The following is a 55,969-nucleotide window of genomic DNA, read 5'->3' on the forward strand; positions in this document are numbered from 1 at the left end:
TACCGACCTTGCTTCTTCCAGATTCCACCGATGTCGGTGTGCTTGACCATGTCGTCATCGCCTGGGACGGCAGCCGCATGGCGTCAGGGATTTCGTGCTTGGCGGCGCAACCGAGGGCGTTCTCGCGGATCCGCGGCTTCCGATCCTCCTGTCGCACTGAATAGCGTCTCGTGAGAGGCTGCCGTGACATCGGCTGACAGTCAGACAGAGACAGTTGACATGACCCAACCCGTCTCGACGGCGGATGTGTTTTCCGGCCTTTCAGAGGCCGAGGCGCAAGCTAGACTTGTTGCCGAAGGCTATAACGAACTGCCAAGGTCCAGTCGACGCACGCCGTTGCGGATTGCCTTCGAGGTCATTCGCGAGCCGATGCTGGCGCTGCTCCTTGGCGGAGGCGTTGTCTATCTGCTTCTGGGCAATCTGGAGGAAGCGCTGATCCTGCTGGCCTTTGGCACGATGTCGATCGGCATAACCATCATACAGGAGACACGCACCGAGCATGTTCTGGAGGCGCTGCGTGATCTCACCAGCCCTCGCGCCCTGGTCATCCGCGGTGGTGAACGCAAGCGCATTGCCGGTCGCGAGGTTGTTCGGGGGGATCTTATCGTGCTCGGCGAGGGTGACCGGGTGCCGGCCGATGCCATCCTTCTCCAGAGCCAGGACCTTCAGAGCGACGAATCCCTGCTTACCGGCGAATCTGTGCCGGTCCGAAAGATTGCTGCTGACAGCGCCCCGCCACTGACCGAACGCAGGCCAGGCGGTGACGACCTGCCCTTCATATTCTCGGGTTCGCTCATCGTTCGCGGTTCAGGCATGGGCGAAGTCCTGGCGACGGGGCCGCGAAGTGAAATCGGCAAGATCGGCCACTCGCTGCGTTCAATGGAGACGGAACCGCCGCGATTGCAGGTACAAATGCGGCGCGTCGTACGCACGTTTGCAATGGTCGGCGGCGCGGTCAGCGTCGTTGCGGTCCTGCTTTACGGGCTTCTGCGAGGCGGATGGCTTGACGCCGTGCTCGCGGGCATCACGCTTGGCATGTCCATGCTGCCGGAAGAGTTTCCCGTCGTGCTGACGATCTTCATGGCCATGGGGGCGTGGCGCATATCACAGGCGCGCGTCCTGACCCGCAGGGCCGCGGCAATCGAAACCCTCGGCTCGGCGACCATCCTTTGCACCGACAAAACAGGCACGCTCACCGAGAACCGGATGACGATTGCCGAACTTCGGACGGCTGATGGAAAGTCGTTTCGGACGGCGGACAAGCCGGACACCGTTCTGCCCGCGGCATTCGCCGATCTGGCCGAGACGGGTGTGCTTGCCAGCGCCGAGATACCTTTCGATCCCATGGAGATCGCATTCCACAAGCTCGGCAAGGAACGGCTGTCCAAACACGACATTGTGGGCAATCCGGATTGGGGACTGGTCCACGCATATCCGCTTCGACCCGGACTGCTGGCGATGTCGAATGTCTGGCGGTCGACAAGAGGCCGGGGCAATTCGCTGGTTGCGGCAAAGGGCGCCCCCGAGGCGATCGGGGCGCTATGCCATCTGAACGCAAAGGAGTTCAAGGCACTGAAAGGCTCGATCGAAGCCATGGCGACCGAGGGGCTGCGCGTGCTCGGCGTGGCCCACGCGTCGCATCGCGGCACCGACTTGCCGGAGACGCAACACGATTTCGAGTTTGAATTTCTCGGGTTGGTCGGCCTGACGGATCCACTGCGCGCGAGTGTTCCCGAAGCCGTGAGCGACTGCCGTTCCGCCGGCATCCGGGTGATGATGATCACCGGCGACTACCCCGCAACCGCCAAAATGATCGCGCGCCTGGCCGGCCTTGATGCCGAAAGCGTCGTGACCGGCATCGAGATGCAGGCGCTCAGCGATGACGAACTGGCACTGCGCTTGAAGAGCGCAACCGTGTTCGCGCGCACCCTGCCCGAACAGAAACTTCGCATAGTCAACGCGCTGAAATCGAGCGGCGAAATCGTCGCCATGACTGGCGACGGGGTCAATGACGCGCCGTCGCTCAAGGCAGCCAACATCGGGATTGCAATGGGTGGCCGTGGCACCGACGTCGCACGCGAGGCGTCGTCGATCGTCCTCCTCGACGACGATTTCAGTTCAATCGTCAAAGCCGTTCGGCTTGGCCGCCGCATCTTCGATAATCTGCGCAAGGCCATGGGGTTCATCTTCGCGGTCCACGTGCCGATCGCGGGTCTCTCGCTGCTGCCGTTGCTGTTTGGCCTGCCGATCCTGTTCGGGCCGATACATATAGCCTTTCTGGAGATGGTGATCGATCCCGTGTGCTCGCTGGTCTTCGAGGCTGAAAGCGAAGAAGACGATGTCATGCGCCGTCCGCCTCGCAAAAAGGACTCGCCACTATTCTCCGGAGCGTTGGTCGGGTGGGGGCTGATCCAGGGAACGCTCGCCTTCGCTGTTCTCGCCGGCATCTACCTTGTCGCCCTGAGACAGGGCATGGTCGAGAACGAAATCCGGGCCCTGACGTTTTTCTCGCTGGTGCTGACAATCGTGGGACTGATTTTTGTCAACCGCTCCTTCAGCGCATCGCTTCTGACCGCGCTCATCAGGCCGAACCGGTCGCTGATGATTGTTGTCGTGGCTGTCGCTTTGATGCTGGGCGGGACGCTTCTGTGGCCGTTTGCCACCAGTCTTTTCCGCTTCGGACCGCTGCATCTCAATGATCTGGCAGTAGCGCTGACCGCGGGATCTGCCGTGCTGGCATGCTTGGAGTTGCTGAAGCCATTCTGGCGGGAAAGGCTGAAGGCCTAGCCGCAAATTCAATGAGCCGGTCCACGACCGGTCGTCGGTTGGAAAAGAGTTGGTTGTCAACAAAGGTTGGAAACGTGAAGGATACTCCCGAACGAACCGTTTCGGTGTTGGCACAATGAAGACTGACAATCCACGATTTCGTGGAAGCCACCTGGGCACGCTTGCGCTAGCCGCCGCCGCGATCGTTGGGATTGTCGTCTGCGTGCTTCTGGCCGAGCCGTTTTTGGGCGCGATCACATGGGCGTTGGCCCTGGCAATCCTCTTTGCTCCGTTCCATGCCTGGATCGAGACGAAGTTTAAGCATCCCAACCTTGCCGCGATGATTTCGGTCTTGGCGATAGTGCTTCTCGTTGTTGTCCCGGCAGCTTTGCTGGTAGGGCGCCTGGTCGAGGAAGCTGCTTCTGGGGCAGCCTCCGTCCGGGCCCGGGTGGCTGATGGAGAGCTCCAGCGTCTCCTGGACGCCCATCCCGGCATCGCACCTATTGGAAAGTGGATAAACCAACAGATCGATCTGCCCGCGATGATGGCGAGTGTCGCAACATGGTTGAGCAACGCCGGTGCGACGTTCGTCAAGGGCTCTGTGTTGCAGGTGGCAGAAGTCCTGCTGACCTTCTACATGCTGTTCTATTTCCTGCGTGATCGGAACGCAGTCGCGCGCCTGTTCCGCGACTGGCTGCCGCTGGACAGCGCAGACACCGAGCGGCTGTTTCAGCGAGTGTTCAATACCGTCCATGCCACGGTATACGGGACGCTCGCCGTGGCAGCAGTTCAGGGTTCCTTGGGCGGGCTGATGTTCTGGATCCTCGGGTTGCCGACGCCCCTTTTTTGGGGCGTGGTGATGAGCCTGCTTTCCGTCGTGCCAGTGTTGGGTTCGTTCGTCGTGTGGATACCGGCGGCAATCCTCCTCTTGCTTGATGGCGATTGGGGCAAGGCTCTTATCCTCGCGGCGTGGGGCGGCATCGTCGTAGGCGGGATCGACAACGTCCTTCGTCCGATGTTGGTCGGAAACCAGCTGAGGCTTCACACGATTCCCGCTTTCATATCGATGATAGGTGGGCTCGCCCTGTTCGGGGCTCCAGGATTCATACTGGGACCCTTGGCTGTCACGGTGACGATGCTGCTCGTCGAGGTATGGGCTGCACGCGATAAAATCAGCGGCCGCAAGCGACCGGACTGATCTCTTGCCGAAATGTCCGGCGGACGACAGTACGGGGTAAACGCGCGGTCGGATCCGAGCGCTGGGCTCGCCCGCAGCTTACACCGCGGTGCCGACCAGCGCGCCGATGCCGGCGGTGAGCGCCATGGCAAAAGCGCCCCAGAAGGTGACGCGCAGCGTTGCGCGAAGAATGTTGGCGCCGCCCGCGCTGGCGCCGATGCCGCCCAGCAGAGCGAGGAAAAGCAGGGACGCCACCGAAACCGCCAGCACCAACATGGAGGCCGGCGACACCAGCACCATCAGCAGCGGCATCGCCGCGCCCACGCTGAAGGTCGCCGCCGAGGTCAGCGCCGCCTGGATCGGCCGCGCCGTGGTCATTTCGGAAATGCCGAGTTCGTCATGGGCGTGCGCGGCCAGCGCATCCCTGGCCATGAGCTGATCGGCGACCTGGCGCGCCAGGCCCGTCTCCAGCCCGCGCTTGACGTAGATCTGCGCCAGTTCCTCGCGCTCGAATTCCGGCTGGGTCCTGAGTTCCTCGCGTTCGCGGGCGAGGTCGGCATTCTCGGTGTCCGACTGGGAGCTGACCGAGACATATTCGCCGGCCGCCATCGACATGGCGCCCGCCACCAACCCGGCTATGCCGGCGACCAGGACCTGCGAAGTCGGCGCGGCGGCCGACGCCACGCCGACGATCAGGCTCGCGGTCGAGACGATCCCGTCATTGGCCCCCAGCACGGCGGCGCGCAGCCAGCCGATCCGCGACACCAGGTGACTTTCGACATGCAGGCGGCTCATGCTTTTCTCCGGATCGTGCCTTCGAGTTTCGTGGCGGCGGCGACTGTATTGGAAATCGTGCCGTACTTGCGGACGTTCTTGTGCAGCAGCTCCAGCCGCTGGTCGGTTTCATCGGTGTCGACGACAAGCTCATAGTCGATGGAAGCAATCCCCAGCGGGCTGTCGCGTCGAACCGCATGCAATGCGACCTTGACGCCGCGCAGCTTGAAACCGAGCATCGGCGTGACGCGCTCGATGCCCTTGATCATGCAGGCGGCGATGGCCGCCAGAAGCAGTTCGGCTGGATTGAAGGCATCGGGTCGGCCCTCGAGACAGGTGTCGAGAACGAGCGCGGCGTTCTTGGTCGTTGCCACGCTGCCTCGTGCATCGGTCCGTCTGGCTTCAACGCTGTATTCGAACATGATGCACCTGTTCCCCCGATGCTTACGTGGTAGGCGACGTTTCCGCGTTTCTAGCCTTTGTCGGGGAACCAGGTATTGATCCAGGTCAGAACCCGATCGGCATCTCGATTGTGATTTCGCCGGAAACCTAGCGGCGATCCAGAATATCTAGCGAGGCCGCGTTTACTGGAGCTTGACCTCGCTCCCCTCGGCAAGGCTAGCAGGTGGATAGACGACGACGATCTCGCCAGGGCGCACGCCCTGCGCCACAGCTGCAACGCGTGCTGAAAGCCGCGCAACCTCAATCTCTCGGAGATGAACGCGGCCTGCCTCGACAACGAAGACGCTCCAGGCATCGCCGCGCCGGAACAGGGCTCCGATCGGCACGACGATTGCCTGGTCGTTCTCGTCGACCACGATCTTGACCTCGACGCGGTAGCCATCCCCCAAGCTGGCCCACGTCTCTCGTGGCGAGGTTATGTCGACGATGACCCAGACGCGCTGCTCCTCAACGCCGAGCGCGGAGACTTTGGTGAAGCCGGAGGGCTCGACGCGCCGCACGGCCCCATGCAAATCCGTGGGGCCGCCCCAGCGCTCGATGATCACCTTGTCGCCCTCCCTTATTCTGGCGGCATCGGTCGTCAAAACGTCGACGGCAATTTCGAGATCGCCAGGATCACCCAACTCGAGCAGTGGGGCTGCCTGCGCGACAATGGTCTCGCTCTCCTGCATGACCCTGAGAACGCGGCCGTCGATGGGGGAGGATACCGGGAAGCTCTCGCTGACCTCGGGATTGTCGGCGGAGTTCAGTGCCGCGCGCGCCTGTTCCAGCAGATGCGTCGCCGCGTGCCAGCGCCGCTCGGCGGCATCGGTTTGTCGCTCCGTGGAACGGAACAGGAATTCCTCACGCTCCAGTTGAGCCGCTGCCGACACGTTCCGCTTGACGAGTTCTCTCGTGCGTTCGAGATCCGCACTGGCTTGAGCCAGCAGCACCTTGGCCTGCTCGTGAAGCGATGCCGTCTCCTCGACTGCCGCCTCGGCGGCACCGACCTGAGCCTCGAGTTCCAGCCGCACGCGGGGGTCGAGAAGCGGCGAAACTGGCGGGGTAATGGTCGCCAGTTTCTGTCCCGTCCGCACGGTATCGCCGGCCTTGAGTGTCAACCTCTGGATACGCCCGGACAAAGGCGCCGACACCAGATAGCGATCGCGCACGCGCGTGCGGCCGTCCTCTTCAACCGTGTCCTGGAAGCGCGAGGTCACCACCTCGGCGGTTTCGACAAGGATCGGTTGCGGCATCAGGAGCCAGTAGAAGCCCAGTGCCGCAAGCGCCAGCACCAGTGCGCCGACGATCGAAGTTGTTCGACGCTTCATGCTCAGTCCCTCGTCTTCAGGACGGCCACGAGATCGAGCTTTTCGATCCTGCGGCGGATTGTGATGAAACTGGCAATGGCCGCGCCGATGACCAGGAGCGCGGCGATGGCATAACTGCTCCGATCGATCACAGCGGGGATCTGAAACGACTCGCTCGCACGCGCCGACGCGATCAATTCAATCAGGTACCGTCCGATCAGGAGCCCGGCGGGAATAGCCACAATCAGCTCCACGACAAGCTCGCTGATAATGACAGCAGATACCTCACGCCGCGTCAGCCCGATTATGCGCAGGCTGGCCAATTCCCAGGCGCGCTCCTGCAAGGCGATGCGCGCACTGTTGTAGACCACGCCTATGGCGATCAGCATTCCAAACCCCGAGAGGACCAGCGCGCCGATAACCACCATTCCGCCGATCGTTTCGTTGAACAACGCAAACCATAGAGCCTTGACCGAGCTTCCCTCGATCTTCGGCATTGACCTTATCCTGGACCAGAGCAGTTCAGATTGACCCGGATCGAACCTGAAAGTCGCGACATTCGCAACGGGCCCCTCCCGCATCAGGCGATTGAGTGCGGTGCGCTGCAACGTCACGGACGCCCCCAAAATATCGTCCGAGATCCTGCGGACGGTGACTTCTCTCACGGTTCGGCTGCCTTCGAGCACCTCGATCGTGACACTGTCACCGGCCTTGAGATCGAGCTGCCTCGCGATCGTCCGGCTGAGCATGATGCCATCGGAGGGGACGGCAATCGGCCGTAGCGCGCTGTCTCTCAGCACCTTGAGCTCGGAGGCGGAATCCAAACCAGTCGCCGAGGTGCGATAGGCGCGATGCCCTGCTCGCAATGTGATCGGCACGACACGCTGGACTTCAGCTTCAAGCACGCCAGGTATCGCCCGCAACTCGTAGAGTGCATCCGCAGAGACAGGTTCCGTGAAGGTAACAAAGGCGTCACCGCGCTCAATGCGTCCAAAACTTACATCGATCATGTAGTCGATGGCGTCGAACCAGTAGAGCCCGAACAGAATGAGCGGAATGGCCAGCGCGATTCCGACGGTCGTCAACAGCGTCCTCACGGGCCGCCCGAGGATCGTGCGCGCCGCTATAATGTACTGGAGCGGAATTCTCTGGCTTCCAATCGTCTGTAGCCAGCTGAACGTGTGCAACGCGGGTGGCGTCTCGGGACGCATGGCTTCGGCGGGAGCAAGAATGGCAATCCGGTACACCGCCGATGCCGCGGCAAGGTTCGCCGCGCCGACGCTGACAAGGGCCGCCGCAACGAGCAGCCATGGCTCCAGTTGCGCCTCCAGTGAGGGAAACCGGAAGAAAGCGCCATAGCTCCCGACAACCCCAATCGCGAACCAGCGCCCCACGACCAGACCTATCGCCGATCCCAGCAATGCGATGGCGGTGACCAGCTTGAAGTAGTGCAAGGCGATGGTACGGTTCGCAAACCCCAACGCCTTCAGCGAAGCGATCTGCCCCCGTTGTGCTTCCACCATCCTGCCGACGACGACGTTGAGCAGGAACGCCGCGATGCCGAAGAAGACTGACGGCATGACGATGCTCAGCGTCTCCTGTTCCGCCAGTTCATCCTTGAGAAAGCGGTGCGACGGCTGATCGCTCCGGCCATAGGCTCCGGTGCCGCCGTATGGCGCCAGCAAACGATCGACCTCTTCCAGGACATGTTGCGGTCTTGCGCCGGGCGCCAGGGTCATCAGCGCGTCGTTGAACGCGCCTTTCATATCGAATGCGCCCGCCATTGCATCCTCGCTTGCCCACACCACCACGAAATTCCGATCGTCCGGAAGCGGTACCGCGGCGCGGGTGGCAAAGATGAATTCGGGTGACAGGGCGGTGCCCACGACACGGAAGCCCTGCAGCCGGCCATTGAGCACCACCTCAATGGTTTCACCGCTCCGCACGGCGCGTGCCTCGGCATACGCCGCGTTGATGATGACTTCTTCCGGTCGCAGCGGATCGGGCCAGCGTCCCTGCACGAGATGCAGGCGGTTGAGCAACGGCTGACCCGCTGCCGGGAGCGAGATGACCCGCCCCGAGATCGGGAGATTGGTGTCCTCGCGGATCACGCGCACTGGCTCGGCGACGCGCGGCTCCACAATGCCGATGCCGTCGATTTCGCGTAGCCGGTCGACAACCGAGAGCGGCGCGCGCGTCATGCCCACAAAGATGTCGGCGAAACGTTCGTTGCGGTAGTGCGCCTCCATGGCGCCGATCAGCGCCTGGTAGTTCGACACCGACATCACGAAGACGGCCACGCCGGCCGCGACGAGCAGCGCGATGCTAAGGACCTGAAGCCGCATCGACCAGAGGTCGCGCGCCACCTTGATGTCCAGGACGTTCACCATGTCACATCCTCGGCCCGGATGCGCCGCGGATTCGGTTCTTCCTTGACGATGCGCCCGCCGCTCAGCCGCAACACGCGATGAGCCATCCCCGCGATTGCCGAGTTGTGAGTGATCACCGCGGTCGTTGTGTTCAGTTCCGCGTTGACCTTGGCGATTGCCGCCAGAACCAGCCTGCCGGTGTCGACGTCGAGCGCGCCGGTCGGCTCGTCGCAGAGCAAGATATCCGGCCGTTTCACGATTGCGCGCGCCACCGCGACGCGCTGCTGTTCTCCACCGGACAGTTGTGAAGGAAAGTGACCGGCGCGGTGTGACAGTCCGACGAGTTCGAGCGCTTCGGCTGGTGTCATCGGATTGCTGGCGATTTGCGCGACCAGCCGCACGTTCTCCTCGACAGTGAGGCTCGGTATCAGGTTGTAGAATTGAAACACGAAGCCGACATGCTCGCGCCGGTATGTCGTGAGCTGCTCGTCGCTGGCTCCGGTCAGCTCGTGATCTCGCCACCTCGCCGTGCCTGACGTTGGAGCGTCCAACCCGCCGAGGATATTGAGCAGGGTCGATTTGCCCGAACCGGAGGGACCAAGAAGTACGATGAATTCGCCTTGTCGGATATCGAGGTCGACATCCTTCAGCGCCACGACACGTGAATCGCCCGAGCCATAGACCTTGGTCAGTCCTCGGGCCACGAACACCGGGGCCTGAGGTTGCATTGCTGAACTCTCCACGTCTCGTCCCTGGACTGGCATGCGGACTCCGGTTCCGGCCCACGCCGGAAGGTCCTACAGCCTGGGCGGCTTGATCACCTTGACTCTTATCAAGTTCGGAACTGTGGTGAGCAAACCGCAGCACCCTTCGGCCAAAAGCCCGGACATCCGGTTTTTTCCAGTATCGTTTGACCGAATGGGGGAGACCGCGCCGTCACGCCGAAAATCGTGCCGGCCATCAATACCGCGCCGCCTCCGGACGCCGTTGTGGCCGCGCCGACGACGAGGCTGGCGGTCGAGACGATCCCGCCCGAGTGGGGCCGGCCCGGCACCGTGCTCGCGGATCTAGCGACTTTGGCCGCGCGTCGCGCATCGCAAATCGAAGCAAGGACAGCGGGCGCTGTCGAACAGCGCAACCGCACTGGATCATGGTCGAGCAGGTGTTGTTCGTGCTCCGCTCAGCGCACGGAAATTTCGCGCCAATGTTCGAGCTGCAATTGACTCAAGTCATGGCGGCGAAGACCTGCGCGTCGCAAGGAGCTTTCAGATTTCCGAGAAAGGACGACAGATGTCACTCGCCAACCTTCGGCGCTTCTGGGGCTTCTGGGGCCTTTTCACCCTTCTCTGGCTCGCGTTGAACCGCGACATCTTCTTCATTCAGAACGTCTTTGCCCTGCGCCAGTCCATGATGCAGTTCAGCGGCGTGCTGGCAATTGCCGCCATGAGCGTGGCGATGATCCTGTCGCTGAGACCGCGCTGGCCTGAGATCAGATTGGGCGGCCTCGACAAGATGTACCGGCTGCACAAATGGCTGGGCATCGGGGCGCTCGGGCTCGCGGTGCTTCATTGGCTCTGGTCCGAGGTCCCCAAATGGGCAGTCGGCCTAGGGCTTCTCGGGCGCCCTGAGCGCGGGGCGCGCCCGGAAATCACCGATCCGATCCAGCAGTTCCTGCTCGGCTTCCGCGGCGCGGCGGAGGGATTGGGGCAATGGGCCTTTTACGGTATGGTCATCCTGTTGCTGATCGCACTGATCAAGCTGATTCCATACCATATCTTCCGCTACAGCCACCGGCTCATGCCCATTGCCTATCTCGTGCTGGTATTCCACGCTGTCATTCTGTTGGACTACGGCATGTGGATCACGCCGCTCGGGCCAGTCCTGGCGGCTCTGATGATCGGCGGCAGCTATTCGGCGCTCGTCTCGCTTTTTGGGCGGATCGGCGTCGGGCGACGCGTGGCCGGCGAGATTGCCGAAATGCGCCACTACCCGGGCGTCCACTCGCTCGAGATGGTGGTGAAGCTGGGTCCCGGTTGGGCGGGCCACGAGGCCGGGCAGTTCGCCTTTGCCACTACCAATCCGTTCGAGGGGGCGCATCCCTACACCATCGCTTCGGCTTGGAACCCTTCAGATCCCAAGGTCACTTTCATTTCCAAGGAGCTCGGTGATCACACAACCGGCCTCGTGGATAGGCTCAAGGTGGGTCAGAAGGTGACGGTCGAAGGCCCATATGGTTGCTTCACCTTTGATGACGGCTTGCCGCATCAAATTTGGGTCGGCGCTGGTATCGGCATCACCCCCTTCGTTGCGCGCCTGAAGCAGATGGCCAGCCTTCAACCCAAGGGCGGGCGTCCTGAGATCGACCTCTTCCACACCACGCGAGAAGTGGACGAGAGGGCACTGGAACGCCTGGCCGGGGACGCCCGCGCCGCCAATGTCCGCCTGCACCTGCTGATCGACGCCCGTCACGGCACGCTCACCGGTGAACGCATCCGTGAGACAGTTCCCGGCTGGCGCGAGGCAAGCGTTTGGTTCTGTGGCCCAAGCAGGTTCGGCACCGCGCTACAGGCAGACTTCGCCGCCCATGGAATGCCGATCGAAGATCGATTCCACCGGGAGCTCTTCGAGCTGCGTTGAATAAGGGGACAGGAGCCGCGTAGCGGCATGGGCAGTCGCTGACGCGCGGCTGTTTCTGGAACGCGTGGCCAGTACCGATCCATCGCGGAGCAGTCATTTCGATGATCTTTGCTGCTGGCTGAATCTAATGCTGCAGCGTCTCGATGTAACCTGCCAGATTGTGAATGCGTTCCGTGGTCACCACCTCGCCGCCGGTCGGGCCGTAGGTTTTTGCGTCGTCCTCAAGAAACTGGTAGCCCCAGACAGGCATCTCGCGATTGCCATGGCTTGGTATGGCGTAGCGACCGTCGATAGTCGCGAAGACCCTCGAATAGGGAAATGTCCCGCCATTACGTTCGGCAAGATGCGTCAGGTCGGCCGGCCGCTTGATCAGCAGGTCGCGCAAGGGGCCGTCGCCCTTGCCGTCAACCCCGTGACAGACCGCGCAGGAGTTCAGGTATTCCGCCTCGCCATAGGACATTTCCTGCGCGACGGCTGCATTGAAGGTCAAGCTCGCGCATGCCGCCATTCTCAAGAGTTTCATATACGCCCCAATCAGCTGCTATTGGCGATAGTCTAAGCCATCGTGCGGACCGGTATGTTGATCGGGGTCAATCCCTGCTTTGACGCAGCGCAATGTCGTTGCGTTCGGACTCGCTATTGTTTCTTCGCGAACGTTCACTCAAACGCGGGAGTGGCTGCCATGTCATTCAAGACAATACTCACGGTCACGGGGCCAGGCATGAGCGACGGCGATGTCAAACTCGTCGCTGGCCTTTGCGAGGAGGCCAGCGCGCACCTTGCCGTTCTCGTAGTGGTGCTCGCGGCACCGCCGCCGGTCGGAGAATATGCCGCAGTTATTTCAGAAGACTGGCTGAAGGAGCGGCAGGCAGAGGAAAAGCTCTTGAAGAAGACAACAGCTGCCATGACGGCTTTGCTCGCGGGCCGGGGGCTTTCCGCGGATATCGACAGCGAATATCCGGAAGCCGGCTGGGCCGACGAGACAATCGGTCGCCGCGCCCTTTATGCCGATATCACCGTTCTCGGGCCGGAACTGCTGGCAGGCGCAACGTTGAAAAACAAGGCGATCGAAGGCGTGCTGTTCTCCTCCGGCAAGCCGCTTCTGCTGGTTCCCCAAGGTTCGCGGCCGACGCTGAAGCCGAAGCGGGTGCTGGTCGCCTGGGATTCGCGGCTTGAGGCATCGCGCGCCGTACGGGAATCAATCGATATGCTGATCAGTGCCGACGGAGTGCATCTTGTCCTGGTCGATCCCGTGGAGGGCGAAAACCGTCACGGGGCGGAACCGGGAGCCTATGTTGCTGCCTATCTCGCTCGACATGGCGTGAAGGTCACGGTCGACCGGCTGCCGAGTGCGACCCATTCCGTTGCCGACGTGCTTCGCCAGCATGCCGTCGACATTGCTGCCGACCTAATGGTGATGGGAGCCTACGGTCATTCGCGGTTGCGCGAACGCATCTTCGGCGGCGTCACCAGATCGATGCTTGAAGGGCCCTCACTGCCGACCCTGGTCGCGCGATGAAGCACGAGAATTCAACGGCCGGCGCTTATAACCGCAGAGATTGTAACTTGAAGGCAAATCATCTCATGCCGTTGCCGCGACAGTAGTTTTGGGTTGCATGCTGGCGAGACCGCGTCGGCTATTTTGCTTTCGCTTCACGGCCAGACAAGTGCTCGATCGAAATCCGGTAGAACACATGCGTCGAGTGTTCCGCAAGCGGAGGTGTTCCCGGCTTAAGGGCCCCAGGTTCCCACCAGTCGACATGCTTGCTCAGGATTGACCAGGCGTGCTCCCGTTCGGGCATGTGGTCTATCCGGTCCAGCAATTCCTCGTATCGACCATCAATTACGACGCTTTTCCATTCTTGCCCTTCGCCGCGCGTATGGACTAGCACGGACACCAGCGGGTTGACCCGCATCCATTCGACCTTCTTGCCGGGCATCGAGAAGGCGTAGAGATGGTGATCAGCGTAGGCGTAGTGGATCGGTACAACGTAGGGCTGCCCGTCTTTCGTGCACCCTAGGTGCCCGAGCCGACTCGCCGCCAGCAGCTTCGTGCATTCAAGTGTAGACATGGGTTGGATGATCATCGTTCGGCTCTCCGTGCCTGTCTTGCTGTTGGGTGACAGGCGCTCCTGAATTCGGCGGCTTCGTCGTTCACATGAATGGTCTCGATTTGCCTGACACAACCAATCCGTCCGAAGACTTGCCAGTTCGTTACTTTCAAACCTCTCGAAGCTTCGCGGTCTTGCGTCGGATTATTCGTTGATCCGCATTGCGTTCCTGGCCGGCTTTGGCCAGTGCTTCCGTCACTTCTTCATCGGTAAGCTGGGGGAAGTTGCGGTAGTGGTAACCGAGGGCATGGAAGCGCGCCGGTTGACTAAGGCATACGGTCCAATCCGCCTCCTGTGCCAGTTCGGCCAACGTGTCGGGCGGCGCAACAGGGATTGCCACGACGATCTCGCGCGGCGACCGTCGCTTCAGTGCCCGGATCGCAACCTTCATGGTCGTCCCGGTCGCGACACCGTCATCGACGATGATCGCCGTCTTTCCGGTGACCGATAGAGGTCGGCGCTCGCCACGATAGACGAGCCGGCGCCGTTCCAGTTCTGGGCGCTCCTTGGCGATCAAGACGCGAAGCTCGTCATCGTCGAGTGCGTAGGCCTCGACGATCTCGCGGTTCAGCACAATGTCCGGGGGGTTGCCATCCACGATCGCCGCGACAGCCAGTTCGGGATTTCCCGGCGCGCCAACCTTGCGCACGATCACCAGATCGAGTGGCGCCTTCAGGGCTTTGGCCACCTCCACCGCGACAGGGACACCACCTCGCGGCAAGGCGAGAACGACCGGCTGATGTAAACCGAGTTTCTCCAACTCAACGCCAAGCTTTTGTCCGGCCTCCTGACGATCGCGAAACATCGGTCAATCCACCGGCCAGAGCTGACGAAGCGATTTCTTCATCGAGTTCCGGACCTGGACGATTTCGCCATGCGAGATATGACGGTCGAGGACCTTGAAAACCGCTTTGATCGCCTGGTCGATATCGACGTCAGGCTCATATCCAAAGCTGTTTCGAACACAAATCACGAAGTCACGCTTTTTCCTTTCCCACATCGCCGTGTCCGGTCTCCAGCCTTCGAAATATATGCCCCTGATGAGTGTGGGTAGTTGAGCTGAAAGGTCGGCCATCTCCTCTGGCGTCAGCCAGTCTCGCAATGTGTGCAGGACGGATTTCAAAAGCCTGTGGGCATTTTGTTCGCTCAAGCCCACATCTTGGACCAACTCGTTCACCCATTGCTGGGCCTGCTCGGCGGCATGCGTGAATCCCGTGGCTGATGTGTGGGTCATGCGATCGCTCCCTTAATCTGCCTTGGCATTCTGGCCTACGGAGCGATGTTCGCATTGAGCCGGATCAAATCGTCCTGGGGTGACCATGCCAAGCGCGTCGGCAGGCAGGCGGATCGGAATGAACTACGGTCTCTCAAAAAACCAAATCGTCTCTCTTGAATAGTAGGAACATGTTCCTACCTGTGGGCTGCCCATGTCCTCCCCTGACGTGGGTCAGCGATGGGTTGTCCTCCCTGATCCATCGTGATGCTGAGCCCGCTGCCACCTCCCTCCGGCAGCGGGCTTCCTTTTGTCGATGCATCTGATTGTGTCCGCTTGGACTCAATGACAAGGTGATCCAGACAGTCAGGCCGCAACGGAGGCTATCGGGACATCATTCCAGGCCCGAAGCCGCCGGAGCGCCCCATGCCCATGCCCATCATCGGCAGGACGATGTCGTCGGCTGCCTTCTTCTGCTCGTCGCTCAGCGTTGCGTATAGCTTTTCGACCGACGCCCTGATGGATTTCACCTGCTCAAGGCGCGCTTCGAGATGGGTCTGTTGGTAGACCAGGCGCTCGGGCAGGGGCTTCTTCAGAAACTCACCGCCCTGGAATTCCTTCATCATGGCCTGCATCAGCGCGTTGTGCGCTTCGGCTGTACTGCGGATCACGCCGGCAAGCTCGTCCCAGGATGGGGTCTGCTTGTCGGTGATCTTCAGTTCCGTCTTGAGGAAAGCGAGGCGTCCGTCAATTCGATCGAGTATCTCGTCCGAGTCAAAGCCACCCATGGGGCCGCCCATGCCCCATTGACCCATCATCATCCGGCCCATGCCCCACCGAGGCCACCAACCGGAATCATTGTCCTCCGCCCCAGCCACAACAGGAATTGCGACTACGCTCAGCATCAGCCCTGCTGCTAAAATACCGCGCACATTCAACATTGATCGCCTCCTTCACAGCAAACTGCCTAAGACCAAGGAAATCATACGGTGACGTTGGCGGCATTGACCTGTATCAACGAGACGGCATCGTCGTAGGTGCGGATTGCTCAAGGGGGGACATTCGTATCGGGAATGGTTCCAAGGCTACTGAGGTCCCGCGCACCTGAAGCACGCCTTTGGTGGAACTGACGCATATCGGCGGGATCAGGCGCGGGCGCTTTGAAAGAGATCGAACTGCGGCTACTCGATGCACCCGATTTTTGTCGCGATGCCTGTAGATCCGACTATGCTATGTTGTAAACGTACAAACAGGGAAGCCGCTGCGGCTGCTATGTGATGAGTGGATAAGCGGATCGCCCAGTTAAATATCGAGCATTTTCGACAGCGCTTGACCGAGGAACAGGATGAGGTCAAGCGGAAGACCCTGCTCGATCTGCTCGCGAAAGAGGAAGAAAAACTCAGACAAGCCAGCAGGCTAATGAGCGAAAAAAACAGGCAAAATAAATAGAAAGCGCGCCAACGCCGCTAGAGCCGGATCATTTCAGGCGGTTTTCGGACGACATCGTGCTCTATCTCTTTGATTGAGAGCCGGATTCAGATTTCAGGTCGACTTGACTTCACACTTTTCGGCATCATGCTCTAGAACTCGTTATTGGCAGGTTCCCATATTCGCCAATGGCTAGGTGAGATGCCGACCCGCTCCTTCGTGGCTGACTTAATCCAGCCTGTCAGTACACGCTTGCAGGGAAAAACGAGCGCGTGAGGGCCGTCCCTGTCCATAACGGCCAATTCCAAATCCCGATCGAAAGGGGCGGTCGATATTGGTTGCCACATGGATTCATCTTTGGATGGAATGGCAAAGGCATCCTTGACGCAAGTCAAATCCGACGATTGGTTTTCGCCTTGTGTGCAGGGCACGGGAATGTGTTCCGTACGGCGATCAGCGCTCGAGTTTACCGCCGTTGGGCCGTTACGTGCTGCAGGGTCTGCCATCTCACGATCTCACTGGTGCGCAGGCCCGGCAAGTTGCTCATGCCTTCTGCTTGGGGGCGGAGAGGCACGGGAAGTCGGTCCCGATTGTGACGCTGATGTCACCAACATCGATATGACCATCTGCCCGTGCTTATGAGATCAATGGCGCAATAAACGAAATTGCGAAATCCGGTTTGGTCCTTATGGGATTCCACCTAGAAAGCAGCAGGCATGGCTTGACATTGCCTCGTAGCCAATTGCGCGGAGTTAGCTATTTCTAACCCTCTGCTCGCTATCGACTAAGCTACTGGCGATAGGAAGTCTCTCAGCAAAGGACCCATCTGGATTTGCTCGCGTGCGATACCAATCCGGAACAGCAGCGTGTCGTCAAAGGCTTGCTGGCGTTGGAGCGGAAATAGCTCGAAATAGCTGATCGCCTGGCTCGAAATAGCCTTTCGCCTGGCGCGCGTTCATCCCCGCAGACCTGGCACCCCGCGGTGTTGCCGATCCTTGATTTGAGGTCGACCTGGCAGTGCGCGGCATGATCGAGGAAGCCTTTGCCACAGCCAAGGATGTGCTTCGGGAAAGGATCGCCGACCTGCGCGCCGGCGCCAAGCTGCTGCTCGAGAAAGAAACGTTGACGCCTGACGACTTCGCGCCGTTGCGGCGAACCGCCGAGCTGGTTCCGGCGGCGTGAAGGTGGCGCAGGCTGAGATGCTGGGCCGCTTTGAACAAACGAGGAGAGTCTCATGAAACACAAGCTTCAGCAGAAGATGGTCGACATCCTGGCGCGTTGCATGGACATGACGATAGCAACCACCCGCTCCGACGGCTCGCCACAGGCGACGGTGGTCTCGTTCGTCCATGATGGTCTGCTGCTCTATTTCGGCTGCGGAGCCGGCTCGCAGAAGGCTATGAATATCGCGCGCGACCCACGCGTTTCGGTCGCCATGACCGCACCCTATGAGGACTGGCTGGAGATCAAGGGGTTGTCGATGGCGGCGACTGCGACGGAAGTCGTTTTGCCTTCCGAACTCACAGAAATTGGCCGCTTGATGGTGCAGCGCTTCCCGCAGATTTCGGCTATCCAGCCCAGTGAGGCCGCACCAGTGAAGTTGTTCAGGGTACGCCCCAACGATCATCTCTGTACTCGACTATTCCTTGGGTTTTGGTCACACCGATCTCGTCAAGATCGGGGCCGATGATATCGCCGAAACCTTGGACAGTATGCGACACCATTGGCTTGTGGCACTTCCGCCACCTCCTGACGATCACGCCAATCGTCCAACCAGCTGACTATCTGAGCCGGCATTGAGCCGGATCAATGAGCAGGGGCGCAAAGGATGCTTTTGTTGTCGTTGCGGGCGAGAAGTCCGCTCAACAAACAGGAGACAGACCATGACGGACTTAACGTTGCGTCAGAACATCCTCGATGAGTTGGAATTCGAGCCGAGCATCGACGCTGCGCACATCGGCGTCGCCGTCGAAGACGGCATCGTCACACTGACCGGGCATGTTTCTTCCTATTGGGAAAAGACAACTGCCGAAAATGTGGTCAAGCGGGTCAAGGGCGTGAAGGGCCTCGCCGAGGAAATCGAAGTTCGGCTAGTTGGCTTGAAAGGAACCGCCGACGACGAGATCGCCAAGCGCGCGGTCGATGCGATCACCTGGAATGTCTCCATCCCGAGGGACAAGGTTCAGGTCAAGGTACAGGACGGATGGATCACGCTGACGGGGAAACTCGAATGGCAGTACCAGAAGAATGCCGCGGCCGAGGCCGTGCGCGGCCTGGCGGGCGTCGTCGGCGTTGCCAACCAGATCGACATCATTCCACGAGCCTCGGTATCCGACATCAAGAAGCGCATCGAGAATGCCCTGAAGCGCGATGCCGAAACCGAAGCACAGTCGATCCGCGTCAACGTTCTGGATGGCAAGGTTACCCTTGAAGGCAAGGTCCGGGCGTGGTCAGAGCGCCAGGCAGCGGAACGTGCCGCCTGGTCGTCACCGGGCGTCCGAACTGTGGACGATCGTATTTCCATAATCTGATGGCTCACGAGTTCGATGCGGCGACTTCATCGGTGGCCGCCGCGTCGCCAACGATGGCCAGAGACTGCATTGGATCTTGATCCGCACGTCAAAGGAGAGAACAACATGATTTTGACCAACGGTACCCTCGTCGCGGTAGCCGACGGCGACAAGCTGCGTCTGTTCCGCAACAAAGGTCACGAACCTCGGATCGACCTGGTCGAAATGCCCGAGCCGGAGCTGCACCTGGCGAACACTGGCTCGGGCGGCAGGCATCGCAGCTCCGCCGCCAATCCTGACGACTCCCGCCTGCGGGAAGACGACTTGGCCGCAGCCGTGGCTGCCTATCTCAATCGCGAGGCGCTGACGGACGCGTTCGAGCATGTCGTGGTGATCGCCGATCCGCGCACGCTGGGTGAGCTGCGCAGGCACTTCCAGGCTCCGTTGAGAGCAAAGCTGATGGGCGAGCTGGCCAAGGATCTCGCGAAACATTCCGCCGAGGCCATTGCGGGTACATTAGCGGCGGCTTGAGTCTCCGGTCAGATCATCGACCAAACTGCTGATCTCGACGATAGTCGAGAGGCTTTTGCATGGGACTTCGGGTGGATTGGCCGTCACCAAGAGGGCGGGGTGGGTGGATGCCGGCGGCACGCTAGAGCCGGATGATTTCAGGTCAAGTCGACCTGAAATCTGAATCCGGCTCTAAATCAAAGAGATAGAGCATGATGTCGTCCGAAAACCGCTTCACACTTTTGGGCATCATGCTCTTGACCGGGATGCACGGTTCAAGTTGAACGCATCCCGCTTTAGAGAAGAGAGAAGTTGGAACCGAGGAAGACGAGAAACTGACCGGTGATCAGGGGAATTCTCAACATAGGCCCCCCCTCGCCGCTGTCCTGAATCGGCGACCCCGCGACGTAAGGGTGCACCTTCAGGATGGTTTTCCAAATCGTCGGAAAATCCGCTCCCTTGTCCTTTTCAGCATTGCACGCATTGAGAAGCCTGGCGACGACGTCCGTCATTGAACCCGCATTAATTAAGCGCCTGATTTGAAATCATATGAATGAACACGGCAGGGATGGTTTTGATTTCGATCAAATTGACCGGGCTCCTCACAACGGCACCCAATCCCTGCCTTCCTTTCGATAAAGGCGCTTTACGGCTGCCCAGGCGACACGGTGAGCTATTTCTTCACGGGTCTCGCCTCGGTCGGCATATTCGTCCCAAGCGCTGTTGAAGGCAGCGCGAAAGATCTCCCGAGCATGCAGGGGCAGAAGCGCCCTGACAGACGGTGGAAGATCTTTCTCGGTCGCATAGGGCATTGCTGTTCTCACTGGCAGCCAAGCCGACGCCCACGGCTGTGATGTGACTGATGAACACACCATTGGAGGTGGCTCCGAGCGCCATGGCTATCTATCCAGAAGAATCCAACACGCGGATAATTCTCAGCGCTGAGCCGCCCTTACTGCAGGTCCACGAAACCCTCCGTACTAAATTTCGCAAAAATTTCACAAAAAAGTACGGCGAGAGTTTCCCTAAGTATTTGAAATCGTTGGTGATCCCGACAGGAATCGAACCTGTGACCTACAGATTAGGAATCTGCCGCTCTATCCTACTGAGCTACGGGACCACGCGGCCAGACACATAACCGCTTCGAGGCGGTTCGCCAAGAGGCGGACTGAACGCAATTGTGCAGCGCCCTGTGCCGACGCTGCTACGCCGCCAGCGCAGTCTCCGCGAGCTTCACCCAGTAACTCATGCCGTGCGGGATGACTTCGTCGTTGAAGTCGTAGGCCGGATGGTGAAGGCCAGCGGTCTCGCCATTGCCGATGAAGATGAAGGCGCCTGGCCGGGCTTCCAGCATATAGGAGAAATCCTCGCCGCCCATCACCGGCTGGATGGCACGGTGCACCTGGGCGTCGCCAGCGACTCCTGCCGCGACATCGCTGGCAAAGACCGTTTCTTCCGCATGGTTGAAGGTGACGGGATAGTTGGCGTTGTAATCGACCTCGATCGTCGCGCCGAAGGCCGTGGCCAGCCCATCGCAGATAGTGCGGATGCGCTCCTCGGACTTCTTGGCGATTTCCTTCTTCAGCGTACGCACGGTGCCGGCGATTTCGGCGCTCTCGGGAATGACATTATAGGCATCGCCGGCGTGGAATTTCGTCACCGACACCACCACCGCCTCGACCGGATCGGTGCTGCGCGAGGCGATCGTCTGCAGCGCGCCGACCAGTTGGCTGGTGATGACGATCGGGTCGATCGTGCCGTGCGGCATCGCGGCATGGCCGCCGCGGCCCTTGACGGTGATGGTGAATTCGGCGGTCGCCGCCATGATCGGGCCCGGCCTGATGGCGAACTGTCCGACCGGCAGGCCCGGCATGTTGTGCATGCCGAACACCTTGGAGATGTCGAAGCGGTCCATCATGCCGTCCTTGACCATCTCGTTGCCGCCGCCGCCGCCCTCTTCGGCGGGCTGGAAGATCACCGCGACGGAGCCGGTGAAATTGCGGGTCTCGGCGAGATATTTGGCAGCGCCCAGCAGCATGGCGGTGTGGCCATCATGGCCGCAGGCGTGCATCTTGCCCGGAGTGGCCGAGGCGTAGGGTTTGCCGGTGATCTCGTTGATCGGCAACGCATCCATATCGGCGCGCAGCCCGATGGTCGCGCCGTCGCCCTGACGGCCGCGGATGATGCCGACGACGCCGGTCTTGCCGAGCCCGGTCACCACTTCGTCACAGCCGAATGCCCTGAGCTTGTCGGTGACGAAAGCTGCGGTCTTGAAGACATCGAAATTCAGCTCTGGCGTCTGGTGCAAATGGCGGCGCCAGCCGGCGACCTCGTCCTGCATTTCGGCGGCGCGGTTCAGGATTGGCATGATGGTTCCATCTTGGCTTGTTGGAGCAGGCAGGTTGCGCCTGCTGTTTTGCTATTATGCCTGTTCGTTTACAATTGTCATTCAGGCGCTTTGCCATCTTGACGTCACATAGGGTAAATAGCACCGCAACACTATTGTCCGGGTTGAGGGATCGGACCATCATGCTGGCGATCGCGTAACGAAATCTTACGGAGCCAGGGGCGACTACGGCAAGAGGCGATTTCGGATTACACCATGCGCTACAGGCATTTCCCTGGAATTTTGTTGGCGGGCGCCGTGGCGCTTGCGATGTTGGCCGGACCGGCTCTGGCCAATCCGACAATCGTGTTCGACCTGAAGAGCGGCAGGATTCTCCAGCACCAGGATGCTTTCAAGCGCTGGTATCCAGCCTCGCTGACCAAGCTGATGACCGCCTATGTGACGTTTCGCGCGATCGCGGCCGGTGAGGTCCAGCTCGATTCGCCGATCAAGGTGACGAAGCATTCCGCTGGCGAACCGCCGAGCAAGATGGGCTTCAAGCCGGGTTCGGTCATGCGGCTCGACAATGCGCTGAAGATGATGCTGGTGAAATCGGCCAACGATATTGCCATGGCTGTCGGCGAGAATGTCGGCGGTTCGCAAGCCGCTTTCGCCGAACGCATGAACGCCGAGGCGCGCCGGCTCGGCATGACCGGATCGCATTTCGTCAATCCGAACGGGCTTTATTCGCCGGAGCAATATACGACGGCGCGCGACCTCGCTTTGCTGGTGATGGCGATACGCAAGGACTTTCCGCAATATGTTCCCTGGTTCTCGATCGAGGGGCTGGCCATCGGCAAGAAGCAGATCTCGAACTACAATCTCCTGATCGGCCGCTATCCGGGCGCCGACGGCATGAAGACCGGTTTCGTCTGCTCCTCGGGCTTCAACATGATCGGCTCGGCAACGCGCAACGGCCGCACGCTGGTCGCCGTGGTGCTCGGTGAACAATCGGCCGTCAGCCGCGCCGAGACGGCGGCCAGACTGCTCGACCAGGGTTTTGCGACGGCCCAGCCGAACTGGATCACGATCGCGGCGCTGCCCGCCTATGGCGACACGACGTCGGTCAATGACCTGCGCGACGAGCTCTGCAGGAAGAAGCCGGCGGTGGAACAGTCGGAGGCCGCAGCGCCTGTCGGCGACAAGGAAGCGCCGAAGTCGCCCTACCAGGAAAAGCTCGACCATGTGCCGACGCTGGTCGCTGTCGGCCTTGGCGGCGCCACCGGGCCGAAGCCGAAGGCCATGCTCGATGAGACCGGCCAGGAATATGCCGATGTGCCGCTGCCGACCTGGCGCCCCGATGTGCCGCCGCCGCCCGGTGCCGAGCCGACGGTGGTCGGCTCCGCCACCGCTGCCCAGGGCGACGAGCCAGCCAAGGTCTTGAACTAGGCCAATGGCCGGCTTTCCCATCCCCGTCTCGGTGCTGACCGGTTTTCTCGGCGCCGGCAAGACGACGCTGCTCAACCGGCTGCTCAGGGATCCCGTGCTCGCCGACACGGCGGTCATCATCAACGAGTTTGGCGAGGTGGCGATCGACCATCTCCTGGTCGAACAGGCCTCCGACGGCATCATCCAGCTTTCCGACGGCTGCCTCTGCTGCACGGTGCGTGGCGAACTGGTCGATACGCTGGCCGACCTCGTCGACCGGCTGCAGACCGGCCGCATCGCCCGGCTTGCCCGCGTCGTCATCGAAACCACCGGGCTGGCCGATCCGGTGCCGGTGCTGCAGTCGATCATGGCGCATCCGGCGCTGGTCCAGGCCTTCCGGCTTGACGGCGTCATTACGCTGGTCGACGCGGTCAACGGCAATGCGACGCTCGACAATCATGTCGAGGCGGTCAAGCAGGTGGCCGTCGCCGACCGCATCGTGCTGACCAAGATCGACCTGGCCAACGATCCGCGCGAGGTCGAGGCCTTGCGGGCCCGGCTGCGGCAGATCAATTCGGGTGCGGAAGTGCTCGATGCCGGCGACAGAAGCACCGGCGTGGCGGCGCTGTTTGATTGCGGCCTCTACAATCCGGCCACCAAATCCGCTGATGTTCAGCGCTGGCTGGGAGAAGAGGCGCATCACGATCATCATCATGGTGATCACGATCATGACGAGCATGACCATCGGCACGATTCCCGCGTGCGCTCCTATTCGCTCGTCCATGATGGACCGGTGCCGTTTTCGGCGATCGAAATGTTCCTCGACCTGCTGCGCTCGGCGCATGGCGAGCGTCTGCTGCGCATGAAGGGCGTCATCGAACTCAGGGAAGACCCGTCGCGACCGCTGGTCATCCACGGCGTGCAGAAGATCCTGCATCCGCCTGTGCAACTGCCGTCCTGGCCGGACGGCCAGCGCGGCACGCGGCTGGTGCTGATCACGCTCGACATGCCGGAAGACTATGTGCGGCGGCTGTTCGCGGCCTTCACCAACAAGCCGTCGATCGACACTCCGGACCGTGCGGCGCTGGAAGACAACCCGCTGGCGATTGCCGGGCGGTAGGCTTTTTTCGCCTATCTATAGTTCGCAAGCGTTGAACTGGCAGGATGAGATCGTGGATGTCAGACGGCCTCGCCGCGCTCGACCAGAAAGCGATGGCCGCCGGAAACCGCTGCCGTTTCGACCAATTGATGACCGGCGTCCGAGCAGAAGGCCGGGATGTCGATGACGGCGAGCGGGTCGGTGGTCTCGAGCCAGAGCCGGCTGCCTGGCGCCATGGTCGCCAACCGCTTTTTTGCCTTGAGCACGGGCAGGGGACAGTTCAGCCCCTTGAGGTCATAGACAGAAGCGCGCTTTAAGTCTTTGTTTTTATGCATGTCGTTGTCCCAAAACCGCTGCGCACCCTCGGGTCAGGCCCGTGGGCGTGCTTTTGGGCGACATGCATGGCCAAGGCGACTCTCAGCCGCCGAACATGCCGAGCAGTTTGTTCTTCAGCTTTGTTACCCTGCCTTCATCGGCATTCGCCGCCTGCGTCTCGGCCGGGGCGGCCTCGGGCGGCGGCGCAATAGTTGCGGTGGCGACGGGCGCTTCGGCGGCGGTCCTGGCCTCCTCCTCTTCCGCCAGAGAATTAATCCTGGCCGTTTCCTTTTCGGCCAGTGCCTGAGCCTTGGCCGCTTCTTTCTCGGCCTTCGCCGCTTCTATGGCTGCAAGCCTCTGTTGCTCGGCCTTCTGCTTGGCGGCTTTTTCCGCGTCGATCGCGGCCATCTTGCGGCCGGCCGGCGAATCGATGCGGCCCATGCGCGCCGTCTCGGTCAGCGAGCCGTCGGCGTTGAGCGACGGCGGCTCGATCGGCACGCGCTCGCCGCGGGCCCGGCGTTTCGACCAATCGGAAACGATGCTGGCTTCCTTGATGCCGGCAATCGTCGGCCTGGGCGCCGGCACCGAGGCCTTGACCGCGCCATTGAAGGCCGCGTCATAGGTGCTTTGGTAGGCGCTGTAGGCGGTTTTCAGCGAATCAGGCTGCGTCGTCGCGGGGCAGGCGCCGGTCGGATTGAAGGTCGCGCCATCGGCCGCCACCTGGTTGAAGACATAACGCTTCTCGCAGACATCGACCTTCGGCGGCACCTTGGTGATCTCGAAATTGTCGTAGCCGACCTTGAGCATCTTCCAGAAGTCGTAGTTCGGGTCCTTGCGATAGCGCGCCATGTTGGCGGCGGTCATGCGGAACGGAAAAGCCTGGATCTGGAACTCGGTCTGGCCGCCCTGGAAGGCGTCCCGACCAAAGGCGTAGATCTGCTCGATCTGCGCGTCGGTCATCGAATAACAGCCCGACGACGAGCAGGCGCCGTGGACCATCAGATTGGAACCGGTGCGGCCATTGGCGCGGTCGTAGGCGTTGGGGTAGCCGATATTGAAGGAAAGATGGTAGCTCGACTTCGGGTTCATCTGCGCCGGACGAACCGTATAGAAGCCTTCCGGCGCCTGGCGGTCGCCCTCAGTGTATTTCGGCCCGAGCTTGCCCGACCATTTGCAGATATCGTAGCTGGCGACCATGTCGTAGCGGCCGTTGGTCTTGGCCTTCCAGATCTCGAGCTTGCCCTCTTCCTTGAAGATGCGGGCCAGCACCGGCGAGGTGCGGGCCATGCCCTTGGCCCTCATGTCGGCCAATATCTTGTCCGGCAGCGGCTTGTTGGCCGAGGGGGCAAAGTCCTTCATCGAGGAGTCATTGCAGCCGGCCACGCCTAGGGCGGCGATCAGAAGTCCGGTGCGGGCGAGCTTGGCAAACATGGATGTCGCTATGTCTTCATCTTTTTGGACCGCAGCTTCAGGCGCTGCAAGGTCCGCACGCTGAACATTGACGGACCCTAAGCCCGTTAACCCTAATAAATTCCTTACCGCAAGCGCTGGGCCCATTCCCCCACGGCAATCTGATTGAACCGAATGCAAAGGCAATTTTGTGGCGAAAGCGCCCAATCTCGCCACATTGCGGCACTGAAACCAGCTCAAACTAAAGGTTGCGGCCCATCGACAGATATTTCTCGCGACGCTGCTCGCGAAAATCGGTGTTGGCGCCGGAAAACTCCTTCATCGTCCTGGCGATGAGGTCGCCGGTCGAGGCAATCACCGTTTCCGGGGCACGATGCGCGCCGCCGAGCGGCTCGGGAATGATGGCGTCGATGATCTTCAGCTCCAGAAGATCCTGCGCGGTGATCTTCATATTGGTCGCCGCATCCTTCGAGCGGGTGGTGTCGCGCCACAGGATCGAAGCCGCACCTTCCGGCGAGATCACCGAATAGATGGCGTGTTCGAGCATGTAGACGCGATTTGCGGTGGCAATCGCAATGGCGCCGCCCGAGCCGCCTTCGCCGATGACCACCGAGATCGACGGCACTTTCAGGCCGAGGCAGGCCGAGGTCGAGCGGGCGATGGCCTCCGCCTGGCCGCGCTCCTCGGCGCCGACGCCGGGATAGGCGCCCGCCGTGTCGACCAGCGTCAGCAGGGGAATCTTGAAGCGGTCGGCGAGTTCCATCAGCCGCACCGCCTTGCGATAGCCCTCCGGCCGCACCGAGCCGAAATTATGCTTGAGCCGGCTCGTGGTGTCCGAGCCCTTTTCCTGGCCGATGATTGCCACCGGCTCGCCGCGGAAACGGGCGAAGCCGCCGACGATCGCCTGGTCCTCGCCGAAATTGCGGTCGCCGGCCAACGGCGTGAAATCGCTGAACAGGGCCTTGATGTAGTCGACGCAATGCGGCCTGTCGGGATGGCGCGCCACCTGCACCTTCTGCCATGGGGTCAGGGCCTTGTAGGCGTCGCGCAGCGCATCGCGCGAACGCTTCTCGAGACGGCTGATCTCGTCGCCGACATCGACCGCCTCGCCATTCTCGGCAAGCTTCTTCAGCTCGAGGATCTTGCCTTCGAGATCCTGGACCGGCTTTTCGAAATCGAGGTAATTATACATTCTTGGGCGGACCGATAGACCGGAAGGCAATGACTGGCGGAATCCCTGAAATCAAGGCTCCGAGCGGCGAAACGTCGTCCTCACATAGCGATATGGCGCCTAGTCGGCAAGCGGATGATGGTCGTTGACCAGCCGTACCAGGCGCTCCTCCAGCACATGCGTGTAAATCTGCGTCGTTGAAATATCGGCATGGCCGAGCAACTGCTGCACGGCCCGGAGATCGGCGCCATTCTGCAGGAGATGGCTGGCGAAAGCATGGCGCAGCACGTGCGGCGATATTTTCGCCGCCGAAATGCCGGCCCTGGCCGCGAGACCTTTCAGGTCGCGGGCAAAGACCTGCCTGGAGAGATAGCCGCTGTCGCTTGCCGCCGGAAACAGGAACGGGCTGTCGGCGAAGGCCGGCACCGTTGCCCGGGCTGCGAGCCAGGCCCGCATAGCGCTGCGCGCCTTGGCCGACAGCGGCACCATGCGTTCTTTCTCGCCCTTGCCGCGCACCATGAAGAAGCGGTCGTCGCGCTGCGCTACCGTCACCGGCAGTCCGACCAGTTCGGAAACGCGCAGGCCCGTGGCATAGAGCACCTCGACCAGCGCGTGCAGGCGCAGCGCCGCTAGGTCGTCGCCATCGCCGGACGAGGCATCCCTTGCCTCCTCGGCCGCCCGGTCGATCAGCCGGCCGGTATCGGCCTCGCTCATCGTCTTGGGCAGTGGCCGGCCCTTCTTCGGGCTGTCCAGCGTTCCGGTCGGGTCGTCGCCGCGCAAGCCCTCGGCATAGAGGAACTTGAAGAACTGGCGGATCGCCGACAGTTTGCGCGCCTGCGAGGTGGCGGCAAAGCCACGCGCGGCGATGTCATCGAGATAGGCGCGGATATCGGCGGCACCGGCGGCCGCCAGCCCGCCACCGATCCCGGCCGAAGCGTCTTCGAGGTCGCGGCGATAGGAGGAAAGCGTGTTTTCGGCCGCGCCCCGCTCGGCGCTCATCATTTCGAGAAAGGCTTCGATGCGGGCCGCGCTGTTCATTGCTTTTGGTCAGTTCTCTCTTTGGGTTGAGTTTTTCTGGGGGTTCAGCTTTTCCGGGGGGATGCGCACGCTCATCTCGGTCTTTCTCGGCTCGACGAACATCGCCAATGCGAACATTGCACCATAGACAATGCCGGCCAGAATCGTGAGCGTCACGACAAAGCGGAACAGTGTCGGCATCAATTTTTGCCCGTCTTTTTGTTTTGCGTTTCCAAACCCTGTGCCCTTATGAGACGCCAATCCGGCCAATTCAAGGACGGAACTCGCACGACGCCGGACGACCGCCGCGCTTGACGCAAACAGGCTTTTGATGTCGATACCCGGCAAAGAGGCTTGGAAATATCGCTGTGTCATGAACGCGCTGCCAGCAAATCCTCCCGATGAGAGCCATGCCGCGCTGCTTGGCCTGTTGGGCAACCGTTCCATCGTCTTTGTCGGCCTGATGGGCGCCGGCAAGACCGCGATCGGCCGCAAGGTGGCGGCGATGCTGGGATTGCCGTTCATCGACAGCGACCAGGAGATCGAAAGCGTGTCGCGCATGAGCGTGCCCGAACTGTTCGAACGCTATGGCGAAACCGAGTTCCGGGCGCTGGAGCAGCGCGTCATCCTGCGCGTGCTGGAACACGGCCCGCAGGTGCTGTCGACCGGCGGCGGCGCCTTCATGAATGCGCAGACGCGGGAGGCCATTGCCGGCCATGGCGTATCGGTATGGCTGAAGGCCGAGATCGACCTGTTGATGGAGCGCGTTTCCAAGAAGCAGAACCGGCCGCTCCTGAAAAGCGCCGATCCGCGCGCCGTGCTCGAGCGGTTGATGGCCGAGCGCTATCCGGTCTACGCCGCCGCCAATGTCACGGTGCCGACCCGCGACGACCGCAAGGAGGTCATCGCGGCCGAGGTGGTGGACGCGCTCTGCGGGCATTTCGGCGTTGCAGCCGTGACAGGCGAGGTACGGTCGTGAGCGCGGATACGGTCACTGTCGAGGTCGGGCTTGGCCAGCGCGCCTACGACATACTGATCGGTCCGGGGCTGCTTGAGCGCTCCGGCACAGAGATTGCACGGCGTTTGCCGGGCACGCGCGCCGCGGTGGTCACCGACGACAATGTCGCCGCGGCACATCTCGAAGCGCTGACGGCCGGCCTCGAAAAGGGTGGCATCCAGAGCGCCGTCATCACGCTGCCGGCGGGCGAGAAGACCAAGAGCTTTGCGCATCTCGAGGATGTGGTGGACGGGGTGCTGGCCGCGAGACTCGAGCGCGGCGATGTCGTCATCGCGCTCGGCGGTGGCGTCATCGGCGACCTTGCCGGCTTTGCCGCCGGCATCGTGCGGCGTGGCATGAATTTCGTGCAGGTCCCGACGTCGCTGCTCGCCCAGGTCGATTCGTCGGTCGGCGGCAAGACCGGCATCAACAGCGCGCGCGGCAAGAACCTCATCGGCGTCTTCCACCAGCCGAAGCTGGTGCTGGCCGACACCGAGGTGCTCGACACGCTGCCGATCCGCGAATTCCGCGCCGGTTATGCCGAGCTCGCCAAATACGGGCTTATCGACCGCCCGGATTTCTTCGCCTGGCTGGAGGAGAACTGGCGTGAAGTCTTCGCCGGTGGCCCGGCGCGGGCCAAGGCCATCGCCGAGGCCTGCCGTGCCAAGGCCGATGTCGTCGCTCGCGACGAATTCGAGACCGGCGACCGCGCGCTGCTCAATCTCGGCCACACGTTCGGCCACGCGCTCGAGGCCGCCACGCACTATGACGGCGCCCGGCTCGTGCATGGCGAGGGCGTCGCCATCGGCATGGCGCTGGCGCACCGTTTTTCGTCACGCCTCAATCTGGCCAGCCCGGACGATGCGGCGCGGGTCGAGGCGCACCTTCGCACCGTCGGCCTGCCCTGGCGCATGGCCGACATATCAGGCGAATTGCCCGATGCCGAGGCGCTGCTGTCCTTCATCGCCCAGGACAAGAAGGTGTCGCGCGGCGCGCTGACCTTCATCCTGACGCACGGCATCGGCCAGGCCTTCATCGCCAAGGATGTGCCGGCGTCGGAAGTGCTGTCGTTCCTAAGGGAGAACCATCCGGGCTCAGCGGAAAGCAGGGGATGAACGAGACCGGCTGGATCGTCGCTGCTATCCTTGCCGGGCTTGGCTTGCTGGCGTTCGCCTTCCGTGCGGGCCTGCTCGCGGCCTTCGGCTATGAATTGCAGCGCATCGAGCCGCAGCGTTCGACCCATGACGAATTGCGCGGCGCCGTCGACGATTTTCGCCGCGACGGCCAGGTGGTGCGCGAGGATCGCGACCGTATCGGCGGCCTGTTCGACCTTGCCGAGCTCGAAGTGTCCGATGTCATGGTCCACCGCACCAACATGCGCTCGGTCAATGCCGACAATCCGCCGGAAGCGGTGGTGCGCGAGATCCTGCAGAGTCCGCATACCCGCATGCCGTTGTGGAAAGGCTCGCTCGACAATATCGTCGGCGTGCTGCACGCCAAGGACCTGCTGCGCGCGCTGAACGATGTCGGCAACGACTTTTCCAGGATCGACGTGATGAGGATCGCGTCAAAGCCGTGGTTCGTGCCCGACACCACGACATTGCAGGAACAGCTCAACGCCTTCCTGCGCCGCAAGGCGCATTTCGCCGTCGTCGTCGACGAATATGGCGAGGTCGAGGGGCTGGTGACGTTGGAGGACATCATCGAGGAGATCGTCGGCGAAATCGCCGACGAGCATGATATCGAAATCCAGGGCGTCAAGCAGGAAGCGGACGGTTCGGTCGTCGTCGACGGCACGGTGCCGATCCGCGACCTGAACCGGGCGCTCGACTGGAACCTGCCGGACGAGGAAGCCACCACCATTGCCGGTCTCGTCATCCACGAGACGCAGTCGATTCCGGAGGAGAAACAGGCGTTTACCTTCCACGGCAAGCGCTTCGTCGTGATGAAGCGCGACAAGAACCGCATCGCCAGGCTGAGGATACGGCCGGCTGGCGAGAACTGATCAGCGGGCAGGGTAAGGGCGCTCCTTGCCGAGCCTCATTCCGCGATCTGGCTCGTGGAGCGTTCGTGGATCACCGTCCCGGTCTGAGCGTCGACCGCCACCAGGCTGACCTCGTAACCCCAGAGGTTGCGGACATGGCGCAGCGTCGAGTCGCGGCTACCTTCATCGAGGACAATGCCGTCCTTCACCCGGTGTTGCAGTCGCAACTGCCGATCGCCGAGCAGATCGACATCAATCACCTGGATGTCCGGCCGGTTCGCTCCAATGTCGTAACTGTTGGCCAGCGCAGCGCGAATCTTGTCGTAGCCACGCTCGTTGTGGATCGACGCGACTTCGAAATGCGGTTTGTCGGCTCCGTCGGCCAGCACGAATAGCCGCCATTTCCGGATCAGACTTGGGCTGAGATACTGGCGGATGAAGGATTCGTCGCGGTGGTTGGCCCAGGCTTCAAGCAGGACTTCGCGCCAGTTGCCATGTCCGGCAATGTCGGGGAACCAGTCGCGGTCCTCAGCGGTCGGCTCGATCGACATGCGCTGTATGTCCTGCATCATGTCGAGGCCGAGGGCATAGGGATTGATGCCTGAAAACCGTGGGTCGTCGTAGGCCGGCTGGGAGATCACGTTCGAATGGTTGCGCAGGATTTCGAGCATGGCGCCTTCGCTGATCCGGTCACGATCGAACAGCATGTTCATGAGCGTGTAGTGAACAAAAGTGGCGCAGCCTTCGTTCATCACCTGTGTTTGGCGCTGCGGATAGAAATACTGCGCAATGATACGCACGATCCTGACGATCTCGCGCTGCCAAGGCTCAAGGATGAGGCTGTTTTTCTCCAGGAAATAGAGCAGGTTTTCCTCTGGCAGGTTGAGCGATTTCTTGCGCTCCGCCATGCGTGCGTCCACCCCGTCTGCCTTCTTGCTTTCCTGCGCAGATGGCAGCGTGCGCCATAAATCATTATAGGAACGCTCTTCGTATTCCAGGCGCTCACGCAATCCCTCGCGCTGCCGTTCCGAGGACAATTTCGGCGGACGACGATAGCGAAATACGCCCTGTTCCATCAGTGCATGCGCCGCGTCCAGAATCGCCTCCACCGCGGCAAGGCCATGCCGCTCCTCGCAGCGGGTTATGTAGCTCTTGGCGAAGTCCAGATAGCTCAGGATCGCCCCGGCATCCGTCCATTGCCTGAACAAATGATTGTTCTTGAAGAAATGGTTATGTCCGAGTGCCGCGTGCGCCGTCACCAGGGCCTGCAACGCCATGGTGTTTTCCTCCATCAGGTAAACGATGCAGGGGTTGGAGTTGATGACCAGTTCATAGGCCAGGCCGCGTCCGCCCTTGCGATAGAGCAGGTCCTGGTAGAGGAAATGTTTGCCGAACGACCAGTGACGATACATCAGCGGCATGCCGACGGACGAATAGGCGTCGAGCATCTGCTGAGAGGATATGATCTCCATCTGCACCGGATATATATCGAGGTGCAGCTCTTCTATCGCGAGAGCCTCGATCGCTTCATAAGCCCGCGACAACTTCCCAAAGTCCCAGTCAGACCCTGAAAAGAGCAAACCCGGTTTGTTGGCTTGCCTGGCCATCGCCCTTCTCCTCAAGCGCTCTTGCGGACAGCCGGCTGCCTGGCGAAGAGCCGGCGAAAAACCGGGTATATATCCGCCGGAGTGGCAATGCGGCTCATCTGGAAGTTAGGCCATTTCGCCTCAACCGTGCTGTAAGCGCGCCAAAGCGACGTCCCGTTTTCGGTAGCTCGGAATATATGGGCTTCGCGTTCGTCGATGATCTCGACATAGGCGAAATACTGGCACAGGCGCATGAGCTTGCCGTCCAGAAACTTTATGCATCGCTCGGAATCGGTGGCGAAATTGTCGCCGTCCGATGCCTGCGCGGCGTAGATGTTCCATTCGGCGGCGGGATAGCGCTCTCCGATGATGCGGTGCATTTCGTCGAGCGCGGTGGAGACGATCGTTCCGCCGCTCTGCGTATTGTAGAAGAACGTGTCCTCATCCACTTCGTGCGCCTCGTGCGTATGGCGGATGAAGACGATCTCGGTGCGTTCGTAGCGCCGCTTCAAGAACAGGTGGAGCAGCACGAAAAAGCGTTTGGCCAGGTCCTTCTCGCGCTCGCCCATCGATCCGGAGACATCCATCAGGCAGAACATGACGGCATTGGCATTTGGTATGGGCCGGGCGTCGAAACGGTTGAACCGGATATCGACCGGATCGACGAAGGCAATTCGTCTGCGCCGACGCTCCAACCGCTCAAGCTCCTCGCGCAGTGTTGCAATGCGCTGCCGCGTCGCCGCGCCGGCTGGCTCCGACTCAAGCGTGGCGATTTCCTGGATGATCGCATCCAGTTCCTGCTGCTTCGGGCGCCTCAGCGCGATGCGCCGGCCGTGGCTGTTGCGCATGGTGCGCCCGACACTGATGTTGGTCGGTGAACCGGTCGCCGCGAAGCCCGCCCTGCGCGGCTTGAAGGCATGGATCTCCTTGAGATTGAGCTTGACCAGGTCAGGCAGTTCCAGATCCTCAAAGAAAAGCTCGAGCACCTCCTCGCGCGACAGCACGAAACGAAAATCGTCTTCCGACACCTTGTTTCCCGGAGCCCTTGCGCCGCTGCCCTGACCGGGCTTGGGGATCAGGTCTCCAGGAGCGAAATGCCTGTTGCCGGGAAGGATGTGCTGCCGGTTGCCGCTGGCCTTGTTATCGTTGAAGCTAGGCTCGGTCGTTCCCCTTTCGGGCATGGGCACGGCGTGCTCGGCATCCACGTCGGCGATCCTGCCGCTGCGTATCTGATCGCGGATGCTTCGCTTCAATTCCTCGCGCGCACGCCTGAGGAAGCGCTGTCGATTGCCGAGGCTCTTGTCTTTCGGGTTCAGGCGACGGTCGATGAAGATCGGCATGGAACCATCCGGGCTCTATCAACCCGCCTTGTTCACTCGCATGTACCAGTCCACCAGCCGGCGCACCTGACGTTCGGTGTAGCCGTGTTCAACCATGCGCTGCACGAATTCATTGTGGCGCTTTTCCGTAACGCTGTCCTGCTTGGAGCCGAAGCTGATCACCGGCAGGAGGTCCTCGACCTGTCCGAACATCCGCTTCTCGATGACCTCGCGCAGTTTTTCATAACTGGTCCATGACGGGTTGCGGTCGTGGTTCTTTGCCCTTGCGCGCAGCGTGAACTTCACCACCTCGTTGCGAAAGTCCTTGGGATTGGCGATGCCTGCCGGCTTTTCAACCTGTGACAGCTCGTTGTCCAGGACCTCCCGGTTGAGGATCTGGCCGGTGTCCGGGTCCTTGTAGTCCTGGTCCTCGATCCAGGCGTCGGCATAGGCGATGTAGCGGTCGAAAAGGTTCTGGCCATATTCGCTATAGGATTCGAGATAGGCTTTCTGGATTTCGTGGCCAATGAACTCGGCGTAGCGCGCGGCGAGCTCCGACTTGATGAATTCGAGATAGGCCGCTTCCGTCTCCTTCGGGAACTGCTCGCGCTTGATCGCTTCCTCCAGGATGTACATGAGATGCACGGGATCGGCGGCTACTTCCTTGGTGTCGTAGTTGAATGTCTGCGACAGGATCTTGAAGGCAAAGCGCGTGCTGACGCCAGTCATGCCTTCATCGACGCCGGCGGCATCGCGATATTCCTGGACCGACTTCGCCTTGGGGTCGATTTCCCTGACGCTCTCGCCGTCATAGACGCGCATCTTGGTGTAGAGTGGGGAATTGTCATGCTCGGCAAGGCGGGTCGAGACGGTGAAGCGGCTGAGAATGTCCAACACTTCAGGAGCACAGGGGCTGGAGGCCAGATCGCTCTCGCGCAGCAGCTTTTCATAGATCTGCCTCTCTTCGGTGATCCGCAGGCAGTACGGCACCTTGACCACCAGGATGCGATCGAGGAAGGCCTCATTGTTCTTGTTGTTCTTGAACTGCTGCCATTCCGATTCGTTGGAATGGGCGACGATGACCCCTTGGTAAGGAAAAGCGCCGAAATTCTCGGTGCCGTTGTAGCTGCCTTCCTGGGTCGCGGTCAGCAACGGATGCAGGACCTTGATGGGCGCCTTGAACATCTCGACGAATTCGAGCAGGCCCTGCGTGGTCCGGTTCAGTCCGCCGCTAAAGGAATAGGCATCCGGGTCTGACTGGCTGAAGTTCTCCAATTGCCGGATGTCGACCTTGCCAACCAGGGCCGAGACATCCTGATTGTTCTCATCGCCAGGTTCGGTCTTGGCGATGCCGATCTGGCGCAGCCGAGAAGGCATCAGCTTGACCACGCTGAATTTGGAAATGTCACCGGACAGTTCGTCGAGGCGCTTGGACGCCCAGGGCGAGATCAGCCCGTTGAGGCGCCGCCGCGCTATGCCGTATTTGTCCTCCAGCAGATCGCCCATGCGATCGGGATGAAAGAGGCCCAGCGGCGATTCGAAAACCGGGCTGATCTGGTTGCCGACCTTCAGCGTGTAGATCGGGCGCTGCTCCATCAGTTTCTTCAGCCGCTCGGCGAGCGAGGATTTGCCGCCGCCGACCGGGCCGAGGAGATAAAGGATCTGCTTGCGCTCCTCGAGCCCCTGCGAGGCATAGCGGAAATAGCCGGCGATGCGCTCGATCGTGTCCTCCATGCCGTAGAAGTCGGCGAAGGAGGGATACACCTTGATGGTCCTGTTCGAGAAAATTCGACCGAGCCGCTCGTCCTTGCTGGTATCGATCAGATTCGGCTCGCCGATTGCCTGCACCATGCGTTCAGGTGCCGAGGCATACATCGACCTGTCTTCGCGGCAGGCAAGCAGATATTGCTGGATGCTTATCTCTTCCTGCGCTGTGTTCGTGTAAATTTCTGAAAACAGGTCGAAAACGTCAGACTGGTTCTCGCGCATGGTATTTCGCCCTCAGCGCCCCTTCTGGGTGAGTCGGCTCATGATACATCCAACTGCCGGAAAAGCATTGTGGTTCCCTTCACATCGAGGAGAACGCATGCAATTCGGCATCGACCTCAGGGAAGGCAACCGACGTGGCCGCAATGCCCACCTAAAAGATTACGTGGTGATTGCGAGCGGAGCTTCAAGGGCGGATCGCAATCCGCATCTCGTTGTCGGGAACACAGAGGCCAGGACGAATGCCCGGACGTCGCCTCGATAGATCTTATCCGGCCGGGCCATTGCCGATCCTTGACTGGACGCCCGTGGCGCGCATGTGCACTCTGCCGCGAAGCAGTCGGAGGTGATGATGATCGATCGACGCAGTCTCATCCTGGCATCCGTCGTGGCGATGCTTTCGGCGGAAGCCTTTGCCGCCTGGCGCCTGCGCCAACCGGCGCCGCACACCGTCGATTACGGACCGGCCAAGCTCGACATCTATGCACCCGACGACGCCCATAACCTGCCCGTCGTGCTCTTCATCCATGGCGGCGCCTGGCGGATCGGCAACCGCAACAATGTCGACGCCAAGCCGGGCTTCCTGCTCGCCAACGGTTTCGTGTTCGTCTCGATCGACTACCGCATGCTGCCTGAGGCCGATGTCGCCACCCAGGCCGGCGATGTCGAGAAAGCCTATGCCTATGTGCGTGCCAACATCGCCAAATATGGCGGCGACCCCGAGCGCATCGCCGTGATGGGCCATTCCGCCGGCTGCCATCTTGCCGCGCTGACTGGGCTGCGCGGCGGGTTGCCCGGCGTCGCGGCGCTCGTACTCGACGATACCAGGGCCTATGATCTTGAATCGCTGGCCAGGAGCGGCGGCATGACGCGGACCTATGCCCGGGCCTTTCCCGATCCGGCACAGTGGCGCGCGTTGTCGCCGGCGGCGTATATCGAGGGCCGTAAACATCCGCCGACCTTTGTCGCCTATTCGCGCGCAACGGGGCGGGAGGAGGATTCGAAGGTCTTTGCCGCGCGTTTGCGCGCCTCCGGGACCGAGGTCACGCTGTTCGATGGCAGCGCCTATTCGCACATGTCGATCAATCGCGATTTCGGCGAGGAGGGCGACGCCTTGACCGCAGCGGTGATGATTTTCCTGAAGGCGACGGTCGTCTGAGGCCTACCACCTGGTCTTTTCATCCGGCGCCGCCGGTTCGATCGCCAGCGCGTGCACGCCAGCTTTCAATTCTTCCGCCAGCAATTCGTTGACGGCGCGGTGGCGGTCGATGCGGCTCATGCCGGCAAAGACCGGGGAGACGATGCGAACGCGGAAATGCGTCTCGCCGGTGCCGTCATAGGCGCCATGATGGTCGGAGCCATGGTGGTGATGACCGGCATGGAGATGGCTTTCGTTGATGATGACGAGCCGCTCCGGCGAGAATGCCTTTTTCAGCTTGTCTTCCATTGTTGCCTGTATGGACATTCGCACTTTCCTTCACCACATGTAGCGGGCAGTTGCTCCCGAAAATCGGTGCCTTTTTTCGCGTTTGAAGACGCGCCAATGCTGTCGCCGCGACAAAATACACCAATCGCCCGCTTTATGCCGCGATTCAGCGGTTAGGGCGATCAACGCGAAAATGTCAATTCTTGTTTCGCACCAGCGAACAGCCCATAAACGGGTGAGATGAAACCGTACCCCAAATATTTCGAGAAGCTTCGCATCCGGCCGGAGAAGGACGCGGAGCTGAAGTCGCGCTCGCCGATCTGCCAGTGGGATGGCTGCAAGGAGGCAGGCACCCATCGCGCGCCGGTCGGACGCATGAAGGAGGGCGAGTATTTCCAGTTCTGCTTCGACCATGTGCGCGAGTACAACAAGGGCTTCAATTATTTCTCCGGTGTGCCGGACAGCGAGGTCGCCCGTTTTCAGAAGGAAGCGATGACCGGCCATCGGCCGACCTGGAAGATGGGCGTCGCCGGTGCCTCGACGCGCTCTTCGCCCGACTTTGCCCAGCAACGTTCCGGCCGCGCCGGCTATTACAACCGCATGCGCGATCCGTTCGACCTGTTCAAAGGCCCGAGGGATCCACGCGAGGCGCGCGAGCGCAAGGCCAAGCCGCTTGAGGCCAAGGCGCTGGAAACGCTTGGCCTTGATACAAAGGCGACTGGCAAGGATATCAAGGCGCGCTATAAGGAACTGGTGAAGCGTCACCATCCGGATGCGAATGGCGGCGACAGAGGTTCGGAAGACCGGTTCCGCGATGTGCTCCAGGCCTATCGCGTGCTCAAGCAGGCAGGATTGTGCTGAGCAGCCTTACGGTTTGTGTCGTTTTCCAACTTTCATAAGGTTGGAAAAGGCTCTAAGACCGCCCCCGGACAAAATAGATTGCCGGCGAAATCAGGCGTTTCGCCCGTGGAGACGTTGATAGAGATGAACAAGGTCGATCGCGACATCGCCAACCTGCCCGACACAACGGTGTCGGTGAAGGAGAAATTTGGCTTCGAGTCCAAGATGGTGGTGCCGGCCTATTCGGTGACATCAGAGCATGTGCCCGACATCGATCCGGACTACCTGTTCGACAAGAACACGACGATGGCGATCCTCGCCGGTTTCGCCTACAACCGCCGCGTCATGGTGTCGGGCTATCACGGCACCGGCAAGTCGACGCATATCGAGCAGGTTGCCGCCCGCCTCAACTGGCCCTGCGTGCGCGTCAATCTCGACAGCCATGTCAGCCGCATCGATCTCGTCGGCAAGGACGCGATCGTCGTCAAGGACGGGCTGCAGATCACCGAATTCCGCGACGGCATCCTGCCTTGGGCCTACCAGCACAATGTCGCGCTGTGCTTCGACGAATACGATGCCGGCCGCCCGGATGTGATGTTCGTCATCCAGCGCGTGCTGGAATCGTCGGGCCGGCTGACGCTGCTCGACCAGAGCCGGGTCATCCGCCCACACCCGGCGTTCCGGCTGTTTTCGACCGCCAACACGGTCGGTCTGGGCGACACCACCGGCCTCTATCACGGCACCCAGCAGATCAACCAGGCGCAGATGGATCGCTGGTCGATCGTCACCACGCTGAACTATCTGCCGCACGACAATGAGGTGAACATCGTGCTGGCCAAGGCCAAGCACTATCGCGACGGCAAGGGCAAGGAGATCGTCAACAAGATGGTGCGTGTCGCCGACATGACGCGCTCGGCCTTCATCAATGGCGACCTGTCGACCGTCATGAGCCCGCGCACGGTCATCACCTGGGCCGAGAATGCCGAGATCTTCGGCGACATCGGCATGGCGTTCCGGCTGACCTTCCTCAACAAATGCGACGAACTGGAACGCTCGGTGGTGGCCGAGTTCTACCAGCGCGCCTTCGGCGAGGATCTGCCGGAATCAGCAGCCAATGTGGTGCTGGGCTAAGCAGGGTCTCGATGGCGGGTCCGGGCGACAACACGCGCAACAAGTCGAAGACGGGGGCTGAAGCCGACAGCTTCAAGCGCGCCGTCACCGTCTGCATGCGTGCGATTGCCGGCGACAAGGAACTCGAAGTCGGTTTCGCCAAGGACCGGCCGGCGCTGGCCGGCAGCCGCGCCCGCTTGCCCGAACTGCCGAAGAAGGCGTCGAAGGCCGACATCGCCATCACCCGCGGTCTCGGCGATTCCATGGCGCTGAAGCGCGCCTGCCATGATGCGCGCATCCACAACAAGCTGGCGCCCGAGGGCAAACAGGCCCGCGCCATCTATGACGCGGTCGAACAGGCTCGCGTCGAGGCGATCGGCAGCCGCGCCATGCAGGGTGTGGCCGACAATATCGGCTCGATGCTCGAGGACAAATACACCAAGGCAAACCTCACCGACGTCAAGGACAAGGCCGACGCGCCGATCGAGGAAGCACTCGCGCTGATGGTGCGCGAAAAGCTGACCGGCCGCACTGTCCCGAAGAGCGGCGAGCGGCTGGTCGACCTCTGGCGTCCCTGGGTCGAGGAGAAGGCCAGCGCCGATCTCGACGGGCTGTCGGCGAAGCTCGATGACCAGCAGGCTTTCGCCCGTGTCGTGCGCGAGATGCTCGCCTCCATGGAAATGGCCGAGGAGCTCGGCGACGACCAGGAGACCGAAGACTCGGAAGACAATGACGACAACCAGCCGCAAGGCGAGGAGCAGAGCGAGGAGGGCGGCGAGGACGATTCCGGCTCCGAACAGTCGCAGTCCGACGATACCGAGGCGTCGTCCGAGGACGAGCAGTCGGCCGAGACCGAGGCGTCCGACGCCACCGCCGACGATCTCTCCGACGAGGACGATGCGGATGCCGAGACGCCCGGCGAGGCGCGCCGCAACGACAATCCCTTCACCAATCTGTCGAAGGAGATCGACTACAAGATCTTCACCACGACCTTCGACGAGACCGTTGGTGCGGAGGAACTGTGCGAGGAAGAAGAGCTGGATCGCCTGCGCGCCTTCCTCGACAAGCAGCTCGCCAACCTGTCCGGCGTCGTCGGCCGGCTGGCCAACCGGCTACAGCGCCGGTTGATGGCGCAGCAGAACCGTTCCTGGGATTTCGACCTCGAAGAGGGCTATCTCGATCCGGCGCGGCTGGTGCGCATCGTCATCGACCCGATGCAGCCGCTATCCTTCAAGCAGGAGCGCGACACCAAGTTCCGCGACACGGTGGTGACGCTGGTGCTCGACAATTCGGGCTCGATGCGCGGCCGGCCGATCACGGTCGCCGCCACCTGCGCCGACATTCTGGCGCGCACGCTGGAACGCTGCGGCGTTTCGGTCGAGATCCTCGGCTTCACCACCCGCGCCTGGAAGGGCGGGCAGGCGCGCGAGAAATGGCTGAAGGAAGGCAAGCCGCCGAACCCCGGGCGGCTCAACGATCTACGCCATATCATCTACAAATCCGCCGACCATCCGTGGCGGCGAGCGCGCCGCAACCTCGGGCTGATGATGCGCGAGGGCCTGCTCAAGGAAAACATCGACGGCGAGGCGCTGCTGTGGGCGCACAACCGGCTGATCGCGCGGCCGGAGCAGCGCAAGATCCTGATGATGATCTCGGACGGCGCGCCAGTCGACGATTCGACGCTGTCGGTCAATCCGGGCAATTACCTCGAACGGCATCTGCGCGCCGTCATCGAGCTGATCGAGACGCGCTCGCCGGTCGAGCTGCTCGCCATCGGCATCGGTCATGACGTCACGCGCTACTACAGGCGCGCCGTCACCATCGTCGATGCCGAGGAACTGGCAGGCGCCATGACCGAGCAGCTGGCGTCGCTGTTTGGCGAGGAAAGCGCGCGCGAGACGCGGCGCGGCGGTACGCGGCGCGCCGGATGATCCTTTCGCGGGGCGGCTTTCGGCAGACGCTTTTCGCCGCCGCAGCGCTGTTTGTTGCCGGCGCGGCCTTGTCGCCGGCCATTGCCGGGCCAGAGCCGGTTGAGCCGGTCGAAATTTCCGCCCGCCCGATCAGTGCGTTCCGCATCGGCCGCGCGGAGAAAAAATTCGGGCCACTCGAATTCGTCGGCGGGCTGGAAATGACCTCGCCGGCGCGGGATTTCGGCGCGCTGTCGGCCTTCCGTTTCCTGAAACCCGGCAGCGACTTCATCGGCGTCGCCGACACCGGCTTCTGGTTCTTCGGCACGGTTACCCATGATGCCGACAAGCGTCCTTCGGGCATCCAGAATTTCCATATGCAGCAGATGGTCGATGCATCGGGCCTGCCGGTCGACGAAAAAGCGGAGGTCGACGCCGAAGGCCTTGCGGTCAAGGACGGCATCGCCACCGTCGGCTTCGAGCGCGACCACCGCGTTTCCCAGTTCAACATCGATCCGGACGATATGAAGGCGCCGTTCCAGCAATTGGACTTCCTGATTCCGGCCTGGGAGCTGCGTCGCAATCGCGGCTTCGAGACCGTCACCCGCGCCAATCCTTACGGGCAGCACGAGGGCGGGCTGGTCGTGGTGTCGGAAAAGAGCCTCGACAAATCAGGCAACATCTTTGCCGCCATCATCGAAGGGCCGAGAAAGGGCGTCTTCACCGTCAAGCGCAATGGCGATTTCGACATCACCGACGGCGCCTTCCTGCCCAACGGCGACCTTCTGCTTCTGGAGCGCAGCTTTACCATGGCCGGCGGCCTGAAGATGCGGCTGAGGCGCATCTACGGCGAAAGCGTCGAAAAGGGCGCCGTTGCCGACGGGCCGGTGCTGCTGGAAGCCGACATGAGCTACCAGATCGACAATATGGAAGGGCTCGACATCTGGACCCGCGACGACGGCGCGCTGATGGTATCGCTGTTCTCGGACGACAACCACTCGATCCTGCAGCGCAACCTCTATCTGGAATTCATCCTGCACGAGGATTGAGGAAAGGGCCTGGCCTCGGCCGCCCAAACCTACTGCGCATTGGCCGCGAGCCAGATGATGTGGCGCGCGCCACGCTTGCCGTTGGCGCGGGTCCTGATCTCCTCGACGGCGAAGCCTGCTTGCTTGAGCCGGCGCGTGAAGCCTGAGTCCGGCCCCTGCGACCACACCGCCAGCACACCGCCGGGCTTGAGCGCGGCGCGGGCGGCGCCGAGGCCGGCCGCGCTATAGAGAGCATCATTGGCTTTGTAGACGATCCCTTCCGGGCCGTTGTCGACGTCGAGCAGGATGGCGTCCCAGGTGGATTTCTCCGATCGTATGAGCTGTCCGACATCCACCTCGCGAATGCTGACGCGCGGATCGTCGAGACAGCCGCCGAACACCTCTGTCATCGGGCCGCGTGCCCAGGCGACCACGGCGGGCACCAGTTCGGCGACGGTGACGCTGGCATCGGTCCCGAGCTCGGCTAGGGCGGCGCGCAGCGTGAAACCCATCCCCAGCCCGCCGATCAGGATTTTGGGATCAACGCGGCCGGCGATCCTTTCGCAGGACAACCTGGCCAGCGCCTCCTCGGAGCCGCTGAGGCGGCTGTTCATCAGCTCGTTGGCGCCGAGCATGATCGAGAATTCGGTGCCGCGCCGCTTCAGGCGCAGTTCCTGTCCGCCATCCGGCGTTTTTGCTGCGTCGAGCTGGACCCAGGGGATCACGGGGCTAGACAGCCAGGGCCGGCTGGCTCCAGCGGGCGGCAAGCAACCGGTAGGGGATCAGCGCGACCACGGCGATGATCAGCTTGACCGAGAGATCGCCGAGCGCCCACGACACCCAGCGCATGGTTTCGATCGGCAGCACGCCCATCAGGGGCGCTGCCTCGAGCGCGAATCCATCGCTCGGGCCAGCGAAGGCGAAGGCCGCCGAAAAGGCGACGGTGAAGAAGACCAGCGTATCGAAAACCGAGCCGACCAGCGTGCCGACGATCGGGGCGCGCCACCAGCTCTGCCGGCGCAGCCGGTTGAACACGGTGACGTCGAGCAGTTGCGCGGCCAGGAACGCTGCTCCCGAAGCCGCCGCAATGCGCACCAGCCGGTCGGCGGCCGTCTCGAATTCGATCAGGCCGTGGCGAAACAGGAAGGGCGGCACAAGGACCGAACAGACCACCGCCGTCATGAAGCCGACAAAGACAATCCTGCGCGCCACGGCCGGGCCATAGCGGCGGTTGGCAAGGTCGGTGACCAGGAAGGAGAAGGGATAGGTGAAGGCGCCCCAGGTGAGCAAGTCGCCCAGCGACAGGCCGCCGACCGCACCCTGCATCGGGAACTGGACGAGGATGTTCGATGCCACGACGACAAGCGCCATGGCGGCCACAAAGGGCAGGTATCGCTGGAAGGAAGTCATTTTTTTATCCTGGGTAATGGAACCAGCGGAGCGCCACCCGAAAGCCGGATCGCGTTCCCTTGTTGTTTTGGAGGCGGTCGCCCGAAGAAATGCTTAAGCGGCCGGCTGTTCGGCCAGCTTCTTGGCGATCTGCTTCTTCAGGAGGCGGGCGCGCTGCGACAGCTCCTTGGCGTCGGCCTTGGCCAGGAAGGCATCGAGGCCGCCGCGATGCTCGACCGAACGCAGCGCGTTGGCCGAAATGCGCAGGCGCACATTCTGGTTCAGCGCCTCCGAGATCAGCGTCACATTGACGAGGTTCGGCAGGAAGCGGCGCTTGGTCTTGTTGTTGGCGTGGCTCACATTGTTGCCGGACATGACTGCCTTGGCAGTGAGTTCGCAGGTGCGGGACATGGTTCTAACCTTCAGTTCGCGGTCTGGCCAAACATTCGACCCGCGCCGGGTGGCGCGCGGTTTCGGTCAGGCGGCCTTATGGAAAAGTTGGCGTTCCTTAGTTGCATTTCGCCCGTGCGTCAAGCTCGGCGGTGAAGCCGCCAATCTCCCCCGCAAAGGCGGAGATCGGATGTCGCCTTCGGTTTTCGCCAACCTCCAAGCTGATGGCAGGCTAGTTTGTTCTTGCTTTGTGCACTCAGTTATGCTACTAATTCCGGTATGGTGCTGATTTGCGCCAATGATCCGCCTGTGGGACCCGCCGCAAGGCGGTTTTTTGTTTCTGGCCCCTGGCCATCGACGATCCCCTGGAGTTCAAGCCCTGACGGCGGCCTTTCATATAAAGGCCGGAATTCAGCCTATAAGCGGTCGCAAAGGGACATGCCAGGCCGATACCGCCTATCTCCGGCCGAAAAACGAGGACCGATCCCCGCCATGCTTCGTGCGTCACATGCTGTTTTCGCCTTGCTTGCCGTTGCGTTGCCGACCGCGACATCCACTGCGGCGCCCACTGCCGCGCCCACTGCCGCGCCGCAATCCTTCAAGGGCGAGTATACGGTGTCGTTCCTGGGCCTTTCGGTGGCGAAGGCGACATTCTCCAGCAGTTACGAAGGCGATACCTATTCGATCGACGGCAGCGTCTCCAGCGCCGGGCTGGCCACGCTGTTCGACGATACGCAGGGCACGATCTCGTCAAAGGGCAAGATTTCGGGCACGCAGTTGCAGCCGCAGGCGTTCCGCGCCGACTACAAGTCGGGCAAGAAGGCCTCGATGATCGACATCCAGTTCGCCAATGGCGTCGTGACCTCGACCAAGGTCGTGCCGGAGCCGAAGAAGCGCAATCCCAAGAACTGGATCGCGCTGGGCGCCAGCGATCTGGCATCGGTGCTCGATCCGATGGCCGCCACCGTTGTTCATGCCGACAGCCTCGACAAGGTCTGCGGGCGCACGGTGAAACTCTATGACGGCGAGATGCGCGCCAATCTGGTGCTGACCTACGATTCGAAAGGCTCGACCTCGGTGCGCGGCTACGAGGGCGAAACCGTCACCTGCAAGATGGGCTTCGAGCCGGTGGCGGGTTACCGCAAGAACCGCAAAGCCCTGAAATACCTCAGGGATCGCGCCGTCATCATGGTGACGTTTGCGCCAGTCGGCCAAACCGGCGTATATGCGCCGATCCACGCCACGGTCACCACGCAGATCGGCACACTCACCGTCAGCGCCGGGCGTTTCGAAGCAACTGAATAGGCGCGTTTGCGCGCCGCCGGAGATGGGCATGGCGCGCGCAACACTGATCGGCTTCTCGGCGGTCGCCATGTGGGCGCTGCTGGCGCTGCTTACCGACGCTTCCGGCGCCGTGCCGCCCTTCCTGCTTTCGGCGATCACCTTTACGATCGGCACCGGCGTCGGGCTCGTCGCGCGGCTGTTCATGCCGGTCGCCGACAGGAGCCAGAAGATACCACGCCAAGTCTGGCTGATCGGCATTGCCGGCCTGTTCGGTTATCATTTCTTCTACTTCACCGCACTGCGTAATGCGCCGGCGGTGGAGGCGAGCCTGATCGCCTATCTGTGGCCGCTGCTGATCGTGCTCGGATCGGCGTTGATGCCGGGCGAGCGGCTGGCCTGGAACCATGTCGCCGGCGCGCTGCTCGGCCTTGCCGGCACTTTCCTGATCGTCACCAAGGGCGGTGGTCTTGCCTTCGACGCGCGCTATGCCTTCGGCTATGGGATGGCCGGCGTCTGCGCCGTGCTGTGGTCGTCCTATTCGCTGTTGTCGCGGCGCTTCCCCTCGGTGCCGACCAGCATCGTCACCTGGTTCTGCGCGGCGACGGCAGTGCTCTCGCTCGTCTGCCATCTCGTGCTGGAAGAGACAGTGTGGCCTGACGGCGCCGGCCAATGGCTGGCCGTGCTCGGCCTCGGGCTGATGCCGGTGGGTGCTGCCTTCTATGCCTGGGACATTGGCGTCAAGCGCGGCAACATCCAGGTTCTGGGCGCGGCGAGCTATGCCGCGCCGCTGCTGTCCACCCTGGTGCTGATTGCAGCGGGCTTCGCCGAGCCTTCCTTGCGCATTCTCGCGGCCTGCGTGCTCATCACCGGTGGCGCGGCGCTGGCGGCGAAGTCGCTGTTCCTGCGCAAGCCGACGGCGAGCGAGGCGGCGACATGATGCCGTTTCCCGGTGGCATCGACGCCAACGCCAATGCGACGCTGGTGTTTTCCGTCGCGGCGGCGGTGATCTACGCTTTCACCCTGGACATGCGGCCGACGCTGGCGCGTTCGGCGGCCAAGACGCTGGCGGTGGCAATGCTTGCCGTGCTGGCAGCGCTGCAGGGCGGGCCATTGCTGCTCGTCGCGGCGCTGGCGCTCAGTGCCGTCGGCGATGCCTTCCTGTCGCGCGACGGCGAAAAGGCCTTTCTCGGCGGGCTCGCCAGTTTTCTCGCCGCGCATGTGCTCTATGTCGCGCTGTTCGCGCGCTCCGGCGGCGGGTTCGGGCTGCTCCCGGCCGAGCCGTGGCGCGCAGCGATTGCCGTGGCGATGGCCGTCTTCGCGCTCGCCATGCTTCTTGCGCTCTGGCGCCGTGTGGGTCCCGCCTTACGCCTTCCGGTAAGCGCTTATATCGCGGCAATCCTCGCCATGGGGATTTCCGCGCTCACGCTCGGCCATGTATGGATCATCGGCGGCGCGGTTTTGTTCATGGCGTCCGACGGGCTGCTGGCCGCGGAAAAATTCCTGGCGCCCGCCATCTCGCCGCACCGCGCGTGGATGCGCCATGCGGTCTGGGTGCTGTACTATGCCGCCCAGTTGGGGATTACGATGGGTTTTTTGCTGAAACACGGCTCAGCCTAGGTCAAAATTCAGTACGCTGGCTGCTGGCAATGGCGGGGATGAAGGGGAATGACGGCTTTCGGGCAGCGGGCGCGCGATTGCGGACGTTCCCGTGAACAAAACCGGTTGAGGGTTTAGCGCCTTGAAGTCGGACGTTCACAACCCTCGCACAGAGGCTCGAAAGCTGACGATCGCCCACCACTCACATCGATATGATAATCGGCGCTGGCACGCTGGCGCACTCGCCTGCTATTGTCCCGGCCAACCGGCATCATTCCTGGGGCTTATGCGCCATGAGACTACTTCTGCTTCCGACAGGGCTCGCTACGCTGGCGTTTTCTGTTGTGTCAGCCGTTGCCGCCGACTGCAAGGAAGGCAACCGGCAGGAACACCACCCGTCCAGCTTCAACTTCGTGACGAGTTCCTGGGTCGAGGACCAGGGCAACCTTCGGCGCTACATATCCTGCGTCGGCAACCTTGACGCCGGCACCGACCTTCTCATCACCTGGTATATCGCCGGGCCGTTTTCATCCTACGTGCCGTCGGACGAGGCGGTCTATACTCCGCGGCTAAGGCCAGATCTCAACCCGCAGCCCGTCGCCGGCTGCATCAAGTTCGGGAGCAACGGCGAACACACGCCGGCCGAATTCATGGGGACGGCCGCCGATCAGGAAGAGAATACAAGATACAGTCCGTGCAAGGGCGGACAAGCCGCCGTTCATGCCGTGATGGGAGATGACAGGCTGCCTGCTGATGGCTATCGGGACAGCGTTCGCATATTCTTTCCGAGCGATCCTGAAGACGCCTACGCGACGCTGCTCGAGCTGAACGGGGAGATCGGCATTAGGCCGCGCGACAACGCGTTCGAGAGTTACTTCAACTATACGCTCCAGCGATACAAGGACCGGCCTGATGGCAGGCCGGAAGATGTTTCGATCCGGCCGATCTTTCCGGATGCCTATTCCAAAACCCTGCTCGCGGCATACGCCGAGGCGAACCCTGAACCGAAACTACTCTCGGAAAAGGGCGAGATCGCCTTCACCGTGGCGAGCGCGGGTACCGGTCGTCCCATCAATGCGTTTTATGAGATCCTTGGCCGGTCGGGCGAACCAATAGCAGCGCTGCCAATGCCGATGTTCAATCCTTTGGGTTTCTAGGTGGAAAAATATGTTGCCGGCATCTTCGCTGCCGTGCCGGGCCTTGCGCTGACATTTGTCACCGCTTGGTTCGACCTGCTGCGCTCCTCCGCTCTCATGCGTGGCGACCTGTCTGCCGGCTGGTCAAACGCGGCGCTGGCTATCGCCGCCCTGCTCTGCACGGCCATCGCCCTTCTCGGCAAAGACTGGCCTAAAGCCTATAAGTCTCGTTGGGCAGGATATTGCATTACCATCTTCATCGTGCTGGGCGTGGTGTGCATAGGCTCCCGCATCTTCCTGAGCGCGCCGCAGACCAGGTTCTGGCAGGAAACGGTCGTGAAGGTTTGGGATCTGTCTTCTGTGGGCCTTGCGGTTGCCGCCATCCTGATGATCACGTTTGCGACGATGGCTTTCACCTCGGATACCTAGACTAGCGGCCGCTCGACATCGCGTGTGACAGTCATGCCGTATTCTTATGTTCACCGCCGCATCGCTGCAGGTGCTTGAATGAGGGGGGTGGGCCCAAAAACTCTGGCCTTCTTCTTATTGTTGCAAGGCCCGCAGCAAGGCATCCAGTTTTCGTAGCTGTCAATTTTGAAGCTTTCGGGCAGGTTGAAAATCTTCAGGACTTTGGCAAGTACATCCGCGTTGTCCAGGAGCGTTTCGGGGATGATGTGGTCCACTTGCATGGACTGAAAGTCGACAGGGCGCGTGCAAATATAACACTTTTCGCCATGGGCGGTGTAAACGGCCAATCGCTCGGCTGGTGAAAATCCCGCTTTGCCACAAGTCCCCCAAGGCTATGAACGGACTATGGACTTACTTGATCCGATTTTCAACTTGCGGCGTTTCGTCAACAGGGGCACGAATACAAATGTCCCTATGTTAATATGGCACGTTGAATACTGATTCTATGCGTAGAGCCGACCGATGACCAACCCGAAAGGCCAGCACTTTATTCCCCGCCTGCATCTTCAGCACTTCGCTTGTACACAGCCGAAGGGCCATGTCTGGACCTATGCCAAGGCCGACGGCAAGACTTTCTCCCGCATCCCCGAGGAGACTGCCAAGCAGACGCACTTCTATTCCGTCGAAAAGGATGACGGAACCTATGACATGCGCATCGAGGGAATGCTAGCGCGCATAGAGAGCACCGCCGCGCCGGTCTATGACCGTCTGCTTGCCCGCGAGCTGCCAATCGACCAGGCAAAGATGGACATGGCCCAGTTCCTTGCCGTCATGGTGGTTCGCACGCCTGCGACCAGGAAGGACGCCACCAATATGGCGGGGCGCATGATCCAGATTCAGAACTATGCCACCGGCATCCATGATCGTGCCTTCGACGCGCTGGTGCGCAAAATCGAGAAAAACGACGGCTTGGCAATGGAGCCCGACAAACGAGACAAGCTGCGGCAATACCTGATCGACCCGAGCCGATATCGGCTTGAGCTTGGAAAGGAATGGGCGCTGAGGCAGCTCGGCGCCACTGCCGACAAGCTGACCAGCATCCTATACCAGATGCACTGGCACATCATCGAGGCGACACAAGGCTTCTTCATCACCAGCGACGATCCCGTGGTCAGGTGGATCGACCCGAAGACCTGGCACCCTCTCTACGGCGACCACGGCTATTTGAATAAAACTGCCGTCGTGACCTTCCCACTATCGCCGCGGGTCATGGTGGGGATGAGCTGGGACGACAAGGGCACCCACGCATTGGCCGGGTGGGACACGGTAACCGCCTTGAACTACCTGCGAGCGATGCACGCCGATGAATATCTCTACGCGCATCTTGAACACGAGGTCATCAGGCGCATGGCACTCGGCACGAAGCAGTCCCGGCCGCGCATGAGTACCAGCGGATTCGGGCCAGAGAAATTCGGCGAGGTGACATTGCGGCGTGGCCGCTCGAAAGCCAAGGTGGGGTAGCTACTGCACCCCGCCCAAGCGAACGGCAGCTTTCCACGACATGCTGCTCCAAAGCGGCCCATCTGCTTCCGGCCCCATTGATGCCGATAATCGGTCTGTAGTCGAACAGCTGCTGTCGGGTAGAGAGGGTGAGCGGCTGAATAGAGGTCGAATTTCGTCGTTCGCAGCGATTGGGTTTCAACCCTGGGGCGTGCCTGGCTCCCATCCCGGTTCGGCCATCTCGAAGGCGGCGAAATCGAAGCCTGGCGCCACGGTGCAGCCGACCAGCGTCCATTCGCCGAGGCTGCGCGCCGACTGCCACCAGCCGGCGGGCGCGACGATCTGCGGGCGCTCGCCCGCGGCAAGAGCCGTGCCCAGCACCTGTTCGGCCCGTCTTCCTGATGCATCGACAGCGCCAGCGGGGCGCCGGCATAGAAATGCCAGACCTCGGCCGCGCGTCCCTGACCCGATGCCAGGCCGACAGTTGCTCTTCTTCCAGCAGGAAACAGATCGCGGTCGAATGGCCGCGCGTCCCTTCCGCGTTGTCGCGAAACGTCTCGGCGTACCGGCCGCCTTCCGGATGCGGCTTCAGGCCGAGCGTGGCGAGGTGGCGTCTGCTGGGTCGACGCTGGCGTCAGTCGACGTGCATCAACTCATATTAGGCCGCAATAACTTCGAGAACCACAAGGCGGACTGCAGGGGCCGGAAGAAGCTGGGTATTTCCACACTGGTACGATCCGGTACTTTACATACTATGTGACCTTCAATTGGGGGCTATAGCAAATGAAAGAAGAGACCGGCGTTCAGAAGTTGGTGCGCACGCTGCGTGCCAGAGCACCTGATGACGCAGCTGAATTGCTCGCCAGAGAGTCTCCCGAGTTCATCCGCGACACACTAAAGCTGTTGCCGGACGGGCACGCCCGTAAGGTAGCCGAGCATTTGCCACTGCATATGCGGCCCATCGGGTCTCATGGCGGTGGCGAGGATGTCGCGATGCCCGAGTCGCTCATCGAGCTGATGGACCCGATTTCCGCCAGCGTTCCTGTCGGGACGACAGTTGCTGCCGCGATTGAAGCTGTCAGACGCGCCCAGGTGCCGACCGAGCTCACTTATCTCTATGTCACGGACGAGGGCAATAAACTGGTTGGCCTGGTGGTCCTGCGCGATCTAATGCTGAGCGAACCGGACGCAATTGTCGATCAGATCATGCTGACCAGGCCGTTCGCTCTTAATGTCGGTCTCTCTTTGAGCAACGCATGCGAGGCAGCGGTACGGCGTCACTACCCTGTCTACCCGGTGGTGGACGCGGAGAACCGGCTGCTCGGCCAGGTTCGCGGTTGGCGCTTGTTCGAGCAGCAAATCATCGAGGTTTCCGCCCAGTCTGGCCAGATGGTAGGTGTCCAGAAGGAGGAGCGCTCTTTTACGCCGCTGTTTTCAGCCTTCTTGAAGCGTCATCCGTGGCTGCAGTTGAACCTCCTGACGGCCTTCATGGCCGCATTCGTCGTCAGTTCGTTCACAGGAACGATCGAGAAGATCGTTGCCCTGGCGGCGTTCCTCCCGGTCTTGGCCGGGCAAAGCGGAAACACCGGCTGCCAAGCACTGGCGATGACCCTGCGTGGCCTTGCCCTGGGGGATGTGGACAAACGACCGAAGCTGCACTTGGTGATGAGAGAGGGCGCGCTCGGGATCGCCAACGGCTTGCTCGTCGGCCTTCTTGCGGCTGCGGCGATGTGGTTCTACGCCTCGAGGCAACCGGAGTCGGCGGCCCAAGCGCCCATGCTGGCACTTGTGATCCTGCTTGCCATGTCCGGATCGTGCCTCATGTCCGGAATCTCCGGCGTGCTGATCCCGTTGGGCCTGCGCCGGGTCGGCGCTGACCCGGCGGTCGCTTCGGCGATCTTCCTCACCACCTTGACCGATATTGTAGGCATGGGCCTGATGCTGGGGCTGGCCACCATACTCGTGCTGTAGCGAGGCGCGTCCAGTGACCCGTCCCTGGGAATTGGGGGCAATAAGCTGACCTCGTCGCGTTCAGCGAAATTACGAGAGCCAGATCGCATCGCGCACGCATCGTGAGAAGCACCGTCCGGCAGCTCTCGGACCCCTTGCGCAACGCGACGGAAGACCAACCGGCACGGTGGACCACCGCCTATCACACGCCAATTGCCCGGACGTACCGGGCGTATGCCCGTAGGGGATGCCGTGCGAATAACGATCGATCGCGCCGGGATAGATCCGCTTCCGCGGACCTTCCACGACTCAACGCGGTCCTCGCAGCATCGGGACGACTGTCGGCGACGAACCGACCTGGATGGCGCCGAGCGGTTCGAAGCCGTGCCGGCGGTAAAACGGAATGTTGCGCGGATTCGAGGATTCCAGATAAGCAGGCGCGTGATCGCGATCGCACCGTGCGAGTGCGTACGCCATCAGGGCTTTGCCGTGACCTTCGCCTTGGTGCGCGGGGTCGACACCGATCAGGGGCAGGAACCAATGCGGCTCGGTCGGATGGTAGGTGGCCATTTTCTCAAATACAGCCGCGGTTTCGCCGGCCAGAGAGGGCGCAACTGTACTTTGGAGGAGCGCACCAAGCTTTTTCTCGTCAGGGTGCACCCCAGGCGGGAGCCACAGCGCCGCACCAGCGTAGTCCGCGGTACAAAAGGCGCTTCCGCAAGAGAATGCCGCGCCTCCGAGCGCACGAACCATCCGCGGCAGGGCCGCAAGGAACTGGTGCGAATGAGGCCAAGTCCATCGCGCCATAGGGTCCGCCGCAAACGCCAGCACGACCGTATCGACCACCAGATTTTCATCGGCAGCGGACGCAACTCTTACTGTCTCTGACTTCACGCTATCCTCCTGACGCAGACAGTCCGACGAGGTCTGACGCATTAAGTAGCGCGATCTCGCAATCTGTCTAAGCCTCGCGCGCGATCGCGGTCCCGCTGGCCTGATATCCGGCTAGGAGCGGAACGGCAGCTACCGCACAGTCGGTCTGTTAGCTGCCGGTCCGGATGCGGCCCCATTGATGCCCATAATCGGTCTGTAGTCGAACGACGGATTTCGGGCAGCAACCGTTGCAGGCTGAACGGCTGAATAGAGGTCGTCGTTCGAAGCGATTGGGTTTCAACCCTGGGGCGGCTCCCAGCCCGGTTCGGCCATCTCGAAGGCTGCGAAATCGAAGCCTGGCGCCACGGTGCAGCCGACCAGCGTCCATTCGCCGAGGCTGCGTGCCGACTGCCACCAGCCGGCCGGCACGACGATCACCGGACCATCTTCCTGATGCATCGACAGCGCCAGCGGGGCGCCGGCATAGAAATGCCAGACCTCGGCCGCGTCCCTGACCCGGTGCCAGGCCGAAAGTTGCTCTTCCTCCAGTAGGAAATAGATCGCGGTGGAATGGCCGCGCGTCCCTTCCGCGCCGTCGCGAAAGGTCTCGGCGTACCACCCGCCTTCCGGATGCGGCTTCAGGCCGAGCGTGGCGATGATTTCGGCGGCGCTGGTCATGCGTTCAGGCTAGCACGGCTTCTTGTTCGGGCATCGGATTTTTCCCAACGCCGATCCTCACCTCGGGTCCGATGCTTTAGTTCTACTGCGTCATATCCATTGTTCATAATTGTCGCCCTTCGGCGCTGCCCCTCACCTGCTTGCCGGCATCCTCTCCCCGTATAGTGACGGGGAGAGGGACACTCTCATCCACGATTTCGCCAATTGTCAGCGCTGGAGGAAGAACGCCGGCGTCGCGGCCGCCGCGCATGTGCTCTATGTCGTGCTGTTCGCGCGCGCCGGCGGCGGGTTCGGGCTGCTCTCGGCCGAACCGTGGCGCGGAGCGATTGCCGTGGCGATGGCCGTCTTCGCGCTCGCCATGCTTCTTGCGCTCTGGCGCCGTGTCGGCCCCGCCCTGCGCCTTCCGGTCAGCGTCTATATCGCGGCAATCCTCGCCATGGGGATTTCCGCGCTCACGCTCAGCCATGTCTGGATCATCGGCGGCGCGGTTCTGTTCATGGCCTCCGACGGGCTGCTGGCCGCGGAAAAATTCCTGGCGCCCGCCATCTCGCCGCATCGCGCCTGGATGCGCCATGCGGTCTGGGTGCTGTACTACGCCGCCCAGTTGGCGATCACCCTGGGTTTTCTGCTGGGTTAGGGATCAGCCCAGGTCAAAATTCACTCGGCTGGCTGCCACCAATGGCCGGGATGGGAAGTGGAATAACGGTTTTCGAGTAGCGGCGCGCGATTGCGGACGTTCCCGTGAACAAAACCGGTTGACGGCTTTGCGCCGCATTTCGGCCTTTGGGATTAACTTGGCACCGCTTAAAAGCAGACATTGCCGACCACTAATGGCAAAACTTAGAGTCTCTTCAACGAAGCGCGGCGGTGACCGCTTCCGCCAGCGCCGCCGACGACCCGGGATTTTGACCGGTAAGCAGGTTGCCGTCCTCGACGACATGGACGGCCCAGTTCGGTCCCTGCTCAAAGACCGCGCCAGACTTGCGCAGCGTGTCGGCGAGGAGCCAGGGCGCATTGTCCGCGGTGCCGAATTCGATTTCTTCCTCGTCGGTGAGGGAAGTCATCTTGCGCCCCGCGAAAGGCCATTGGCCAGTCTCGTCCTTCGCGGCCAGTAGCGCCGCCGGGCCGTGGCAGACTGCAGCGATGATCTTCTGGTTGCGATTGGCCTCGACCAGCACGCGACCCATGTCCGGGTCCTTGTAGAGATCCTCGACCGGGCCATGCCCTCCCGGAACGACGACGGCATCGTACCGGCTCACGTCGACGTCGGCGAGGACCAGCGGCGCTTCGATACGCGCCGAATTCTTGGCCAGATAGCCGCGCATGCGTCTGGCAACTTCCTCGCCGACGGTCTTGGTATCGAGGCTGCGCTTGTCCATTGTGGGGGCGACGCCGCCCGGACTCGCGAGGTCGACCTCGAAGCCTGCCTTGATCAGCGCCTCATCGATCACCACAAACTCCTCGGCCCACACGCCGGTTTCGTAGACGGAGCCGTCCGCACGCGTCCACCTGTCAGCCGCGGAAAGAACGATCAGAATATTGGGCATCTTACTTCTCCTCAATTCGCTTGCCGTCGCTCAACTTGCCAAAATCCCCGGACCATTCGGGGGTGGTGGGCACAGTATGGCGGCGAAGCACGCATCGATGTTGCCCGAAGCTCGCCGATACTTGCCTGATTGTCCGGAGCCGGCAGGCCGGCCGCGTGAGACTCCGCGCCGGCCTGAGCTTTTCGACCCGCGAGACGGGCTGGTCGCGGTCAGATGTTCTGGCCGCCCGACACTTCGATCCGCTGCGCGGTGACCCAGCGGTTGTCGGAACCGATCAGGCTGGCGACCGCCGGACCGATGTCGTCTGGCAAACCGACGCGGCCAAGCGCGATCATGTTGGCGAAGGCCTCATTGTACGCAGGCGTGTCGCGCACCGCGCCGCCGAGAAAGTCGGTCTCGATCGCCCCGGGGGCGATTGTGTTCACTGTGATGCCGCGGCTGCCCAGTTCCTTGGCCATGTAGAGCGTCAGGATCTCGACCGCTCCCTTGGCGGCTGAATAGGCCGAGAATCCCGGATAGCTGACGCGGGTCAAGCCCGAAGAAAAGTTCACGATGCGCCCGCCATCGGCGAGCAGCGGCAGGAGCGCCTGGGTCAGGAAGAACACGCCCTTGACGTGAACGTTGAACAGGAGGTCGAACTGCGCCTCGGTCGTCTCGGCAAAGGCGGCCATTTCGCCGTGGCCGGCGTTGTTGATCAGATGATCGAACTTATCTCGGTTCCATGTCGAGTTCAGCGCCGAACGGACGCTCTTGACGAAGGCGGGAATGGCGGAGACGTCGCCGACATCGAGCTGCAGCGCGACCGCCTTGCGGCCCATGCTTTCGATCTCGGCCACCACGGCCTTGGCGCCCTCGGCGCCGCTGCGATAGGTGAGGATGACATCGCCGCTATGGCGAGCGATGCTGATGGCGGTGTTGCGGCCCAGGCCGCGGCTGCCGCCGGTGACGATCGAGATGGTGGTCATCGGTATCTCCTTGGTGATGAGCATTGTGCCCATCAGCACTATCGTCGACCGGACCCGA

Annotated in this window: 56 protein-coding genes, 1 tRNA gene and 1 pseudogene; 27 read left to right on the top strand and 31 right to left on the bottom strand. The window is 61.8% G+C overall.

The window, feature by feature from the left end; all coding sequences use genetic code 11:
• Positions 1-219 precede the first annotated feature (219 nt).
• Both C9427_RS19110 and C9427_RS19115 read left to right on the top strand, forming a co-directional pair.
• Positions 220-2,787, top strand: coding sequence for a cation-translocating P-type ATPase (locus C9427_RS19110; protein ID WP_107650675.1), 2,568 nt, complete (start codon positions 220-222; stop codon positions 2,785-2,787).
• A 115-nt stretch (positions 2,788-2,902) separates the two neighbouring features.
• Entirely contained in the window at positions 2,903-3,964 is a 1,062-nt protein-coding gene (locus C9427_RS19115; protein WP_107650676.1) for an AI-2E family transporter, read from the top strand.
• Between the two features lie 78 nt (positions 3,965-4,042).
• On the opposite strand, the gene C9427_RS19120 is transcribed toward C9427_RS19115, so the two are convergent.
• The 5 genes from C9427_RS19120 to C9427_RS19140 all read right to left on the bottom strand — a co-directional run bounded on the left by C9427_RS19120 (position 4,043) and on the right by C9427_RS19140 (position 9,565).
• Positions 4,043-4,738, bottom strand: a complete 696-nt coding sequence (locus C9427_RS19120; RefSeq protein WP_107650677.1) for a VIT1/CCC1 transporter family protein — start codon at positions 4,736-4,738, stop codon at positions 4,043-4,045.
• Positions 4,735-5,139, bottom strand: coding sequence for an OsmC family protein (locus tag C9427_RS19125; RefSeq protein WP_107650678.1), 405 nt, complete (start codon positions 5,137-5,139; stop codon positions 4,735-4,737). The genes C9427_RS19120 and C9427_RS19125 overlap by 4 nt, the downstream gene beginning before the upstream one ends.
• Before the next feature lie 162 nt (positions 5,140-5,301).
• Positions 5,302-6,489: an efflux RND transporter periplasmic adaptor subunit gene (locus C9427_RS19130; RefSeq protein ID WP_107650679.1), complete on the bottom strand. Its 1,188-nt coding sequence runs from the start codon at positions 6,487-6,489 to the stop codon at positions 5,302-5,304.
• 2 nt (positions 6,490-6,491) lie between these two features.
• Positions 6,492-8,858, bottom strand: coding sequence for an ABC transporter permease (locus C9427_RS19135; RefSeq protein WP_107650680.1), 2,367 nt, complete (start codon positions 8,856-8,858; stop codon positions 6,492-6,494).
• Positions 8,852-9,565: an ABC transporter ATP-binding protein gene (locus C9427_RS19140; RefSeq protein ID WP_107650681.1), complete on the bottom strand. Its 714-nt coding sequence runs from the start codon at positions 9,563-9,565 to the stop codon at positions 8,852-8,854. The genes C9427_RS19135 and C9427_RS19140 overlap by 7 nt, the downstream gene beginning before the upstream one ends.
• A gap of 562 nt (positions 9,566-10,127) precedes the next feature.
• Here C9427_RS19140 and C9427_RS19145 point away from each other — a divergent pair.
• Positions 10,128-11,474, top strand: a complete 1,347-nt coding sequence (locus C9427_RS19145; protein ID WP_245437105.1) for a ferredoxin reductase family protein — start codon at positions 10,128-10,130, stop codon at positions 11,472-11,474.
• Between the two features lie 124 nt (positions 11,475-11,598).
• Here the strand turns inward: C9427_RS19145 and C9427_RS19150 are convergent, their stop codons facing one another.
• Positions 11,599-11,964, bottom strand: a complete 366-nt coding sequence (locus C9427_RS19150; protein ID WP_342587254.1) for a c-type cytochrome — start codon at positions 11,962-11,964, stop codon at positions 11,599-11,601.
• A 192-nt stretch (positions 11,965-12,156) separates the two neighbouring features.
• On the opposite strand from C9427_RS19150, the gene C9427_RS19155 reads away from it, so the two are divergent.
• Positions 12,157-12,993, top strand: a complete 837-nt coding sequence (locus C9427_RS19155) for a universal stress protein (protein ID WP_107650726.1) — start codon at positions 12,157-12,159, stop codon at positions 12,991-12,993.
• 118 nt (positions 12,994-13,111) lie between these two features.
• Here C9427_RS19155 and C9427_RS19160 read toward each other — a convergent pair whose 3' ends face one another.
• The 4 genes from C9427_RS19160 to C9427_RS19180 form a co-directional block, all read right to left on the bottom strand.
• Entirely contained in the window at positions 13,112-13,561 is a 450-nt protein-coding gene (locus C9427_RS19160; protein WP_107650683.1) for a pyridoxamine 5'-phosphate oxidase family protein, read from the bottom strand.
• Between the two features lie 133 nt (positions 13,562-13,694).
• The gene (locus tag C9427_RS19165; RefSeq protein WP_107650684.1) at positions 13,695-14,390 is read right to left on the bottom strand and encodes a phosphoribosyltransferase; all 696 of its coding nucleotides are present in this window, start codon (positions 14,388-14,390) and stop codon (positions 13,695-13,697) included.
• Positions 14,391-14,393: 3 nt separating this feature from the next.
• Positions 14,394-14,819, bottom strand: coding sequence for a DUF2267 domain-containing protein (locus tag C9427_RS19170; protein ID WP_107650685.1), 426 nt, complete (start codon positions 14,817-14,819; stop codon positions 14,394-14,396).
• A gap of 362 nt (positions 14,820-15,181) precedes the next feature.
• Positions 15,182-15,739: a Spy/CpxP family protein refolding chaperone gene (locus C9427_RS19180; protein ID WP_245437106.1), complete on the bottom strand. Its 558-nt coding sequence runs from the start codon at positions 15,737-15,739 to the stop codon at positions 15,182-15,184.
• Between the two features lie 340 nt (positions 15,740-16,079).
• Between C9427_RS19180 and C9427_RS34135 the strand changes: the two genes are divergently transcribed.
• The 5 genes from C9427_RS34135 (at position 16,080) to C9427_RS19205 (ending at position 19,267) form a co-directional block, all read left to right on the top strand.
• The gene (locus C9427_RS34135) at positions 16,080-16,247 is read left to right on the top strand and encodes a hypothetical protein (RefSeq protein WP_167434405.1); all 168 of its coding nucleotides are present in this window, start codon (positions 16,080-16,082) and stop codon (positions 16,245-16,247) included.
• A gap of 1,005 nt (positions 16,248-17,252) precedes the next feature.
• Complete coding sequence (locus tag C9427_RS19190; protein ID WP_107650688.1) at positions 17,253-17,408, top strand: hypothetical protein; 156 nt, start codon at positions 17,253-17,255, stop codon at positions 17,406-17,408.
• 52 nt (positions 17,409-17,460) lie between these two features.
• Positions 17,461-17,916, top strand: a complete 456-nt coding sequence (locus C9427_RS19195) for a pyridoxamine 5'-phosphate oxidase family protein (protein ID WP_208636382.1) — start codon at positions 17,461-17,463, stop codon at positions 17,914-17,916.
• 193 nt (positions 17,917-18,109) lie between these two features.
• Entirely contained in the window at positions 18,110-18,757 is a 648-nt protein-coding gene (locus C9427_RS19200) for a BON domain-containing protein (RefSeq protein ID WP_097574219.1), read from the top strand.
• Positions 18,758-18,826: 69 nt separating this feature from the next.
• The gene (locus C9427_RS19205; RefSeq protein ID WP_425351662.1) at positions 18,827-19,267 is read left to right on the top strand and encodes a baeRF12 domain-containing protein; all 441 of its coding nucleotides are present in this window, start codon (positions 18,827-18,829) and stop codon (positions 19,265-19,267) included.
• A 275-nt stretch (positions 19,268-19,542) separates the two neighbouring features.
• Here C9427_RS19205 and C9427_RS19210 read toward each other — a convergent pair whose 3' ends face one another.
• The 4 genes from C9427_RS19210 to C9427_RS19225 form a co-directional block, all read right to left on the bottom strand.
• Complete coding sequence (locus C9427_RS19210) at positions 19,543-19,758, bottom strand: hypothetical protein (RefSeq protein WP_107650689.1); 216 nt, start codon at positions 19,756-19,758, stop codon at positions 19,543-19,545.
• Positions 19,759-19,848: 90 nt separating this feature from the next.
• Positions 19,849-20,058 (bottom strand): ChaB family protein, encoded by a 210-nt coding sequence (locus tag C9427_RS19215; RefSeq protein ID WP_107650690.1) that lies wholly within the window; start codon positions 20,056-20,058, stop codon positions 19,849-19,851.
• Positions 20,059-20,289: 231 nt separating this feature from the next.
• Positions 20,290-20,366: transfer RNA gene (locus C9427_RS19220), tRNA-Arg, on the bottom strand.
• Between the two features lie 84 nt (positions 20,367-20,450).
• The gene (locus tag C9427_RS19225) at positions 20,451-21,614 is read right to left on the bottom strand and encodes a M20 aminoacylase family protein (RefSeq protein WP_107650691.1); all 1,164 of its coding nucleotides are present in this window, start codon (positions 21,612-21,614) and stop codon (positions 20,451-20,453) included.
• 234 nt (positions 21,615-21,848) lie between these two features.
• Between C9427_RS19225 and C9427_RS19230 the strand changes: the two genes are divergently transcribed.
• Positions 21,849-23,021 (top strand): D-alanyl-D-alanine carboxypeptidase family protein, encoded by a 1,173-nt coding sequence (locus tag C9427_RS19230; RefSeq protein ID WP_107650692.1) that lies wholly within the window; start codon positions 21,849-21,851, stop codon positions 23,019-23,021.
• Positions 23,022-23,025: 4 nt separating this feature from the next.
• On the top strand, positions 23,026-24,120 hold the full coding sequence (locus C9427_RS19235) for a CobW family GTP-binding protein (RefSeq protein ID WP_107650693.1): 1,095 nt from the start codon (positions 23,026-23,028) through the stop codon (positions 24,118-24,120).
• 59 nt (positions 24,121-24,179) lie between these two features.
• Here C9427_RS19235 and C9427_RS19240 read toward each other — a convergent pair whose 3' ends face one another.
• The 5 genes from C9427_RS19240 to C9427_RS19260 all read right to left on the bottom strand — a co-directional run bounded on the left by C9427_RS19240 (position 24,180) and on the right by C9427_RS19260 (position 28,213).
• Complete coding sequence (locus C9427_RS19240) at positions 24,180-24,434, bottom strand: sulfurtransferase TusA family protein (RefSeq protein ID WP_107650694.1); 255 nt, start codon at positions 24,432-24,434, stop codon at positions 24,180-24,182.
• Positions 24,435-24,516: 82 nt separating this feature from the next.
• A complete protein-coding gene (locus tag C9427_RS19245) occupies positions 24,517-25,845 on the bottom strand; it encodes a L,D-transpeptidase family protein (protein WP_107650695.1) in 1,329 nt (442 codons plus the stop codon).
• A 220-nt stretch (positions 25,846-26,065) separates the two neighbouring features.
• A complete protein-coding gene (locus C9427_RS19250; RefSeq protein ID WP_107650696.1) occupies positions 26,066-27,016 on the bottom strand; it encodes an acetyl-CoA carboxylase carboxyltransferase subunit alpha in 951 nt (316 codons plus the stop codon).
• A 99-nt stretch (positions 27,017-27,115) separates the two neighbouring features.
• Positions 27,116-28,033 (bottom strand): site-specific tyrosine recombinase XerD, encoded by a 918-nt coding sequence (locus C9427_RS19255; RefSeq protein ID WP_107650697.1) that lies wholly within the window; start codon positions 28,031-28,033, stop codon positions 27,116-27,118.
• Positions 28,034-28,042: 9 nt separating this feature from the next.
• Positions 28,043-28,213, bottom strand: coding sequence for a histidine kinase (locus C9427_RS19260; protein ID WP_107650729.1), 171 nt, complete (start codon positions 28,211-28,213; stop codon positions 28,043-28,045).
• A gap of 172 nt (positions 28,214-28,385) precedes the next feature.
• On the opposite strand from C9427_RS19260, the gene C9427_RS19265 reads away from it, so the two are divergent.
• From C9427_RS19265 to C9427_RS19275, 3 genes are read left to right on the top strand one after another with little or no spacing between them, the layout of a single operon-like run.
• Complete coding sequence (locus C9427_RS19265; RefSeq protein ID WP_107650698.1) at positions 28,386-28,991, top strand: shikimate kinase; 606 nt, start codon at positions 28,386-28,388, stop codon at positions 28,989-28,991.
• A complete protein-coding gene (gene aroB, locus C9427_RS19270) occupies positions 28,988-30,124 on the top strand; it encodes a 3-dehydroquinate synthase (protein ID WP_107650699.1) in 1,137 nt (378 codons plus the stop codon). The genes C9427_RS19265 and aroB overlap by 4 nt, the downstream gene beginning before the upstream one ends.
• Positions 30,121-31,014 carry an HlyC/CorC family transporter gene (locus C9427_RS19275; protein ID WP_107650700.1) on the top strand — a complete coding sequence of 298 codons (894 nt, stop codon included), beginning with the start codon at positions 30,121-30,123 and terminating at the stop codon, positions 31,012-31,014. The genes aroB and C9427_RS19275 overlap by 4 nt, the downstream gene beginning before the upstream one ends.
• A 35-nt stretch (positions 31,015-31,049) precedes the next feature.
• Here the strand turns inward: C9427_RS19275 and C9427_RS19280 are convergent, their stop codons facing one another.
• Genes C9427_RS19280 through C9427_RS19290 form a run of 3 tightly spaced genes read right to left on the bottom strand, consistent with a single transcriptional unit; the run spans position 31,050 to position 35,887 of the window.
• Complete coding sequence (locus C9427_RS19280) at positions 31,050-32,600, bottom strand: SpoVR family protein (RefSeq protein WP_107650701.1); 1,551 nt, start codon at positions 32,598-32,600, stop codon at positions 31,050-31,052.
• Between the two features lie 11 nt (positions 32,601-32,611).
• Complete coding sequence (locus tag C9427_RS19285; RefSeq protein ID WP_107650702.1) at positions 32,612-33,919, bottom strand: YeaH/YhbH family protein; 1,308 nt, start codon at positions 33,917-33,919, stop codon at positions 32,612-32,614.
• Positions 33,920-33,937: 18 nt separating this feature from the next.
• Positions 33,938-35,887: a PrkA family serine protein kinase gene (locus tag C9427_RS19290; protein ID WP_107650703.1), complete on the bottom strand. Its 1,950-nt coding sequence runs from the start codon at positions 35,885-35,887 to the stop codon at positions 33,938-33,940.
• A gap of 349 nt (positions 35,888-36,236) precedes the next feature.
• Here C9427_RS19290 and C9427_RS19295 point away from each other — a divergent pair, with 349 nt between their 5' ends.
• Positions 36,237-37,043: an alpha/beta hydrolase gene (locus C9427_RS19295; RefSeq protein WP_107650730.1), complete on the top strand. Its 807-nt coding sequence runs from the start codon at positions 36,237-36,239 to the stop codon at positions 37,041-37,043.
• 3 nt (positions 37,044-37,046) lie between these two features.
• Here C9427_RS19295 and C9427_RS19300 read toward each other — a convergent pair whose 3' ends face one another.
• A complete protein-coding gene (locus C9427_RS19300; RefSeq protein WP_107650704.1) occupies positions 37,047-37,349 on the bottom strand; it encodes a BolA family protein in 303 nt (100 codons plus the stop codon).
• A 201-nt stretch (positions 37,350-37,550) separates the two neighbouring features.
• On the opposite strand from C9427_RS19300, the gene C9427_RS19305 reads away from it, so the two are divergent.
• From C9427_RS19305 to C9427_RS19320, 4 genes are all read left to right on the top strand, one after another.
• Complete coding sequence (locus tag C9427_RS19305) at positions 37,551-38,171, top strand: J domain-containing protein (RefSeq protein ID WP_107650705.1); 621 nt, start codon at positions 37,551-37,553, stop codon at positions 38,169-38,171.
• 123 nt (positions 38,172-38,294) lie between these two features.
• Positions 38,295-39,281, top strand: coding sequence for a cobaltochelatase subunit CobS (gene cobS, locus C9427_RS19310; RefSeq protein WP_107650706.1), 987 nt, complete (start codon positions 38,295-38,297; stop codon positions 39,279-39,281).
• Between the two features lie 11 nt (positions 39,282-39,292).
• On the top strand, positions 39,293-41,191 hold the full coding sequence (gene cobT, locus C9427_RS19315; protein ID WP_107650707.1) for a cobaltochelatase subunit CobT: 1,899 nt from the start codon (positions 39,293-39,295) through the stop codon (positions 41,189-41,191).
• Positions 41,188-42,216, top strand: a complete 1,029-nt coding sequence (locus C9427_RS19320; RefSeq protein WP_107650708.1) for an esterase-like activity of phytase family protein — start codon at positions 41,188-41,190, stop codon at positions 42,214-42,216. The genes cobT and C9427_RS19320 overlap by 4 nt, the downstream gene beginning before the upstream one ends.
• Before the next feature lie 29 nt (positions 42,217-42,245).
• On the opposite strand, the gene C9427_RS19325 is transcribed toward C9427_RS19320, so the two are convergent.
• The 3 genes from C9427_RS19325 to rpmB form a co-directional block, all read right to left on the bottom strand.
• Positions 42,246-42,920, bottom strand: a complete 675-nt coding sequence (locus C9427_RS19325) for a spermidine synthase family protein (RefSeq protein WP_107650709.1) — start codon at positions 42,918-42,920, stop codon at positions 42,246-42,248.
• Between the two features lie 4 nt (positions 42,921-42,924).
• Positions 42,925-43,605, bottom strand: a complete 681-nt coding sequence (locus tag C9427_RS19330) for a queuosine precursor transporter (RefSeq protein WP_107650710.1) — start codon at positions 43,603-43,605, stop codon at positions 42,925-42,927.
• A gap of 93 nt (positions 43,606-43,698) precedes the next feature.
• Complete coding sequence (gene rpmB / locus C9427_RS19335; protein WP_006328411.1) at positions 43,699-43,995, bottom strand: 50S ribosomal protein L28; 297 nt, start codon at positions 43,993-43,995, stop codon at positions 43,699-43,701.
• Positions 43,996-44,466: 471 nt separating this feature from the next.
• Between rpmB and C9427_RS19340 the strand changes: the two genes are divergently transcribed.
• The 6 genes from C9427_RS19340 (at position 44,467) to C9427_RS19370 (ending at position 49,919) form a co-directional block, all read left to right on the top strand.
• On the top strand, positions 44,467-45,279 hold the full coding sequence (locus tag C9427_RS19340) for a DUF3108 domain-containing protein (RefSeq protein ID WP_107650711.1): 813 nt from the start codon (positions 44,467-44,469) through the stop codon (positions 45,277-45,279).
• Positions 45,280-45,307: 28 nt separating this feature from the next.
• On the top strand, positions 45,308-46,195 hold the full coding sequence (yddG, locus tag C9427_RS19345) for an aromatic amino acid exporter YddG (RefSeq protein ID WP_107650731.1): 888 nt from the start codon (positions 45,308-45,310) through the stop codon (positions 46,193-46,195).
• Positions 46,192-46,875 carry a lysoplasmalogenase family protein gene (locus C9427_RS19350; protein WP_107650712.1) on the top strand — a complete coding sequence of 228 codons (684 nt, stop codon included), beginning with the start codon at positions 46,192-46,194 and terminating at the stop codon, positions 46,873-46,875. Before yddG ends, C9427_RS19350 begins: the two co-directional genes overlap by 4 nt.
• 272 nt (positions 46,876-47,147) lie before the next feature.
• Positions 47,148-48,011 carry a hypothetical protein gene (locus C9427_RS19355; RefSeq protein WP_146172559.1) on the top strand — a complete coding sequence of 288 codons (864 nt, stop codon included), beginning with the start codon at positions 47,148-47,150 and terminating at the stop codon, positions 48,009-48,011.
• On the top strand, positions 48,012-48,419 hold the full coding sequence (locus tag C9427_RS19360) for a hypothetical protein (protein ID WP_107650714.1): 408 nt from the start codon (positions 48,012-48,014) through the stop codon (positions 48,417-48,419).
• A gap of 501 nt (positions 48,420-48,920) precedes the next feature.
• Positions 48,921-49,919 carry a DUF4238 domain-containing protein gene (locus C9427_RS19370; RefSeq protein WP_107650716.1) on the top strand — a complete coding sequence of 333 codons (999 nt, stop codon included), beginning with the start codon at positions 48,921-48,923 and terminating at the stop codon, positions 49,917-49,919.
• A gap of 177 nt (positions 49,920-50,096) precedes the next feature.
• Here C9427_RS19370 and C9427_RS19375 read toward each other — a convergent pair.
• Positions 50,097-50,490, bottom strand: a pseudogene (locus C9427_RS19375) (cupin domain-containing protein).
• Positions 50,491-50,681: 191 nt separating this feature from the next.
• Here C9427_RS19375 and C9427_RS19380 point away from each other — a divergent pair.
• Entirely contained in the window at positions 50,682-51,869 is a 1,188-nt protein-coding gene (locus C9427_RS19380; RefSeq protein ID WP_107650717.1) for a magnesium transporter, read from the top strand.
• Between the two features lie 288 nt (positions 51,870-52,157).
• On the opposite strand, the gene C9427_RS19385 is transcribed toward C9427_RS19380, so the two are convergent.
• Positions 52,158-52,742 (bottom strand): GNAT family N-acetyltransferase, encoded by a 585-nt coding sequence (locus tag C9427_RS19385; RefSeq protein WP_107650732.1) that lies wholly within the window; start codon positions 52,740-52,742, stop codon positions 52,158-52,160.
• A 276-nt stretch (positions 52,743-53,018) separates the two neighbouring features.
• Positions 53,019-53,399: a cupin domain-containing protein gene (locus C9427_RS19390; RefSeq protein ID WP_107650718.1), complete on the bottom strand. Its 381-nt coding sequence runs from the start codon at positions 53,397-53,399 to the stop codon at positions 53,019-53,021.
• A 109-nt stretch (positions 53,400-53,508) separates the two neighbouring features.
• Here C9427_RS19390 and C9427_RS19395 point away from each other — a divergent pair, with 109 nt between their 5' ends.
• Complete coding sequence (locus C9427_RS19395) at positions 53,509-54,036, top strand: lysoplasmalogenase family protein (protein WP_107650719.1); 528 nt, start codon at positions 53,509-53,511, stop codon at positions 54,034-54,036.
• A 214-nt stretch (positions 54,037-54,250) separates the two neighbouring features.
• Here C9427_RS19395 and C9427_RS19400 read toward each other — a convergent pair whose 3' ends face one another.
• Positions 54,251-54,946, bottom strand: a complete 696-nt coding sequence (locus tag C9427_RS19400) for a type 1 glutamine amidotransferase domain-containing protein (RefSeq protein ID WP_107650720.1) — start codon at positions 54,944-54,946, stop codon at positions 54,251-54,253.
• A gap of 209 nt (positions 54,947-55,155) precedes the next feature.
• A complete protein-coding gene (locus tag C9427_RS19405; RefSeq protein WP_107650733.1) occupies positions 55,156-55,911 on the bottom strand; it encodes an SDR family NAD(P)-dependent oxidoreductase in 756 nt (251 codons plus the stop codon).
• Between the last annotated feature and the right edge of the window lie 58 nt (positions 55,912-55,969).

Source organism: Mesorhizobium helmanticense (assembly GCF_003034915.1).
In the GTDB taxonomy this organism is placed as follows: Bacteria; Pseudomonadota; Alphaproteobacteria; order Rhizobiales; family Rhizobiaceae; genus Mesorhizobium; species Mesorhizobium helmanticense.

Coding starts and splice junctions, on each gene's coding strand:
- C9427_RS19110 (WP_107650675.1), top strand. CDS start 220: ATGACCCAACCCGTCTCGACGGCGGATGTGTTTTCCGGCCTTTCAGAG.
- C9427_RS19115 (WP_107650676.1), top strand. CDS start 2,903: ATGAAGACTGACAATCCACGATTTCGTGGAAGCCACCTGGGCACGCTT.
- C9427_RS19120 (WP_107650677.1), bottom strand. CDS start 4,738: ATGAGCCGCCTGCATGTCGAAAGTCACCTGGTGTCGCGGATCGGCTGG.
- C9427_RS19125 (WP_107650678.1), bottom strand. CDS start 5,139: ATGTTCGAATACAGCGTTGAAGCCAGACGGACCGATGCACGAGGCAGC.
- C9427_RS19130 (WP_107650679.1), bottom strand. CDS start 6,489: ATGAAGCGTCGAACAACTTCGATCGTCGGCGCACTGGTGCTGGCGCTT.
- C9427_RS19135 (WP_107650680.1), bottom strand. CDS start 8,858: ATGGTGAACGTCCTGGACATCAAGGTGGCGCGCGACCTCTGGTCGATG.
- C9427_RS19140 (WP_107650681.1), bottom strand. CDS start 9,565: ATGCAACCTCAGGCCCCGGTGTTCGTGGCCCGAGGACTGACCAAGGTC.
- C9427_RS19145 (WP_245437105.1), top strand. CDS start 10,128: ATGTCACTCGCCAACCTTCGGCGCTTCTGGGGCTTCTGGGGCCTTTTC.
- C9427_RS19155 (WP_107650726.1), top strand. CDS start 12,157: ATGTCATTCAAGACAATACTCACGGTCACGGGGCCAGGCATGAGCGAC.
- C9427_RS19160 (WP_107650683.1), bottom strand. CDS start 13,561: ATGATCATCCAACCCATGTCTACACTTGAATGCACGAAGCTGCTGGCG.
- C9427_RS19165 (WP_107650684.1), bottom strand. CDS start 14,390: ATGTTTCGCGATCGTCAGGAGGCCGGACAAAAGCTTGGCGTTGAGTTG.
- C9427_RS19170 (WP_107650685.1), bottom strand. CDS start 14,819: ATGACCCACACATCAGCCACGGGATTCACGCATGCCGCCGAGCAGGCC.
- C9427_RS19180 (WP_245437106.1), bottom strand. CDS start 15,739: ATGTTGAATGTGCGCGGTATTTTAGCAGCAGGGCTGATGCTGAGCGTA.
- C9427_RS19190 (WP_107650688.1), top strand. CDS start 17,253: ATGATCGAGGAAGCCTTTGCCACAGCCAAGGATGTGCTTCGGGAAAGG.
- C9427_RS19195 (WP_208636382.1), top strand. CDS start 17,461: ATGAAACACAAGCTTCAGCAGAAGATGGTCGACATCCTGGCGCGTTGC.
- C9427_RS19200 (WP_097574219.1), top strand. CDS start 18,110: ATGACGGACTTAACGTTGCGTCAGAACATCCTCGATGAGTTGGAATTC.
- C9427_RS19210 (WP_107650689.1), bottom strand. CDS start 19,758: ATGACGGACGTCGTCGCCAGGCTTCTCAATGCGTGCAATGCTGAAAAG.
- C9427_RS19215 (WP_107650690.1), bottom strand. CDS start 20,058: ATGCCCTATGCGACCGAGAAAGATCTTCCACCGTCTGTCAGGGCGCTT.
- C9427_RS19225 (WP_107650691.1), bottom strand. CDS start 21,614: ATGCCAATCCTGAACCGCGCCGCCGAAATGCAGGACGAGGTCGCCGGC.
- C9427_RS19230 (WP_107650692.1), top strand. CDS start 21,849: ATGCGCTACAGGCATTTCCCTGGAATTTTGTTGGCGGGCGCCGTGGCG.
- C9427_RS19235 (WP_107650693.1), top strand. CDS start 23,026: ATGGCCGGCTTTCCCATCCCCGTCTCGGTGCTGACCGGTTTTCTCGGC.
- C9427_RS19240 (WP_107650694.1), bottom strand. CDS start 24,434: ATGCATAAAAACAAAGACTTAAAGCGCGCTTCTGTCTATGACCTCAAG.
- C9427_RS19245 (WP_107650695.1), bottom strand. CDS start 25,845: ATGTTTGCCAAGCTCGCCCGCACCGGACTTCTGATCGCCGCCCTAGGC.
- C9427_RS19250 (WP_107650696.1), bottom strand. CDS start 27,016: ATGTATAATTACCTCGATTTCGAAAAGCCGGTCCAGGATCTCGAAGGC.
- C9427_RS19255 (WP_107650697.1), bottom strand. CDS start 28,033: ATGAACAGCGCGGCCCGCATCGAAGCCTTTCTCGAAATGATGAGCGCC.
- C9427_RS19260 (WP_107650729.1), bottom strand. CDS start 28,213: ATGCCGACACTGTTCCGCTTTGTCGTGACGCTCACGATTCTGGCCGGC.
- C9427_RS19265 (WP_107650698.1), top strand. CDS start 28,386: ATGAACGCGCTGCCAGCAAATCCTCCCGATGAGAGCCATGCCGCGCTG.
- C9427_RS19275 (WP_107650700.1), top strand. CDS start 30,121: ATGAACGAGACCGGCTGGATCGTCGCTGCTATCCTTGCCGGGCTTGGC.
- C9427_RS19280 (WP_107650701.1), bottom strand. CDS start 32,600: ATGGCCAGGCAAGCCAACAAACCGGGTTTGCTCTTTTCAGGGTCTGAC.
- C9427_RS19285 (WP_107650702.1), bottom strand. CDS start 33,919: ATGCCGATCTTCATCGACCGTCGCCTGAACCCGAAAGACAAGAGCCTC.
- C9427_RS19290 (WP_107650703.1), bottom strand. CDS start 35,887: ATGCGCGAGAACCAGTCTGACGTTTTCGACCTGTTTTCAGAAATTTAC.
- C9427_RS19295 (WP_107650730.1), top strand. CDS start 36,237: ATGATCGATCGACGCAGTCTCATCCTGGCATCCGTCGTGGCGATGCTT.
- C9427_RS19300 (WP_107650704.1), bottom strand. CDS start 37,349: ATGTCCATACAGGCAACAATGGAAGACAAGCTGAAAAAGGCATTCTCG.
- C9427_RS19305 (WP_107650705.1), top strand. CDS start 37,551: ATGAAACCGTACCCCAAATATTTCGAGAAGCTTCGCATCCGGCCGGAG.
- cobS (WP_107650706.1), top strand. CDS start 38,295: ATGAACAAGGTCGATCGCGACATCGCCAACCTGCCCGACACAACGGTG.
- cobT (WP_107650707.1), top strand. CDS start 39,293: ATGGCGGGTCCGGGCGACAACACGCGCAACAAGTCGAAGACGGGGGCT.
- C9427_RS19320 (WP_107650708.1), top strand. CDS start 41,188: ATGATCCTTTCGCGGGGCGGCTTTCGGCAGACGCTTTTCGCCGCCGCA.
- C9427_RS19330 (WP_107650710.1), bottom strand. CDS start 43,605: ATGACTTCCTTCCAGCGATACCTGCCCTTTGTGGCCGCCATGGCGCTT.
- rpmB (WP_006328411.1), bottom strand. CDS start 43,995: ATGTCCCGCACCTGCGAACTCACTGCCAAGGCAGTCATGTCCGGCAAC.
- C9427_RS19340 (WP_107650711.1), top strand. CDS start 44,467: ATGCTTCGTGCGTCACATGCTGTTTTCGCCTTGCTTGCCGTTGCGTTG.
- yddG (WP_107650731.1), top strand. CDS start 45,308: ATGGCGCGCGCAACACTGATCGGCTTCTCGGCGGTCGCCATGTGGGCG.
- C9427_RS19350 (WP_107650712.1), top strand. CDS start 46,192: ATGATGCCGTTTCCCGGTGGCATCGACGCCAACGCCAATGCGACGCTG.
- C9427_RS19355 (WP_146172559.1), top strand. CDS start 47,148: ATGAGACTACTTCTGCTTCCGACAGGGCTCGCTACGCTGGCGTTTTCT.
- C9427_RS19370 (WP_107650716.1), top strand. CDS start 48,921: ATGACCAACCCGAAAGGCCAGCACTTTATTCCCCGCCTGCATCTTCAG.
- C9427_RS19380 (WP_107650717.1), top strand. CDS start 50,682: ATGAAAGAAGAGACCGGCGTTCAGAAGTTGGTGCGCACGCTGCGTGCC.
- C9427_RS19390 (WP_107650718.1), bottom strand. CDS start 53,399: ATGACCAGCGCCGCCGAAATCATCGCCACGCTCGGCCTGAAGCCGCAT.
- C9427_RS19400 (WP_107650720.1), bottom strand. CDS start 54,946: ATGCCCAATATTCTGATCGTTCTTTCCGCGGCTGACAGGTGGACGCGT.
- C9427_RS19405 (WP_107650733.1), bottom strand. CDS start 55,911: ATGACCACCATCTCGATCGTCACCGGCGGCAGCCGCGGCCTGGGCCGC.